The sequence below is a fragment of the Heyndrickxia coagulans 36D1 genome (genome assembly GCF_000169195.2).
GTDB lineage: Bacteria > Bacillota > Bacilli > Bacillales > Bacillaceae_C > Weizmannia > Weizmannia faecalis.
Genome location: NC_016023.1, coordinates 2,422,199 through 2,479,869, shown reverse-complemented (window position 1 = coordinate 2,479,869; position 57,671 = coordinate 2,422,199). Strand labels below are relative to the sequence as shown.

47 protein-coding genes and 1 other RNA gene (2 of these 48 running past the window's edge) are annotated in these 57,671 nt (G+C 46.0%); 12 read left to right on the top strand and 36 right to left on the bottom strand.

Features of this window, described 5'->3' with window-relative positions; genetic code table 11:
• Positions 1 to 1,721, bottom strand: partial view of a 3-hydroxyacyl-CoA dehydrogenase/enoyl-CoA hydratase family protein gene (locus tag BCOA_RS28850; RefSeq protein WP_014097519.1) — the 5' portion only. 664 nt of this gene lie to the left of the window's left edge; 1,721 of the gene's 2,385 nt are visible here — the first part of the coding sequence; it begins with the start codon at positions 1,719 to 1,721; its stop codon lies off the left edge, out of view.
• A 198-nt stretch (positions 1,722 to 1,919) separates the two neighbouring features.
• On the opposite strand from BCOA_RS28850, the gene BCOA_RS34740 reads away from it, so the two are divergent.
• Together BCOA_RS34740 and BCOA_RS28845 are read left to right on the top strand one after the other, a co-directional pair.
• The gene (locus BCOA_RS34740; RefSeq protein WP_013860151.1) at positions 1,920 to 2,051 is read left to right on the top strand and encodes a YuzL family protein; all 132 of its coding nucleotides are present in this window, start codon (positions 1,920 to 1,922) and stop codon (positions 2,049 to 2,051) included.
• 70 nt (positions 2,052 to 2,121) lie between these two features.
• Positions 2,122 to 2,376 carry a hypothetical protein gene (locus BCOA_RS28845; protein WP_014097518.1) on the top strand — a complete coding sequence of 85 codons (255 nt, stop codon included), beginning with the start codon at positions 2,122 to 2,124 and terminating at the stop codon, positions 2,374 to 2,376.
• 461 nt (positions 2,377 to 2,837) lie between these two features.
• On the opposite strand, the gene BCOA_RS28835 is transcribed toward BCOA_RS28845, so the two are convergent.
• A complete protein-coding gene (locus tag BCOA_RS28835; protein ID WP_013858393.1) occupies positions 2,838 to 4,061 on the bottom strand; it encodes an IS110 family transposase in 1,224 nt (407 codons plus the stop codon).
• Between the two features lie 412 nt (positions 4,062 to 4,473).
• Here BCOA_RS28835 and BCOA_RS28830 point away from each other — a divergent pair, with 412 nt between their 5' ends.
• A complete protein-coding gene (locus tag BCOA_RS28830; RefSeq protein WP_014097517.1) occupies positions 4,474 to 4,821 on the top strand; it encodes a spore coat protein in 348 nt (115 codons plus the stop codon).
• 35 nt (positions 4,822 to 4,856) lie between these two features.
• On the opposite strand, the gene BCOA_RS28825 is transcribed toward BCOA_RS28830, so the two are convergent.
• Positions 4,857 to 6,011, bottom strand: a complete 1,155-nt coding sequence (locus BCOA_RS28825) for an FtsW/RodA/SpoVE family cell cycle protein (RefSeq protein ID WP_014097516.1) — start codon at positions 6,009 to 6,011, stop codon at positions 4,857 to 4,859.
• A gap of 236 nt (positions 6,012 to 6,247) precedes the next feature.
• Between BCOA_RS28825 and BCOA_RS28820 the strand changes: the two genes are divergently transcribed.
• A complete protein-coding gene (locus tag BCOA_RS28820; protein ID WP_014097515.1) occupies positions 6,248 to 6,568 on the top strand; it encodes a thioredoxin family protein in 321 nt (106 codons plus the stop codon).
• Between the two features lie 40 nt (positions 6,569 to 6,608).
• On the opposite strand, the gene BCOA_RS28815 is transcribed toward BCOA_RS28820, so the two are convergent.
• On the bottom strand, positions 6,609 to 8,048 hold the full coding sequence (locus BCOA_RS28815; protein ID WP_014097514.1) for a phospholipase D family protein: 1,440 nt from the start codon (positions 8,046 to 8,048) through the stop codon (positions 6,609 to 6,611).
• A 124-nt stretch (positions 8,049 to 8,172) separates the two neighbouring features.
• On the opposite strand from BCOA_RS28815, the gene BCOA_RS35130 reads away from it, so the two are divergent.
• Together BCOA_RS35130 and BCOA_RS28810 are read left to right on the top strand one after the other, a co-directional pair.
• Complete coding sequence (locus BCOA_RS35130) at positions 8,173 to 8,328, top strand: lmo0937 family membrane protein (protein WP_014097513.1); 156 nt, start codon at positions 8,173 to 8,175, stop codon at positions 8,326 to 8,328.
• A gap of 374 nt (positions 8,329 to 8,702) precedes the next feature.
• Positions 8,703 to 11,900 (top strand): efflux RND transporter permease subunit, encoded by a 3,198-nt coding sequence (locus tag BCOA_RS28810; protein WP_014097512.1) that lies wholly within the window; start codon positions 8,703 to 8,705, stop codon positions 11,898 to 11,900.
• A gap of 1,532 nt (positions 11,901 to 13,432) precedes the next feature.
• Here BCOA_RS28810 and BCOA_RS28795 read toward each other — a convergent pair.
• A complete protein-coding gene (locus BCOA_RS28795) occupies positions 13,433 to 14,464 on the bottom strand; it encodes an EAL domain-containing protein (RefSeq protein WP_014097510.1) in 1,032 nt (343 codons plus the stop codon).
• Between the two features lie 307 nt (positions 14,465 to 14,771).
• Here BCOA_RS28795 and BCOA_RS28790 point away from each other — a divergent pair, with 307 nt between their 5' ends.
• Complete coding sequence (locus BCOA_RS28790; protein WP_014097509.1) at positions 14,772 to 16,265, top strand: catalase; 1,494 nt, start codon at positions 14,772 to 14,774, stop codon at positions 16,263 to 16,265.
• 500 nt (positions 16,266 to 16,765) lie between these two features.
• On the opposite strand, the gene BCOA_RS28785 is transcribed toward BCOA_RS28790, so the two are convergent.
• The 7 genes from BCOA_RS28785 to BCOA_RS28750 form a co-directional block, all read right to left on the bottom strand.
• Positions 16,766 to 17,344 (bottom strand): undecaprenyl-diphosphatase, encoded by a 579-nt coding sequence (locus BCOA_RS28785; RefSeq protein WP_014097508.1) that lies wholly within the window; start codon positions 17,342 to 17,344, stop codon positions 16,766 to 16,768.
• On the bottom strand, positions 17,341 to 18,084 hold the full coding sequence (locus tag BCOA_RS28780; RefSeq protein WP_014097507.1) for a polysaccharide deacetylase family protein: 744 nt from the start codon (positions 18,082 to 18,084) through the stop codon (positions 17,341 to 17,343). The genes BCOA_RS28785 and BCOA_RS28780 overlap by 4 nt, the downstream gene beginning before the upstream one ends.
• Positions 18,060 to 19,343 (bottom strand): MGDG synthase family glycosyltransferase, encoded by a 1,284-nt coding sequence (locus tag BCOA_RS28775; protein ID WP_014097506.1) that lies wholly within the window; start codon positions 19,341 to 19,343, stop codon positions 18,060 to 18,062. Before BCOA_RS28775 ends, BCOA_RS28780 begins: the two co-directional genes overlap by 25 nt.
• Before the next feature lie 313 nt (positions 19,344 to 19,656).
• Entirely contained in the window at positions 19,657 to 20,535 is an 879-nt protein-coding gene (locus BCOA_RS28765; protein WP_013860166.1) for a hypothetical protein, read from the bottom strand.
• A 3-nt stretch (positions 20,536 to 20,538) separates the two neighbouring features.
• A complete protein-coding gene (locus tag BCOA_RS28760) occupies positions 20,539 to 21,045 on the bottom strand; it encodes an anti-sigma factor family protein (RefSeq protein WP_014097505.1) in 507 nt (168 codons plus the stop codon).
• A gap of 4 nt (positions 21,046 to 21,049) precedes the next feature.
• Positions 21,050 to 21,583, bottom strand: coding sequence for an RNA polymerase sigma factor (locus BCOA_RS28755; protein ID WP_014097504.1), 534 nt, complete (start codon positions 21,581 to 21,583; stop codon positions 21,050 to 21,052).
• Between the two features lie 339 nt (positions 21,584 to 21,922).
• Positions 21,923 to 23,083, bottom strand: a complete 1,161-nt coding sequence (locus BCOA_RS28750) for an MGDG synthase family glycosyltransferase (protein ID WP_235801597.1) — start codon at positions 23,081 to 23,083, stop codon at positions 21,923 to 21,925.
• A 675-nt stretch (positions 23,084 to 23,758) separates the two neighbouring features.
• On the opposite strand from BCOA_RS28750, the gene BCOA_RS28740 reads away from it, so the two are divergent.
• Positions 23,759 to 25,990, top strand: a complete 2,232-nt coding sequence (locus BCOA_RS28740; RefSeq protein WP_014097502.1) for a glycosyltransferase family 39 protein — start codon at positions 23,759 to 23,761, stop codon at positions 25,988 to 25,990.
• Between the two features lie 233 nt (positions 25,991 to 26,223).
• On the opposite strand, the gene BCOA_RS28730 is transcribed toward BCOA_RS28740, so the two are convergent.
• The 14 genes from BCOA_RS28730 to BCOA_RS35700 form a co-directional block, all read right to left on the bottom strand.
• Positions 26,224 to 28,044, bottom strand: a complete 1,821-nt coding sequence (locus tag BCOA_RS28730; RefSeq protein WP_014097501.1) for a glycoside hydrolase family 25 protein — start codon at positions 28,042 to 28,044, stop codon at positions 26,224 to 26,226.
• Between the two features lie 444 nt (positions 28,045 to 28,488).
• On the bottom strand, positions 28,489 to 29,505 hold the full coding sequence (gene bioB / locus BCOA_RS28725; protein WP_035184106.1) for a biotin synthase BioB: 1,017 nt from the start codon (positions 29,503 to 29,505) through the stop codon (positions 28,489 to 28,491).
• Between the two features lie 207 nt (positions 29,506 to 29,712).
• Positions 29,713 to 30,684, bottom strand: coding sequence for a sugar kinase (locus BCOA_RS28720; RefSeq protein WP_014097499.1), 972 nt, complete (start codon positions 30,682 to 30,684; stop codon positions 29,713 to 29,715).
• Positions 30,685 to 30,845: 161 nt separating this feature from the next.
• Complete coding sequence (kduI, locus tag BCOA_RS28715) at positions 30,846 to 31,676, bottom strand: 5-dehydro-4-deoxy-D-glucuronate isomerase (protein WP_026104668.1); 831 nt, start codon at positions 31,674 to 31,676, stop codon at positions 30,846 to 30,848.
• Between the two features lie 53 nt (positions 31,677 to 31,729).
• On the bottom strand, positions 31,730 to 32,506 hold the full coding sequence (kduD, locus tag BCOA_RS28710) for a 2-dehydro-3-deoxy-D-gluconate 5-dehydrogenase KduD (RefSeq protein ID WP_014097497.1): 777 nt from the start codon (positions 32,504 to 32,506) through the stop codon (positions 31,730 to 31,732).
• A 414-nt stretch (positions 32,507 to 32,920) separates the two neighbouring features.
• Entirely contained in the window at positions 32,921 to 34,345 is a 1,425-nt protein-coding gene (locus BCOA_RS28705; RefSeq protein WP_014097496.1) for a glycoside-pentoside-hexuronide (GPH):cation symporter, read from the bottom strand.
• A gap of 68 nt (positions 34,346 to 34,413) precedes the next feature.
• Entirely contained in the window at positions 34,414 to 35,826 is a 1,413-nt protein-coding gene (uxaC, locus tag BCOA_RS28700; protein ID WP_014097495.1) for a glucuronate isomerase, read from the bottom strand.
• A 34-nt stretch (positions 35,827 to 35,860) separates the two neighbouring features.
• On the bottom strand, positions 35,861 to 37,351 hold the full coding sequence (locus BCOA_RS28695; protein ID WP_014097494.1) for a UxaA family hydrolase: 1,491 nt from the start codon (positions 37,349 to 37,351) through the stop codon (positions 35,861 to 35,863).
• Complete coding sequence (locus BCOA_RS28690) at positions 37,341 to 38,777, bottom strand: tagaturonate reductase (RefSeq protein WP_014097493.1); 1,437 nt, start codon at positions 38,775 to 38,777, stop codon at positions 37,341 to 37,343. The genes BCOA_RS28695 and BCOA_RS28690 overlap by 11 nt, the downstream gene beginning before the upstream one ends.
• A gap of 118 nt (positions 38,778 to 38,895) precedes the next feature.
• The gene (locus BCOA_RS28685) at positions 38,896 to 39,900 is read right to left on the bottom strand and encodes a sugar kinase (protein WP_014097492.1); all 1,005 of its coding nucleotides are present in this window, start codon (positions 39,898 to 39,900) and stop codon (positions 38,896 to 38,898) included.
• Entirely contained in the window at positions 39,893 to 40,570 is a 678-nt protein-coding gene (locus BCOA_RS28680) for a bifunctional 2-keto-4-hydroxyglutarate aldolase/2-keto-3-deoxy-6-phosphogluconate aldolase (protein WP_014097491.1), read from the bottom strand. Before BCOA_RS28680 ends, BCOA_RS28685 begins: the two co-directional genes overlap by 8 nt.
• A 148-nt stretch (positions 40,571 to 40,718) precedes the next feature.
• Positions 40,719 to 41,489, bottom strand: a complete 771-nt coding sequence (locus BCOA_RS28675; protein ID WP_014097490.1) for an IclR family transcriptional regulator — start codon at positions 41,487 to 41,489, stop codon at positions 40,719 to 40,721.
• A gap of 397 nt (positions 41,490 to 41,886) precedes the next feature.
• Positions 41,887 to 43,302: an ISLre2-like element ISBco6 family transposase gene (locus BCOA_RS28670; RefSeq protein WP_014095994.1), complete on the bottom strand. Its 1,416-nt coding sequence runs from the start codon at positions 43,300 to 43,302 to the stop codon at positions 41,887 to 41,889.
• A 196-nt stretch (positions 43,303 to 43,498) separates the two neighbouring features.
• Positions 43,499 to 43,771, bottom strand: coding sequence for a fumarylacetoacetate hydrolase family protein (locus BCOA_RS35700; RefSeq protein WP_196491394.1), 273 nt, complete (start codon positions 43,769 to 43,771; stop codon positions 43,499 to 43,501).
• Between the two features lie 537 nt (positions 43,772 to 44,308).
• On the opposite strand from BCOA_RS35700, the gene BCOA_RS28660 reads away from it, so the two are divergent.
• Entirely contained in the window at positions 44,309 to 45,508 is a 1,200-nt protein-coding gene (locus tag BCOA_RS28660) for a S53 family peptidase (RefSeq protein ID WP_014097488.1), read from the top strand.
• Between the two features lie 90 nt (positions 45,509 to 45,598).
• Here BCOA_RS28660 and BCOA_RS28655 read toward each other — a convergent pair whose 3' ends face one another.
• From BCOA_RS28655 to BCOA_RS28645, 4 genes are all read right to left on the bottom strand, one after another.
• Entirely contained in the window at positions 45,599 to 45,820 is a 222-nt protein-coding gene (locus BCOA_RS28655; RefSeq protein WP_014097487.1) for a YdbC family protein, read from the bottom strand.
• A gap of 110 nt (positions 45,821 to 45,930) precedes the next feature.
• A complete protein-coding gene (locus BCOA_RS28650; RefSeq protein ID WP_035184093.1) occupies positions 45,931 to 46,218 on the bottom strand; it encodes a hypothetical protein in 288 nt (95 codons plus the stop codon).
• 70 nt (positions 46,219 to 46,288) lie between these two features.
• Positions 46,289 to 46,651, bottom strand: a transfer-messenger RNA (tmRNA) gene (gene ssrA / locus BCOA_RS34720).
• A gap of 345 nt (positions 46,652 to 46,996) precedes the next feature.
• Positions 46,997 to 47,347, bottom strand: coding sequence for a hypothetical protein (locus BCOA_RS28645; RefSeq protein ID WP_014097486.1), 351 nt, complete (start codon positions 47,345 to 47,347; stop codon positions 46,997 to 46,999).
• Positions 47,348 to 47,824: 477 nt separating this feature from the next.
• Between BCOA_RS28645 and BCOA_RS35390 the strand changes: the two genes are divergently transcribed.
• The 3 genes from BCOA_RS35390 (at position 47,825) to BCOA_RS28630 (ending at position 50,077) form a co-directional block, all read left to right on the top strand.
• Positions 47,825 to 48,352, top strand: coding sequence for a hypothetical protein (locus tag BCOA_RS35390; RefSeq protein WP_014097485.1), 528 nt, complete (start codon positions 47,825 to 47,827; stop codon positions 48,350 to 48,352).
• A 269-nt stretch (positions 48,353 to 48,621) separates the two neighbouring features.
• Positions 48,622 to 48,948: a hypothetical protein gene (locus BCOA_RS35615; RefSeq protein WP_258434680.1), complete on the top strand. Its 327-nt coding sequence runs from the start codon at positions 48,622 to 48,624 to the stop codon at positions 48,946 to 48,948.
• A 211-nt stretch (positions 48,949 to 49,159) separates the two neighbouring features.
• Positions 49,160 to 50,077 (top strand): Rpn family recombination-promoting nuclease/putative transposase, encoded by a 918-nt coding sequence (locus BCOA_RS28630; protein WP_014097483.1) that lies wholly within the window; start codon positions 49,160 to 49,162, stop codon positions 50,075 to 50,077.
• A 199-nt stretch (positions 50,078 to 50,276) separates the two neighbouring features.
• Here BCOA_RS28630 and smpB read toward each other — a convergent pair whose 3' ends face one another.
• The 6 genes from smpB to gpmI all read right to left on the bottom strand — a co-directional run.
• Positions 50,277 to 50,741: an SsrA-binding protein SmpB gene (gene smpB, locus BCOA_RS28625; protein ID WP_014097481.1), complete on the bottom strand. Its 465-nt coding sequence runs from the start codon at positions 50,739 to 50,741 to the stop codon at positions 50,277 to 50,279.
• Between the two features lie 39 nt (positions 50,742 to 50,780).
• Complete coding sequence (gene rnr / locus BCOA_RS28620; RefSeq protein WP_014097480.1) at positions 50,781 to 53,069, bottom strand: ribonuclease R; 2,289 nt, start codon at positions 53,067 to 53,069, stop codon at positions 50,781 to 50,783.
• 27 nt (positions 53,070 to 53,096) lie between these two features.
• Positions 53,097 to 53,846, bottom strand: coding sequence for an alpha/beta hydrolase (locus BCOA_RS28615; RefSeq protein ID WP_014097479.1), 750 nt, complete (start codon positions 53,844 to 53,846; stop codon positions 53,097 to 53,099).
• A 194-nt stretch (positions 53,847 to 54,040) separates the two neighbouring features.
• Positions 54,041 to 54,274: a preprotein translocase subunit SecG gene (gene secG / locus BCOA_RS28610; protein WP_014097478.1), complete on the bottom strand. Its 234-nt coding sequence runs from the start codon at positions 54,272 to 54,274 to the stop codon at positions 54,041 to 54,043.
• 1,136 nt (positions 54,275 to 55,410) lie between these two features.
• Positions 55,411 to 56,706, bottom strand: a complete 1,296-nt coding sequence (gene eno, locus BCOA_RS28605) for a phosphopyruvate hydratase (RefSeq protein ID WP_014097476.1) — start codon at positions 56,704 to 56,706, stop codon at positions 55,411 to 55,413.
• 228 nt (positions 56,707 to 56,934) lie between these two features.
• On the bottom strand, positions 56,935 to 57,671 hold the final stretch of the coding sequence (gpmI, locus tag BCOA_RS28600; protein WP_014097475.1) for a 2,3-bisphosphoglycerate-independent phosphoglycerate mutase. The gene runs 799 nt beyond the window's last position; 737 of the gene's 1,536 nt are visible here — the last part of the coding sequence; its start codon lies off the right edge, out of view; the stop codon is at positions 56,935 to 56,937.

Genomic DNA, 57,671 nt, shown 5'->3' with positions numbered 1-57,671 from the left:
GGTTTTTGGCTGTATTTGATCTTCATCATCGTGTTCTGGAACTGGCGGACGACCATGTCAAGTTCAAAAATATTGTCATCCTGCGCTTCCATCAGCATCAAAGCAAGGTTTGCGCCGACACAGAAGTTTTTGCCCTGGTTGCCGATCACAATTCCTTTGTAATGCTTTTCTGCTTCGTCCACGGCATAATTGATCATTTGCAAAATGTCGAGCCCGATTGTGTTACTCTTTGAGTGGAATTCAAGCAGCAGCACCCCGTCGCCGATGTCGATTAAGCTTGCGCCGGCATTTTCTTTCAGCACTTTGCCCTGCGTTTTCAAAGCTTTGAGATTGATTTCTTTCGGATTGGCTGGAAGCGGCTTGTATGCTCCGTTGTCATAGTACGAGACAACGCCGTTTTCTTCTTTGTAAAAAGACGTGAAGCCTTTTTCCAGCATGCCTTTCACCCAGCCGGGCACTTGAAGGCCGTCCTCTTCCATTTTTTGCACGGATTTTTCAACGCCGATTGCATCCCATGTTTCAAACGGGCCGAATTTCCAGCCGAAGCCCCATTTCATCGCCTGGTCGATGGCGAGAATATCATCGGCAATCACGCCTGAAAGTTCTGCCGAATACACAAGGCAAGGCGCGAGAATATTCCAGAGCAGCCGTCCGGCACGGTCATCCGCATACACAATCGTTTTGATTTTATTGGCAGTTCCTTTTGCCTGCCGGGCCGCTTCCAAAGAAGCCGCTTTCATTTTCGTGCGTTCGCCGTATTCCAGCGTTTCCGGATTTAATTCATAGATTTCTTTTCCCTTTTTTTCATAAAAGCCTTTGCCGGTTTTGCTGCCAAGCCAGCCGTTTTCAACGAGCTTGTGCATGAATGCCGGCACTTTAAAAACTTCTTTTTCTTCGCCTTCCGTTTTTTCATACACGTTATTCGCAACATGGACGAACGTATCGATCCCGACCACATCGAGCGTCCGGAACGTTGCGCTTTTTGGCCGGCCGATCACCGGGCCTGTCACGGAATCGACTTCGCCGACCGTGTAGCCGCCTTTCATCATCTCCCGCACGGTGACAAGCAGGCCGTATGTACCGATGCGGTTGCCAATAAAGTTTGGCGTATCTTTTGCAAGCACGACACCTTTTCCGAGCACATCTTCGCCGAACTGTTTCATAAATGAAGTGACGTCCGGGTCGGTGTCAGCGGTCGGAATCACTTCGAGCAATTTCAAATAGCGCGGCGGGTTAAAAAAGTGGGTCCCGAGAAAATGCTTTCTGAAATCTTCGCTCCGCCCTTCCGCCATCGCTTCGATCGAAATGCCGGACGTGTTTGAGCTTACAATGGTTCCCGGCCGGCGGAAGCGTTCCACTTTTTCGAATACTGATTTTTTAATATCCAAACGTTCTGTTACCACTTCAATAATCCAGTCGGCTTCTTTCAGCCGTTCAAGATCGTCTTCCAGGTTGCCCGCTTCAATAAGCGCCAGGCTCTTTTTCGATGTGAGCGGGGCCGGTTTCTGTTTTAAAAGCTTCTGCAGTGCAGACTGGCTGAAGCGGTTTCGGACGGCTTTGTCCTCCAATGTGTACCCCTTTGCTTTCTCTGCTTCCGTGAGTGCATTCGGGACGATGTCGAGCAAAAGTACCGGAATCCCGATGTTTGCCAGATGTGCGGCGATGCCCGATCCCATTACACCGGAACCGATGACAGCCGCTTTTTGAATGGTATACCGCATAGTGCATCCCCTTTCTTTTTGAATGAATGCTCATTCATTAAGCGCTTAAAAAAATAACGCTTTCATCTTTAATAATAATATATACGAATTTTTTCATTCTATCAATCACTTCATCTCAAAAAATCGCCATTTTTTAAAATTTTTTATATGTCTAGCCGTTTTGGGCAAGCTAAACGAAAAGCGTGGGGAGGTGAACCAATGGCAAAGCTAAAGAAAAATCCGTCAAAAGCGGGTGTGAGCGCGGCAAGCGTAAAAGGCAATGCCGGCCCGACAGTGGAGCGTGACGGCGGCGGAAAAGTAAACAGCCAAAACAACCAGTACAAAAAATAAGCAGGCGGCTGCATAGGATCCGCAGCTCATTCAAACAATAAAGGAAGACTTGGATAAAGGAGGAAATGGAATGCAACAACAGCCTTTTTCACAGCAGCAAAACGGGCAAACGGTTTACAACGCCCCACCCGATGTCATGTCAACAAAAGATTTGGCCTATGTGGATGATATGCTGGCCTGGAATCTGCTGGCGATGAAAAAAGCGCATGATGCGGCAACGCGCTGCCAGGACAATGAATTGAAAGCTGTTTTTGAAGCATGCGGGCAAATGCACCAGCGCCACTACAACCAGATTTTGGGGCATTTGAAAAGCCACTTGCAATAACAAAAATGAATGCCAGCCTGCCACAAAAAGCGAACCCTGCTTTTCCCGTTCATAAAGGGCATGCGTTCGCACCCGGAAAGGGGCAGGCACCCCGCTCCGGAATGCGCGCACAGCTCGGGCCAAAGAAAAAAGCAGGCTGTCCGTCCGGGGCAACCGCACTTCCCGGCCTGAATTGGCCGCCCCGGCAACCGTGATTAACGGAAAACGGGCGCTGCCCCGTCCGAGCCCTGGCAGGCGAATCTGCACGTGTCTCGCGGCAGAGATACCTAAATGCGGAACGCGCATAATACGACCATTTTAAAAAAGTCCTACGGTGTGATGTCAAGGGTTAAAAACAAGTGAATTGGAAATTTTGTTGGCTCTATGTCGTAAAAATGGCAATACTGAACTAAGCCTCCAGATAATTGGAATAATCTGGAAGTTTTCAAGTTCAGGCTATCGATGATGGTTACCTGGTTACCTCATCGCGTCACCTTCTTTTTCGGCGCATAAATTTGATCGTTGCGGAGCAGCGCATCGATCAGGCGCACCAGTTTTCTTGCCGTTAAGACGAGGGCGCGTTTGTGTGAGTGCTTATGCACCTCACGATATTTCTTTTGGTAAAAGGCGCGGTACTCAGGTTCGTGTCGCCGGACCAGATTGGCAGCCTCAACCAGGTAATACCGGAGATAACGATTGCCTGTACGCGCAAGCATTTTGTCATCAGCCTCAAAATCACCCGATTGGTGGCGGGGCCAGAACAATCCAGCAAATTTTGCGATCGCGGCTTGGTCGTCAAAGCGCTCAATGTCGCCGATTTCAGCGAGAATCCCAGCACAGCTCACCGGGCCTATTCCCGGAATGGTCTGGAGGGTATTCGGGATTCCATCAAGAACGCGGGCAATCGCCTTATCCAAATCCTTGATTTGGCGTTTAAGATGCCGGATGATCTCAATAGAACTGCCCAGGACCAAGTCAATCGAATCCTCCACACATTTAGAAAGCCGGTAAGAGGACCGGGCAGCTTTTTGGATGGATGCGGCCAAATCCTCGGGATCGCTAAAGCGGCCATGGCCTTTGGTCTGGAGATACATCGCTAAGTCCTCTAGAGGCATTTGGGCAATTTCATCGAGGCTATAGGCCTCAAGCAAAAATTCCGTTATGGCATGGCCGAAGACCGGTGTATCCACTTCAAGGTTAAAGGCACTGAATTTGAAAAACAGATGATTCAAAAATACCTGTTGTTCCCGGGTTAAACTTTGAATCAGGTGATAGCGCATCCGTGTTAACCGTTGAAGGGCAAGGTATTGTTCTGACTGAATCACGGATTTCGGCAATCTCCCGAAACGCAAGCGGTCCGCAATTACCCAGGCATCTTTGGGATCGGTCTTGTCCATCTCGGCATAAGCCTTTTTGAAATTTCTCACCAGCTTCGGATTCAGGGTAAACACCTTTGTACGACGCTGTTTCAGCTCGGGATCTTCATGGAAAAACATTGCCGGGTGCCAACTATACACAGATGTGGCCTCCATGGCGATCTGGATGGTGTCATCCGCCTCCGCATGTTGGAGGATGGCGTCTCTTAACTCAGAGGCACCGGGAAGATTGTTTGTCACCGTTTGGGTGGCCAACGTTTCCCCCATTCCATCCATCAGGCAGGCATCGAGGTTTTTGGAGCTCACGTCAATACCGACAAATAAGGGCATATGATTTCCTCCTCTCTGTATTGGGATCGATGGAATCGGACGCTTCGGGATATCCCCAGATGGCTTGCCGATCTGTCAGCCTCGCGTATGAGAACTCATCCGGGCCGTGGGCTGCCTGGAACTGCTCATTTCCAGCACGGAGATCCGGAGGAACGGCCTACGGGTTAGACGTTCAAGCAAGAACCTGGGGATGCAGACTTTTCGAGTAGTCAGGCTACAAGGAGGGGAAGCATTGACCCAAACGATCCTAAGACCATTATCCGGGAACATCGCGAAGCGTCCAAGTCCGAACTTGTATTCCGGGCGAGCCCGGAATACAAAATCTTATATTCACTTGTCAATGAGCAGCAGAATGAACTGGAAATTGACATCCACTTTGGATTTAAACTTATTATACGAGGAGGTACAACATTTGGATTCCCAACAACAGCAGCAGCAAAAAATTCAAAACCCGAAGACACAATTTCCTGAAACACCAGAAATGAACGACCGCGATCTTGCCAATGACCTGCTTTCGATGGAAAAATATATGACCGCTTCTTATAATACTGCTATGAACGAAGCGAGCCACGAAAAACTGTATCGCGATCTTCTGACCATTTTTACGGAAACGCAGAATGAGCAGCGCAAATTGTATGAGACGATGTTCCAAAAAGGCTGGTACAGTATGGAAGCGGCAGAACAGCAAAAACTGCAACAGTCTTTCCAGCAGCACCAAGGCTACGCTTCGCAATTCCCGTACGGCGGGCAGGTGCAATAGCCGCAAAAAACAGGCGGCACGGGGCCGCCTGTTTTTTATTTTTCGTTAGAAAACATATATTTTCTGTAATGGTAACGGATTGAAAAAATAAATCCGACCGCAAGCATATTCCCCATCAGCGAACTCCCACCGTAGCTGATAAACGGCAGCGGGATCCCGGTAATCGGCAGCACCTGGATCGTCATGCCGATATTTTCAAACACATGGAACGTAATCATCGCAATGACGCCTGCGCAAATGTAGGAATAAAAATCATTTTTCGTCTCAAGCCCTGCTTTTATAATATGGTAAATAAGCATAAAAAACAGGCCAATAACAATGCTCCCGCCGATAAAGCCGAACTGCTCGCCGATCACGCTGAAAATAAAGTCCGTCTGGTTTTCCGGAAGGCTCACTTCAGTTGTGCCAAGCCCCTTTCCAAACGTCTGGCCGGAACCAATGGCCAAAAGGGACTGAATCAGGTGGTAGCCGTCTGTATTGGAATAGTTATAAGGATCAATCCAGGCATAGATCCGGCCAAACTGGTACGAACGGACGCCAAGATATTTTTCGAGAAGTGCCGGCTGCCAGAGGACGAGATAAAAAATCAATCCTGCCAGTGCCGCGCCGCTGCTAAAAATCGGAAGCAATAGTTTCCATGTGATGCCTGACACAAATACAAGCCCGAAAAATATCGCAATAAACACAAGTGACGTTCCCAAATCCTGCCCAATGGTCAACATGAGCGGCACAAACAAGCAGATGCCGAGTTTCACAAACAGCCAGAAATCCGATTTTACTGACCGGTTCAGCACTTTTTCATTATGATCGGAAATAAGGCGCGCCATTGCTAAAATTAAAAATGGCTTCATGATTTCAGAAGGCTGGAATGTCCCAATTACCGGAAACACAAACCAGTTTTTCGCCCCATTACGCTCCGGGGCAATGCTGGCTGGTGCCAGGATCAGCAAAATCAACAGCAAAATCCCGAACCCGTAACCGTACCACGATATTTTTTTCAGCTGGTCGGAGTCAAGGCGGATCACCAATGCGATAATGATCGCGCCGACCACATAGTTGATGACTTGTTTTATCAGAAAGCTGCTGTCAGCCGTATAAATGGCAACAAGGCTGACAATGCAGAACAACATCAGCGTTAAAACCAGCCCGTAATCAATTTTAGAACCTTCATCCCGCGAAGACAATTCCATCACCTGACTTCTCAATGCCGGAACCGCCGGCCGTAAAATAAAATAAATGATACGGATCCTTCAAAACAACTGACCCCCATCATTTTTTCATACAAGCTTTATTATACATCATACGTGAAGAAGCACAATCCTTTTCGTTTTGGAAATATTTCTTTGGCAGGTTGAAAAATGTTGAAATTCCTCTGCCGCTCTATATACAATAAGAAAGAATGATGAAAGGATGGAGATGGTCTGGAGTGGAAGCGATTAAAAGTGCGGAAGAATTTAAAACGGTAACGGGAGGAGAAGCACCGGTTATCGTGAAATTTTATGCAGATTGGTGTCCGGATTGCAAAGTGATGAATCTGTTTATTGGTGATGTGATCAAGGACTATCCGCAATATAAATGGTATGAAATCAACAGCGACGCGTTCCAAGCGATTGCGGATGAAAACCAGGTGATGGGGATTCCGAGCCTGCTCGTTTTCCAAAACGGCGAGAAAAAAGCGCATCTGCACAGTGCAAATGCAAAGTCGCCGGAAGAAGTACGCGAATTTTTAAATCATGTCGTATTGTAAAAAAAGGACCCGGAGCCGGGGAAGGCGTTCCGGGTCTTTTTTAATACGTTGTCAGTTTCAGCACTTCCTGGAGGCGGTAAAGGACTTTTAACAAATAAGTGGAGAAGCCTTCGTGTTTTTTGTACGGGACGGTAAAAGCGCCGTCTTCATTGTTCCACAGCCGCCCGAAGTACCGGCGGATCTCTTTTGTGATGGCCGCATCATTCGGTGCCTTCACAAATAAATCGGTCTCCAAATTATAATCGTCCAGGTTGCGAAGCGTTAAATTGGTCGACCCGCCGAAAAAGAGCGAGCGGCCGGGCTTTTCAATCCAGACCAGCTTCGGATGGAATTGCTCGAGCCCGGTATTATACCAGCGGATTTTGATCTTTCCATCCGTTTTCTTTACGAGTTCCTGTGCAACAGGCTGGTTGGGAAGCCCGATTTTTTTATGCCCGAACGCGTTTAAATTCGGGTCGAGGATAAGCCGGATGCGGACGCCGCGGGAAGATGCCTTCTCAAGCGCACGGACCACTTTCCGGTCAGCCAAATAAAACATCGCCATCGAAATCGAATCGCCTTTTTTTGTCGCCTTGATTTCTTTCATCATCCGGTCGTAAACTTTCCCCTCCGTTAACAGCTGGACGGCAATCCTGCCTTTTCCCCTCTCTTTCCCTTTGTATTGCGGCAGCTCCGGGCCGTCCGACATATCGGAAGCCGCCTGCTCCGATTCCAGAACATCCCGAATGACCGGCCCTTTTACAAGAAAAGCGATATTGGAATGCCAGCCGCTTGCGTCATGCGGGTTGCCGGATGCAATGACCGTGCCGTTTTCAGTCGTAAACGTTTTGCGGTGGTTCGCTTTAATATTAAAAAGTTCAAGATACGAGCGGAGCGTCATCTTCGGCGCATTGTCCCCGAAAGCATTTGGCAGCCAGCCGGTCCCGCCCTGGCCGAACCACTGGAAAAACATATGCCAAATCCCGGAATAAAGCGGCGTCGGGTCACGCAGCGAGTCCAAATGCGTAAAGACCACACGGATGCCATGTTCCTTTAGCCGTTTTAAAATGCCAGCTTCATGGGACCCGTAAGAAGTATTGATCGGATCGGTGATGACGATGATGCGGATACCAGGTTCTTTTTCTTTTTTGGCAATCAGCCGGTCTGCAAGCCTCTCAGCAAGCGGCGGCACTTTCATCTTTTGATCATGGTAGCCGTTAAAAAGGAAGAGATCGGCGACGATATATTGATGGGCTTGGTCAATCATCCGGTAAATTTCAGGATAGACGGTCTGCTCCACCTTTCTTTTTCCTGTCCCCTTTTCCCGGTATGTTAAATCCGAAAGAAAACGGATGTCTTGATCGTGAACGTTATATGTTCTGCCTTCATAGGAAATCCCTTTTGGCAGCGGCTTATATGTATGGTACAGCATGACAGCCGCATAAATGGCAATTAAGACAAGCAACCCATAAGACAGCCATTTCTTTCCGCTTTTTTTCATTATAACCCTCCCGTTTTCCTGTATCTTTCCCTTACACCACGCCTGGCAAACATGCAGGCAAGCGTTTGAAAAGCAACGGAACGGGTAACATAAAAGTACTTTAATTTAGAAAGGAAAAGGCTATATGATCTGGACAATTATTGGGATTTTGCTCGTACTTTGGATTTTAGGCATTGTTTTTCACATCGCCGGCGCTTTTGTGCACCTTCTGCTTGTCATCGCCGCCATTGTGCTGCTGTTTAAAATTTTTTCAGGCATGCGCGGAAATAACAGCCGATAGAGGCTGAGGGTATAGATATATAAAATAAACTTAAGTTTTTACTCAAGCCCGAGCACCAATTTGCATCATGACTACTTTTTACAGTAGGCAACAGAGCTAAAGAAATTTTGTTCATTTTATATAGAAGGTTGAGCCGCACCAAAGGCTTTAACCTTCTTTTTTTAGGCAACCCTTTCTTTATCCAATATTCCTTCCGAAAGCTCCGCTCTTTTTCTAAGCGATCCATCAAGTACTGCAATTCTATCCTGTATCTATAGAAGATGCCGGAAAATACTGGCGCATTTTTGGGCTTAAAGGTATAACTATAATGGAGATAGGCTAGCCCATTTCTATCCGGCTCTAGAACGAAAAGACAAAGGAGTGTTGTAAACACTGTGAAGAAGATCATCCAGTTTTGCCTAAACAACAAATTTGCCATTTGGCTGATGACCCTCATTGTGGCGGGTGCTGGGATTTATGCCGGCATGAATATGAAAATGGAAACCATTCCGAATATCGACGCGCCATACATGCTGGTGACAGCCTCTGATCCGGGTGCCACACCGGAAGAAGTCGAAAATAAAATTACGCAACCGATCGAACAACGGCTGAAAAACCTCACCGGCGTCAATACGGTCTCCACTTCCTCGACGGAAAGCAATTCCCAGATCCAGCTTGAGTATAAATATGGCACGGATATGGATCAAGCGAAAAAAGACATCCAGGATGCGCTCGAAAAAGTGGACCTGCCGGATAATATTGACAAGCCGTCCGTAACAAGGATCAGCATCAATGATTTTCCGATCCTGTCTTTAAGTGTGTCGGATAAAAGCCGGTCTTTTCAGCACTTAACGAAAATTGTCGAAGAGGATCTTGTTCCAAAACTGCAGAGCATTGACGGCGTGTCCGATGTGCAGGCTTCCGGCCAGTACGTGCAGGAAGTCCAGCTGACCTTTAAACAGGACAAGTTGAATGCACTGGGGCTCGATGAGGACACTGTCAAAAAAGCGATCCAGGGCGCAAACGTTTCGGTACCGCTCGGCCTCATCAACTTCGGAAAAGAAAACAAATCGGTAGAAATCGATGGAAACGTGAAATCGCTGAAGCATTTTGAGAATCTGAAAATCCCGTACACCCCGAAAACGGGTGCAGCTTCCGCTTCGTCCGCAGCCGCGCAGGCTTCAGGGGCACAATCCCCAAATGCGGCGCAGACTTCAGGAACGCAGGCCTCGGGTGCGCACGCTTCAGGGGCGCAGCAACCGGCGAATGCCGGAACGCAAGCGACGCAAGCCAACGTCGGTATGCCAACCGTTGCGTTAAAAGAGATTGCCGATATCAAAGTTGTCGGCAAGCATGAATCGATTTCTAAAACGAACGGGAAAGATTCAATCGGCATCCAAATTACAAAAGCTCCGGATGCAAACACGGTGGATGTTGCCGATGCAGTAAATAAAAAAGCCGCACAGTTTAAAGCGGACTATAAAGGCACACAAATTTCCACCATTCTGGACCAGGCAACACCTATCAAAGACTCCGTCAAAACGATGTTCGAAAAAGCAATCATCGGGGCCGTATTTGCGATTGTGGTCATCCTGCTGTCTTTGCGGAATGTGCGTTCCACCATTATCGCGGTCATCTCGATCCCGCTCTCGGTGCTGATTGCTTTTATTATTTTGCACCAGCTTGACATCACATTAAACGTGATGACACTCGGAGCCATGACGGTGGCAATCGGGCGCGTTATTGATGACTCGATTGTCGTCATTGAAAATATCTACAGACGCCTGACGTTGCGGGAAGAAAAACTGCGCGGAAAAGCGCTGATTCGTGAAGCGACGGTTGAAGTTTTTAAACCGGTTATGTCTTCCACGATCGTAACCGTCATCGTCTTTGTCCCGCTTGCACTTGTGAGAGGGATGGTCGGGGAACTGTTCATGCCGTTTGCCCTGACGCTAATTTTTGCCTTGCTAGCATCGCTTCTTGTGGCGATCACGGTGGTGCCGATGTTTGCCCATTCGTTATTTAAGAACGGGTTGAAGAAAAACACGCGGACTACGAACGAAGGGCACGGCCGGATCGCTTTATTTTACAAAAAGATTCTGAACTGGTCGCTCAACCATAAGCTGGTCACGTTCGGCATCGCATGCCTGCTTCTTATCGGTAGTTTGTTTTTAATCCCGCTTATCGGCGTCAGCTTTATTGAAAACGAAGGCCAGAAAGTCGTGTATGCCACCTATGCGCCGGAACCAGGGGAAACCCTTTCCGATGTGAAGAAGATAGCAGGAAAAGCGGAGGATTACTTAATCCACCGTAAAAATGTAAAAAATGTGCAATATTCCATTGGGGAGTCGGCTTTCAGCACCAACAGCAACTCCGCCATCTTTGTTGTCGAATATGACCAGGATACCAAAAATTTCGACCGCGAACCGGAAAAAGTCATTAAAGCCCTGCAACAAAGGACGGACCAGGGTACATGGAAATCACAGGACTTCGCATCTATGTCGAATGATGATTTAACGATGTATGTCTATGGCAACAATCTGGATGAAATCAAACCGGTCATCCATAAAATTGAAAAAGTCATGAAAAACAACGACAACTTGAAAAATGTTGAAACCAGCCTTTCCGAAACTTATCAGCAATACACGCTTGTCGCCAACCAGAACAAACTGGCTGCTCTCGGGTTAACAGCCGGCCAGCTCGGAACCGGCCTTGCGCAAACCGGCAACCGGACCGTGCTTACAACCGTTGAAAAAGGCGGAGAAGAATTAAATGTTTACGAACAGAACAAAACCGGGCATTACGACAATATTGGCGATCTGACCAATCAAAAAGTCACGTCGCCCCTCGGCACAAAAGTAGCGCTAAAAGATGTCGTGGACGTGAAAAAAGGCGAAACACCGGATGCGGTTACGAAACGGGACGGCAAAATCTATGCCAGTGTAACCGGCAAGATCAAGACAGCTGACGTTGCGAAAGTGACACAACAAGTCCAAAACAAAGTGGATAAACTCGATATTCCAAAATACATCCATGTCGAAACCGGCGGCGTAACGGAAGACATCAATGACTCGTTTACAAAGCTCGGTTATGCGATGCTGGCTGCTGTTGCGATCGTTTATCTTGTGCTCGTGATTACATTCGGCGGGGCCCTCGCGCCGTTTACCATTCTTTTCTCACTGCCATTTGCCGTAATTGGTGCACTGGTCGCCCTGTACCTGGCGCATGAAACGATCAGCGTCACCGCCATGATCGGCGCCCTGATGCTGATCGGCATCGTGGTGACGAATGCCATTGTGCTAATCGACCGGGTGGTGCATAAAGAAAAGGCGGGGCTGTCCACACGCGAAGCATTGCTTGAAGCAGGCGCGACAAGGCTGCGTCCGATTTTAATGACCGCTTTTGCAACAATCTTTGCACTGATCCCGCTTGCTCTGGGCTACGGCGGCGGCGGGCTCATTTCGAAAGGGGTCGGCATCACAGTAATCGGCGGCTTGACCAGCTCCACTTTACTGACACTTATCATCGTTCCGGTTGTTTACGAATTTTTAATGAAGTTCAGGAAAAAAGAAAAACATCCGGAAGAAGTATGAAAAAAGAGGTTGCCCAGGGGCAACCTCTTTTTTCTGCATGTGGAAGCAGCACCAGCGCTTGCGTCGGAGAGGTAAAACTTGGGAAAGCCGGGATTTACCTGCAAACCCCGGTTCCTGTTCGATTTAGCTTCTTTCAAGTAGGGATGAATAAGCAAAATTCTTAGATTTGGTAAGAATGCTGGAGGCCGGTTTTTTTTCGTGCTTCTTTAACGTAGACGCGCTCTATGTGAAGGAAGGCCTTCGTTTTTCCACGCTTCCTTAACGTAGACGCGCTCTATGTGAAGGAAGGCCTTCGTTTTTCCACGCTTCCTTAACGTAGACGTGCCCTATGTGAAGGAAGACCCTCGTTTTTGCTTGCTTCCTTAACGTAGACGGGGTCTATGTTAAGGAAGGGCTTCGTTTTTCCATGCTTCCTTAACGTAGACGGGGTCTATGTTGAGGAAGGACTTCGTTTTTCCACGCTTCCTTAACATAGGGCTTGCTGAATCACCAAACTTCCTAGATTTGGAAAAACTTAATACAATGTGCAAGGGTTAAAGATGGATTCTTCTATATTTTGAAAAAGAGCTTGCTGACAAATTGGGTACAAATTCAGAATCGGATTCGTTCACCAAGCCCCAAGTAGGACATTTCGAGCCAGGATGCAGCTCCTTTTGTCCTTTTGGCAGATTCAAAAGGACATTTCGGGCTCGGATGCAACGTGTTTTGTCCTTTTGACGGCTACAAAGGGACATTTCGAGCCCAGATGCTGCTCCTTTTGTCCCTTTGACAGCTTCAAAAGGACATTTCAGACCCGGATTCAGCTCCTTTTGTCTTTTTGACAGCTTCAAAAAGACATTTTGGGCCCGGGTGGAGGTCAATTTGTCCTTTTGACGGCTTCAAAAGGACATTTCGGGCTCGGATGCAACGTGTTTTGTCCTTTTGACGGCTACAAAGGGACATTTCGAGCCCGGATGCTGCTCCTTTTGTCCTTTTGATAGCTTCAAAAAGACATTTCAGACCCGGATGCTGCTCCTTTTGTCCTTTTGATAGCTTCAAAAGGACATTTCGAGCCCGGCTGAAGCTCCGTTTGTCCTTTTGGCAGTTTCAAAAGGACATTTCGGGTCTGGATGCAACGTGTTTTGTCCTTTTGACAGCTTCAAAAAGACATTTTGGGCCCGGGTGGAGGTCAATTTGTCCTTTTGACGGCTTCAAAAGGACATTTCGAGCCAGGATTCAGCTCCGTTTGTCCTTTTGACAGCTTCAAAAGGACATTTCAGACCCGGATGCAACGTGTTTTGTCCTTTTGACAGCTTCAAAAAGACATTTCGGACCCAAACGCGACTCCTTTTGGTCCTTTTACATCACGCAAAAGAACAATTTGACCTCACTGTACGGCTAGTTTCTCTTTTTTTGCCAGGTCCGCTGATTCGCATCCTTGCTGAAGAAATTAAAAAAGCCGACCTATCTTTCAGGTCCAGCCTCGTAAACGCAATGAAGATTCATTTTTTAGCAAACGCTACAAAAACGGCCATTGCAAAACCCGAAAGCCCCTAATTTCCCCCAAGAATGATCGCAGCGGGTTCGGGAGCGGGTTTTCCAATATAGTACCCTTGCGCCAAATGCATGCCGATCGATTTGCAATAGAGCAGTTCTTCTTCGCGTTCAATTCCTTCCGCTAGCACATAAATACCGGTTTCTCCCGCAATTTCCATGACTTCCTGCAAAAAGCGCTGTTTGACCTTATTCTCGTCGCAATGGGAAATGAAAAAACGGTCGATTTTCACATAGTTCGGATTTAAAATTTTCAAAGTTTCAAGCGTTGCGTACCCTGAACCGAGATCATCAAGCGCCACGCCGACGCCAAGATCACGGTAGATCCCGAGTATCTTTTTTAAAAAGTGGACATCATTGATCTTCTCGGTTTCCACAACCTCAAAGACAAGGTCCTCCGGGGAAATATCGTACTGTTCGATCAAAGTAAACGTATGCCGCAAGCAAAACTTGTAATCATAAATCGAAGCGGGCAAAAAATTGATAAAGCTCTTCACGCCGCGGGGAAGTTTCTCAGCACGGGCTTTCAGTGCCGCTTCCCTGGCGCGCAAATCCAATAACGAATGCAGTCCGGTTTTATGGGCGACATCAAATAATAGGCCCGGGGGAATGTTCCGGTTCGGCAAACGGGTGCGCAGCAAAGATTCATAGCCGTATATTTGGTTGTCCTGAATGCGGATGATCGGCTGAAAATAACTCGTCAGGCTGCCGGAAATAATCACTTTTACAAGCATCTCATAGCGGATGCGCTCTTTTAATTGAGAAAGCGGCAGGGAGAGCACCGAAAATCCGGACCCGGACGGATGGACACTGGTGAACAGATCAACCGTTTCGGGCATATCTTTTATGATATCAAATAAAGTATCCTTTTCTTCAAACGGAACCATTAAATGCTCGGAAAGGACTTCGTATACACAGGATTTCTGCGTCATATATTCAATGACAGCCTGTGTTTTTTGTATGTATAATAAACCGCTTTCCGGAATATAAAAAGATGCATCGTTCTCCAGGTTTGGCTTCTCATTCAGCATATGATTCATCCTTATCCAGTCGTTTAACTTATTTATACCAAAAAATGCCCGGCAAAGCCACTATTAAAAGCAGGCGGCATCATCCCGGCCGGAAAAAGCGTCCAAAAGCGCTTTTTCTCCCTTTCCTATTCCGCAATTGAGAATTAAATATCGAAAATGAAAATAGAAAATTTCTATCTCACTTCTATTTCCACCCCTTTTCTTTTGATATAAAAAACTTTACTTTAAATTTATTATAAATAAATATTGATTTTTATAATGAATCAGTTATAATATAGACATCAAAATAGCAAAAGGTGGGAAAATGATGAGTGATCAAAAAGACAACAAAAAAATGACAACTGCATTCGGTGCCCCGGTTCCGAATGACACAGATTCAAAAACCGCCGGCAAAAGAGGGCCGTTATTGATGGAGGATGTCTGGTTTATTGAAAAGCTGGCCCACTTCGACCGAGAAGTGATCCCGGAGCGGCGGATGCATGCAAAAGGTTCCGGCGCCTACGGGACATTCACGGTGACAAACGATATAACGAAATATACGAAGGCAAAACTTTTCTCAAAAGTCGGCAAAAAAACCGATATGTTCATCCGTTTCTCAACCGTTGCCGGCGAACGCGGCGCGGCGGATGCCGAACGCGATATCCGCGGAACGGCCATGAAATTTTACACAGAAGAAGGCAATTGGGACCTTGTCGGGAACAACACGCCTGTATTTTTCCTCAGAGACCCGAAACGTTTCCCGGATTTGAACCATGTCGTCAAACGCAACCCGCGCACCAATATGCACAGTGCACAGGCAAACTGGGATTTTTGGACGCTGCTTCCTGAAGCGCTCCACCAAGTAACGATTACGATGAGCGACCGTGGCATTCCGGCAAGCTACCGGAATATGCATATGTTCGGCAGCCATACGTACAGCATGTTCAACGCAAACAATGAACGCGTCTGGGTCAAATTCCACTTTAAAACACAACAGGGCATCAAAAACCTGACGGATGAAGAAGCACAGGAAATCATCGGCCGCGACCGCGACAGCCATCAGCGCGATTTGTACGAAGCGATTGAAAGCGGCGACTATCCGCGCTGGACGATGTACATCCAGGTGATGACGGAAGAAGAGGCGAAAAACCTTCCGTATAATCCGTTCGATTTAACAAAGGTATGGTACCATAAAGATTTTCCGTTGATTGAAGTGGGTATCGTGGAACTGAACCGCAACCCGGAAAACTATTTTGCAGAAGTCGAACAGGCCGCGTTCGCCCCGACCAATATTGTGCCGGGCATCGGGTTCTCGCCGGATAAAATGCTGCAGGGCCGCCTTTTCTCTTACGGCGATGCGCAGCGTTACCGGTTAGGCGTCAACCACTGGCAAATTCCTGTCAACTATCCGAAAAAAGCGGAACACTTCCATCCGTACCACCGCGATGGCGCAATGCGGGTTTTCAATCCGGCTGAAGGCGGTTCCGTTTCATACAGCCCGAACAGTTACGGCGAATGGGAAGACAGCAAGGAGCACGCAGAACCGGCACTCGATATTTTAGGTACGGCTGACTATCACAATTTCCGTGAAGATGACGACAACTATTATGAACAGCCCGGCAAACTGTTCAGGCTGATGGCGCCGGAAGAACAGCAACGACTGTTTGCAAACACCGCCCGCAATATGCAGGGAACGACAAGAGAAGTCCAGCTCCGCCATATTACGAACTGTTATTATGCAGATCCGGCATACGGCGAGGGCGTCGCGCGCGCACTCGGCATTCCGATGAGCGAAGTAGAGGCGGCTGTTTCGAGGAAATAACTGGCGGATGAAGGTTTGCGGTGCCGCTAAATGCACATTTATAAAATGCTCTTCAGTTTTTGCATCAAGCCCGCGCACCAATTTGCCGGATGATGACTTTTTGCGGCAGGCAAAAGAGCGGCAACATTTTGTTCACTTTATATAGGGCTTGCTGAACGAATCCGGTTCTGAATTTGTACCCAATTTGTCTGCAAACTCCATCGCAAAATATATGCGAAAATGCGTGAGTTTGTCTTCTCCATACGTTGAATCGGCTTTCGCGTGCAGGCATTTCCCTGGATTTGTTGTAAAACCTTTGCATTTAAATGGTTGCCAAAGCTGTCAGCATCCTTTCCAAATCTAGGAATTTCGCTTATTCAGCAAGCCCTATATAGATATAAAATACAAAAGACGTTGAGGCACCATTTCGATTCGTGCCGCAACGTCTTTTAAATTGATTTAGAGTGACAGGGCACAGTGCTAGATGGTGTCCCGCCCTCTTTTCGATAGATTTTGCCGGGTCATTTATATCCTTTTTTTGTAATTTTCGCCCATATGTCATGATACCAGCCGATCAGCGTGCTAAAAGCCGGGTCAAACAACCCTTTCATTTTTTGGATGGTCCATACTGTGAACAAGGCAACAATAATGCTTGCCGCAATATCCCCCGGATAATGGTGCCCGACCCATACACGGGAAATGCCGGTCAAAACGGCACAGAGCATCATCGCTAATCCGAGTTTCCGGTTCCGCACCCATAAGGCGAAAGCCATGGCAAACGTGCCTGTCGCATGGTCGCTCGGAAATGAGTCGTCGGCCGCATGCGGAATTAAAATGCTGGTATGATACGTGACAAATGGCCGCGGTTCATAATAAACAAGCGTAATCACATAATTGACCAGCAAAGCGGCAACACCGGCAATGCCGGCATAAAGCACCATGTTTTTCATTTTATCATTGCCTAAAAACCACACAATCAATAAAACAGCGGCAAAAAGCGGCAAGGCATCCTGTGTAAAAAAAATCATGATGTCATCCAGTAATTTTTCATGCCCTGACAAGTTGTGGACCATAAAAAACAATCTGGCGTTCTCATTCATGGCTCTATTTCCTTTCTTCTATGGCTGGTTTTGATAGAAAAATGTTTGTCAAACATCTCGTCCATCCGCACGAACCGGAAGCCGCGCGCTTTTAATGCCGGAATCGCAACCCGCAAACCTTCAATTGTATACTGCGGGGCATCCTCATCTGCGCCCGGCGTGACGCCGCAATCATGCAGCAAAATCACATCGCCGCTTTCCACCCGGGTGATCAGGCCGTTTGAAACCTTTTTCGAACCGCCTTTTCTCTTCCAATCGCGGAACATTTTCGACCAGTGCACCATGCGGAACTGCTTGTGCAGAAAAAAGTCCAGCAGATGCATCATTCCCCACGGCGGGCGGTAAAAAACCGGTCTCTCGCCGGTGATGTTTTCAATAATCCGTGCCGACTGCTCAAGCGTGCGCGCATTTTTCCAAGGGCTGATCAGCCAGTTGCACTGGTGCTTATAATTATGAAGGCCGATACAATGCCCTTCACGCGACATGCGCAAAACGAGTTCCGGATACCGGGCCGCCCTTTCCCCGACGAGAAAGAAAGTGGCCTTAATTCTTTCCCGCTTTAAAAGATCAAGCAGTACCGGCGTATAGACCGGGTCCGGCCCGTCATCAAAGGTGAGCGCAATCTCCGCATCTTTTTTTCCTTTCCAACATACCCAAAAACCGAGTTTGGCCGCTAAAACATATGGAATAATAGCATATATGAGAATGAATAAAATCAATACCCAGATGATGACTTCCAAACCGTGCCGCTCCTTTCATCCAAAGATTCATGCGGGTGATGCACAAGCAAAGCCTTTTTTCGCATCCTTGCATACTTTCCGTGCGCGGTATCCGGCATTTCCGGATCAGACGCATGAATGAGCCGTGCATATTTCGCCTGGTCAATAACGGAAAGCACCCGAAAAGCGGCCTCTCTGTTTTGAATCGATAGCGTGTTTCTTTTCATCTTCGCAAGCTGTGCCCTGTTTTCATTCAGGCGGGCTAAACACCGGATTAACGTGCCTTCATCTGCTGCCTCAACTGCTGCGCCCGCTTGTGTTAAAAAGGCTGCGTTATCTTCTTCCTGGCCCGGCAGCGCTTTGTATAAAATCATCGGCAGTTCCATGGCCAATGCTTCCGCTGTTGTCACGCCGCCCGGTTTCGTAATCATCACGTCCGAGACAGCCATTAAATCACGCACATAATCAATATAGCCGAGCACGAAAACCTTGTGCTTCGTCCCTTTCAGATCATCCATCAGGCGGGCGCGTAGTTTTTCATTATGCCCGCACACGATCAACAGCTGCATGCGGAAAGGTACCTCGTCCAGTTTTTCAGCCGTGAACAGCCCGTCCCCGAACAGGCCTTCCCCGCCGCCCATGACAAGCACGGCCGGCAACGCCGGATCGAGGCCGTATTTTTTGTACAAAGCCTGCTTGTTCACCGGTTTCAGGAAACTCGGTTTAATCGGGATCCCTGTACAGGAAATTTTTCGGCCGGGAATGCCGAGCCTGATCAACTGCCGGCGCAACATATGCGAACCAACGACATAGTGATCTGTGTACGGGTGCAGCCATGAACTGTGGTGCGTATGGTCGGTAATGACGGTAACGAGCGGAATATCCGTAAGCCCGTATTCCTTTAATTTTGAAATCATAGAAGACGCAAAAGGATAGGTGCTGACAATAACGGATGGGCGTATCGTTTCGAGCATCCGCAGCGTCTTTCTCATCCCCGTTGAAAATAAGCCGGTCAATGTTTTTGACAGGGCATTCCTTCCATACGTTTTACGGTACAAATACCCGTAAAGATTCGGGAACTTTTCAATACCTTTCATATAAACATAGTGGCTGACCGGGAATAAGGTGGGATGGACCCATTCCATGAAATCGACGACAACCGGGTCTGCTTTTGGGGAACGAATTTTCATCGCCTGTTCAATTGCCCGGGCGGCCTGCAAATGCCCTTCCCCAAAAGCGCCTGTTAATATCAACACTTTGTCTTTTTTCTTGTTGGCCATTCTCTTTTCCCCCCTGCTTTTCGGTCTGTTTACAGAAAACGCGCCGCTTCTCCTTCTCATGCGGCCTCTTTCGATACAATACAATAGACTTTGAGGGTAAAAGAAAAGTTCATTTATAGGCGATAAAAATTTGCGGTCATTGTTTTCCTACTCTTCCATTTAAACGAATTATGGAAAACACTGTAAAAATTTGCTTCGAAAAAAAGAAACAGGCAAGGCTTTTTTCGGAAACAAAAACCCCGTTTGGAATTTTTTTTCAACAAGGACAGGCAAAAAAACGCAACCGGGTACTCACAAAAAAACATGCGGCTCCTTATTTTGCGGCCGCATGTTTTTTCCTGTTTCTCCATTTTTGAAATAGCCATGTGACCGAAAGCCCGAGCGAGTACCAGAACAAAATCAGGAAAATGACTTCCCCGACGAGTGGGATGCTGCAAAGGGCAATCAGGATCGTCACACCCGTTAACAGTTTCAGCCATTCCTGCCTGCCGTTTAAAACGGCAAAGGTGCTACCGATTTCCCGGCCAAGAAACACGAGTCCTGCCAGGAGGGATACAAAAACAGCAAGGCATAACAGAAGGACAACCGGTATTAATACCACTGTAATCGTCAAAAACAGGCTGAGCGCAAGGACGACAAGCGACAGCAGGCAGCCGGTAATGATCATCCTTCCGGGCCGCGTGTAGAAGGACCGAATCCCAGAAAAAAACGGTTTTTTCGCGACTAAGCCGAACAAAACAGTGCACACAATCAACAGTAGGCTTGCGGAAAGCCGGAAAAACCAGAGGGCAAGAAGCATGACAGCGGCAAAAATCATACTGTCAAGCGTTTTATTGTTCATATTTATAGATAGGACATGTTCCGTTACACGGGCACCCGGCTGCTGTTTGATATTTCCACCGAGCACAAATACAGAGCCGCGGATATCCGCTGACTTACGAATATTCAAATTCCCATTGATCACAATGACGGCTGTTTTGACATATCCGCTGACGGTCGCGTTATTCCCGATCACAACGACATTTTCGACTTTTTCATTTTTCGGGATGACCGTATGCCGGTCGTGGATGATAATTCTCATTCTTTTTTCCTTTGCAAACGCAGGGTGGAAACCCGCCCCTGCGCTCAGAAAAAGCAGGAGCAAGGACAATAGGCAAATCAATATTTTTGCGGCTTTCATCTTTTTCTCCATCCCCTACTCCTTCACCGGCTTCATGGTGAGAAGGCCAAACAAAATCCAGATACAAACGGCCAAAATCACCGCCATCACCACCATAATCCCCGCAGACAAAGCCGGGAGCGCGGAAAGAATGGAAAGCGCAATATGAAAGCCGCTTGAAAGAATATTGCAGAGGGCCTGAAAAATATTCATGCCGACATAAAACGGTTTTCTCATCACCGGGTAGGCGCAAAGCACAGAAGCGGCACAGCAAACCGCAAAGAACCAGACAAAAACGCGGTAATGCATCGCCATTTTTTCCTGCGGCATAATTTTAGCCAGAACCGCCTTTTCAAACTGGATCCCCGGTACATCAACCGAATGGTAAAAACGGCTGATTTCCGTCTTCACCGTCTCCAGTTCTTCCAGTTCGCGGCGGCAATCCGGGCAAAGGGCAAGATGGGCTTCAACCATTTTTCGGTCCGTTTCACTTAACGCATCATCCATGAAGGCCGGCAATAAATCCCGGACGTGTGTTTCCATGTGATCACCCTCTTGAAAGTTCTTTTTTCAAAATATTTCTCGCTGTGTTGATGCGCGACTTGACGGTACCAAGCGGGATGTTCAAGATGTCTGCGATCTCTTCATAGGAATAGCCCTGGATATCGCGCAATACGATCGCTGCCCGGTGTTCCGGCGACAATTTTTCCATCGCGCTGCGGATGTCAAATCTCAAATTGGCGTTGTCGATATTGGAAGTTGGCCTCCTAAGTGGCTCCTCTTCTATTTCCGCCTGAAGATCCACTTTTTTTCGCATTTTTTTCAGCCGGTCATAGCATAAATGAGAGACGATCTTCGACATCCAGGAGGCAAAAGCATAGGCATGTTCCAGTTTATCCAGGGCGTACCAGGCTTTCACAAATGCTTCCTGGGCGATATCTTCCGCTTCCATCCTGTCGCCTGTCATGGCATATGCATGCCGGAACACCTCCCCTTTAAACCGGGCCACCAGCACGGCAAACGCATCTGTATCTCCTGCTTTTGCCTGCCGGATCAACTGTGTTAAATCCTGCTCCACCATTTTCAACTCCCTGCTTAAGCAACGCGATCTTTTGTCGTTGCCCGGGCATGTGCAAAAGCGGCCGGGAAATTGCAGGTGCACTTGCCCATTTCATTCCATGTTCATTATGGCATATTTTCCTTTCCGCCATCAGGAAGTTTTTTTCATCCGCTTAGCGCCTCATTTGGATAGGAGTACCCCATACCGGCCGGAAAACGGGCGGCAAAAAGCCGATGCAAGCGTTGGGCCGGCCTGAAACATGCGCCCGAACTCCACGGCAGGAAGATGGTAAAAGTACCCGGAAACAAAAACGACAAGTCCTTTCCAGCAATACGGCCCCATAGACGCCCCGCAAAAAAATCAATAAGAGGTTGAAACATAGTACTGGTCCTTCAGCACTTTATCCGGCGTTTGGTTTGCTTTGCGGCCGAGCAGACCGCGGATCAATACATCAAATTCTTTCCCCCTGAGTTCGATTTCGCTCCCGTATTGGCGCAGCCGCCGGTAAAACCGGGCCAGTTGCTTCCCGTCTTCCAAAATTTCCATCACCTGTTCCTCCACCGGTTTGGTGAAGTCCAGTTCAAAGACAAGCCCGTGTTGTTTCAAAAAAGCAAGATTGATTTCTTCCTGACCGGGGAGGACGGAGTGGATAAAAATCGGCAACTTTTTTTGAATCACTTCGCTGATCGTGACACCGCCCGGCTTTGTAATGATCGCATCCGCTTCATCGTACAGCCGGCTCATTTCCTTTCTGGACTGGATATAGGGAACCGGGATGATATGTTTCATCCCCCATCCATTCAGCTTGTTATACAGCTTTTCGTTTTTTCCGCATAACACATAATAATCGGCCCTGCCCGGCTGTTCCCGTTTTAATGCCTTCAGAAGGCGGTACAGATCGCCGAGGCCGCTACTGCCACCGGATATTAAGATTTTTTTCCGTGATGTATGGCGCAAAACCGTTCTTTCTTTAAACGCTTCATGAATCGGAATGCCGGTGACAAAAATGTTTTGTTCGGGAACGCCGTTACAGATGAGCGTCGTTTTGATCGTTTGGTTCGGCACAAAATGGATGTCAATTTCTTTCTTTCCCCACAAGCCGTTGACGAAAAAATCAGTGTACGCATTGATAACCGGGACATCAATTTTTCCTTTTGACTTCAGCCGGCTGAGCAGCATCGACGGAAAACTGTGCGTGCAAATGACAAGATCCGGATTTTCCTCGGCAATCAGTTTTTCCATTTGCTTAATAAAAGAGAGTTCATAGAGTTTCATTAATGCGGTCTGGTCGGCATCCGCATAAATAAAATGTTTGTACACCCATTGGTATGTCCGCGGTGCTTTCTGGATCCATTTCAAATACATTTTCGTGACGATTTTCTCCAGCGTCCCGCTCGTATAGGAAATCAAATCAACTTTTTTCATTTCAATGGTACTGTCCATACATTTCAATTTATGCATTAACGCCTCTGCGACCTGATGATGGCCGGACGGCATTTTTAAAAGCGGTAAAATGAGCACTTTAGCCAAGCTGTCTTCCTCCTTTTCCGGAAGCCTGTTCTTTTTACAATAAATAGACTTCCGCAATTGCCGGGAAGTTCATTCTGTTTTTTACCAAAAAAGCAGATTTTAAACAATTGAATTGTATACCGAATGGATGTCTTACAACAAGTATTTTGCCAATATTGGCCGTATTTTGAGCAGCAGCCGCCTGCACGGCTTTTAAAGGGCGTTTTGACCAGCATTTCATCACCTTGCTGTTTTGTATGCAAGCCTGGCAAAAGGATGGAAATCAGCCGATAATTTTTTCTGAATATATCACAGTTCTGTTGCCTGCTGTAAAAAACAGTCATCGTGCAATTTGGTGCTCGGGCTTGATGTAAAAACTTATATAGAACCGTGCTGCGCGGTATTTCGCTCGGAAAACCTTTCACGTAAATCACCGGCCGGCTTGTCGCCAGTTTCCCGCGTGCCGCATTGGTCGCTGAAAAACTGTGGGTTTTTTCATTGAATTCTCACGGTTTATTCAGAATAAGTCGCTATACTGGTCCCTTGAGAAATCTGGAAAATTATGCAAGAATACGAAGTGCAGGCGGCGGGGCATGATAAAAAAGACTGTTTTCATGCACCACCAACCCATTACATGCCAGAGAATGGATTCTATGCGTAAAGAACATTACATGAGGTGAGTCCTCCATGTTCGTGAAGAAGATAACCATTAGTCTTTTTAGTATCATATTTACGGTGTCATGCGCTCTTATCACAATCGGCAGTTTCTTTATCGCACCGCTGTGGGCCAAAAAAGATGACCCGCATTTCGTGCTGCTTGATGGAAAATGGAATATTTCAACGGGGCAGATGGCAGCGCTGTTCCTCTTTTCCGTAGTGGCCATCCTGTTTTATCTTGGCTGTTGCCGCATTTTTGCAAGGCTTTCAGACAAAGGGCTGAAAAGAATGGCAGCCTTTTTGTTTGCCGTTATTTTGTCTATTGAAACGGCGATTCTTATCCTGTTTCACGGGGTGCAGCCGCCCAAGGTGGATGGTGGCCATATTTATCTGGAAGCTTTGTATTTATTAAAGCACGGGACATTGCTCGGAAATGAGTACTATTTACAGCTGTACCCGAACAATGTACCGATTACCATTGCCCGTTACCTGCTTTACCGTTATGCTGCGTTTGGAAATCCGGACTGGTTTTTGATTGTTGATAAGCTGGCAGCGGCTTTGTTCCTGAATATTGGGATCTTTTTTCTCTGGCTGCTAGCGGTGAAAACATCCGGCCGCAAAACGGGAAATTTACTGCTTGTTTTCACAATCACATGGCTGCCGCTCTTTCTTTATATCCCGTATTTTTATACAGAAAGCCTTGCGATCGCCTTTCCGTCCATGGCGGTGTATTTTTGGTACTGCCACAGCCGTACGGGGCGCCCGGTATACCTTTTTCTGCTTGGTGCAGTGCTTGCTGTTGGATGCCAATTAAGGGAAAATATGGTATTGCTTTTGCCTGCCCTTTTGATCTACATGCTCTACACGCTCCGGCTGAAACAAACCGTGCTGCGAATAGCGTTCATTATGCTTGTTTTTTTGCCTGTCACTTTTGGGGCAGAGGCGTATTACCATCATCTCGGCTACCGGGAAAACGCGACCATCAAGGCACCGGTAACCCACTGGCTGGCGCTTGGCCTTTCAAATGAAGGCCGATACAATGTCGCGGATACGAGATTGTCAGAAAGTCTTCCCACCCAACAGGCAAAAAAACAGGCGGATTATGCACTGATCAAACAGCGGATCGAAACGAGGGGTACATCCGGTCTGCTCAAGCTTTGGGCGGTAAAAGCCTTCCGCACATTTTCACAAGGCGATCAGGCCTACGCCAAGTACAATCAGCGGATGGACCATTACAACGCCGCATACCGTTATGTTTACGGAGACCAGAATCAAGTGCTGTTGTTTATCATCCAGGTATTTCATATCGCAACGCTCTTTTTGCTGGCCGTTTCGGGCTTAACGTTCTTCCGTAAAATAAGATTTGATGTTCAATTACTCATGCAAATTTGCTTATTTGGCAGCTACTTGTTTTTCATTTTTATTTGGGAAGCAGAACCGCGCTACTCCCTCCTGTTCACGCCATTGATGATTTTTTGCGCTGCACGGGGTCTTGAAAAGATGCATCAGTTCTTGGAAGCAAAAAAATGGCTGCCGGCACAAAAAAGATGGAAACTGCAAACAGCAGGAAACTGGCTGCTCGTTTTAAGCCTTATTGTCCTGCTCGCCGTTTGCGCCAAATGGAATGAAAAAGCATTCACAGGAACAACCGAAAAATACGAGGATTATATCGTCAACCAGCAGGCGGCCAGAGGAAAACCTGTTGCGCTTGTTGACCGGCATCATACCGTTACCCAAACGTTTATCGCAGACAAAGCTTTCGACCGGGTCGCTTTTATGCCTGCCCGATTCCACGGTAAAGCCGCATACCGCGTTTCTTTATGGCATAAAAGCGGCGGGCGGCAAAAAATGGTGTTTGAACGAAAATTTACAAACCATAAGCGAAAAACAAACGGCTATAAGGCATTTCTTTTGAAAAAAGCCTTGCCCGGTGAAAACAGGCATTATGCACTCCGGGTCGAACAACTCTACGGACCGGCGCATGCCCGGATGTTCCTTCATGCGAACGGCCCAAGCGGACATTTTGAGCAGATGGATTTGTACGGAGGGGGCCAATTTTACCAAAACGGCAAACCGATGGCAAAAACAGACCTTACGTTTACCGTATCAAAACAGATTACCGGTCCCCATATAAACCGGCACCTGTACAGATGGCTGTTTGGATGTGCTTTCTTTATGCTTTTACTCTATGGGCTTACTGTCCTGCCGGGAGGGGCAAGCAGAAAAGCAGCTAAAAAAATCCGCGAATTTGCGGATGCCTGATCAAAATCTCCCCGCCTGAGCCGTTTGGCAGCCCGGCGCTTGACCAATAGAAAAGTTGGCAGATGCGAAAGACCTGAGCCGGCAACAAACGGGAAGCTTGTGGAGGCCTGAACCAGCGGGCGGGGAAAATTTCTGCGATCATACCGCGCGCTGGCCCGGATGTTCCAATGCTGATGGAAGCCAAATCAAAACGGCGAGAGCAGTTTCTCGCCGTTTTTTTTTGAGAACATCTTTTAAAAATCAGGATCATAGCTGATATCAAGGTCAAAATGGCCGGTGATGCCATCGATCGTTCCGGTTTCGGTGTACTGCCAAACGTCTGCATTCGTACCGAGCGTGATGTTATATCGTGCCAGCCAGATTTTGGTATTGCTAGGCCAAGAATCTGTATGGCCCTCAAGATAGCTTTTCCAATTAAAGTAGCCGGCATAAATGCCCACTTTCGCCTGCCCGAGCGTCTGCATTTCATTTAAGAAATAGCCAGCACAAGCCGGGGCCGCATTTGCCCACCAAGTTGTTGTAATGCTATTCGTCCCGGTAGGTTCTATATCTTCGAAAGCGTAGCCCGTAAACGCATAGCCGGTTTTCGCCTTTGCTTGGGCCAGCACTTGATAAAAATGCTTGGCTTCTGCAATATGCTGTGCGGAAGTGGTGGTGGAATTGCCGATCATATGATAAGCATGGACCGACAAGCCGGCGTTTCTGGCATACTTATAATAGGTATAAAACTTCGAATCCGTATATCCGCTTCCTTCTGTTGCTTTCAGAATGACAAAATTGTAGCCCTGGCTCTTCATAAGGTTAAAACTGTCTTGTGTCAGAGTTTGATAATGGCTGACATCCAGTCCCTTTGTCGTCGTGGCGGATGCAGTGGCTGATCCGGTACTGCCCGTTGTGGTCGTTCCGGATGCAGAACCTGATCCGGTGTTGCCCGTTGCGGTCGTTCCGGATGCAGAACCTGATCCAGTGTTGCCCGTTGCGGTCGTTCCGGATGCAGAACCTGATCCGGTGTTGCCTGTTGCAGCTGTCCCGGATGCAGAACCTGATCCAGTGTTGCCCGTTGTGGTCGTTCCGGACGTAGAACCCGATCCGGTGTTTCCCGTTGTAGTCGTTCCGGATGCAGAACCTGATCCAGTGTTGCCCGTTGTGGTCGTGCCACTTGTTGCTGCGGCAGACCCTGTAGATCCGGACGTGCTGCCGGTTGCCGTTCCCGTCGTTTTCCCACCCGCTGCCGGTGCAGGTTTTGTGAAGTGGCTCGTATAAATCCAGCCACTTTGGGTTGTCCCAACGACGCAGATATGGGACATATTTTGGGTGCTTTCTTTCACATACACCTGCTGATTCGGTCTAATAACAGCCGTATATTTTGTATGGGATGCAGATGTATACAGTTTGGAAGAAGCATAGACCGTTTTTTTCGCGAGCAAGCCGGTTAAGTTGTTCGCATAAATATATCCGGAGCTATTGCCTGCTTTCACTTGGTAACGACCGTGCGACCCATTAAAAACCGACACCTTTTGCCCATCTTTAATCGTCTTGTTATACGAATTTCCGGTTGCGGATGTGTATAATTTAGACGGCATCCACGTATATTTTACAACCGGTTTAATAAAATGGGTTTTGTCAACATAGCCGCTGTACCCGGTTCCGATCACGTGGGCCAGATACATGCCGTTTTTCGTTGCTTCCATTTTGATATACATCATCTTCCCCGCCGGTACGGAAGCAACATACGGGCCGCCTGCCGCCTGCTTATAAATTTTCGAACCAAAATAGTCCTCTTTTTTCACTTTGCTCCTTGTCAGGTTATCAGCATAAATGTAACCTGTTTTCCCACCTGCTTTCACCTTATAGCGCTTGCCTGACTTGCTGTAGACGGTTACCGCTGTCCCGCTGTTCACATTTCTGGAGTAAGCCGCGCCGGACGCCGTTTTATAAAGCTTCGACGGTGTCCACGTATACATGGTAGACGAGGCGGCTGAAGCAGGCTTCACAAAACTTAGCGCAAACAGCAATAAAAAACCCGCACCCCCCAAAAAAATCAATCTTCGCAATCTGTCTCCTCCTTTTGTTCTATGTATCAAACACCATTATAATCAATAAATCTCGTAAATTTTATCCCGAATTTGAAAAAAATAGTGAACAATCATTCTAAATGAGTCTATATACCTATACAGGGTTACATTTTGCCTATTTGAAAGGGGATCGATCAAAAAAATTGCAAAAACCACTCCAAAACGGAGAATTGCCTGGATTGAGAGAAGAAATTTATCCGCAGCAACTGAGATTTAAACCATTTAGACTGAAATATTTCCGCGAGATCACGAGAGAATGATAAAAAGAATGGTTTGGGGGGCGCCACAGTTTTTACCATTCCATAGCTAAAAAGCATTCCTTTCCTTTGGCAAGTGGATCAGTACCAAAAAAAGAATGCTTTTCATTTGCTATGAAAAAAGGTCGCCAAGCGTGAATTAGGGGTGTTTAAGAGTGAAGCGTATCTACGAATGATACAAAGTGAACTGCTGGCCTTCTGTTTCGAACGGATTTTCTTCTATTTCAAATCCGAGATCTTCAATTAACTGGTAATCTTCTTTTGCGTCCTGGCCCTCTGTCGTTAAATAATCACCAATAAAAATGGAGTTGGCAATAAATAGCCCTAAATTCTGCAAAGAGCGCAAATGATATTCCCGCCCGCCAGCAATCCGAATTTCCTTTGTGGGATTGATAAACCGGAACAAGGACAAATTCTTTAAACAACGAATCGGTGTCAATTCGTCCATATTTTCAAGTTTTGTTCCCTTAACAGGATGCAGAAAGTTGACCGGAATGGAATCAGCGTCCAAATCCTTGAGCGCGAATGCCATATCAATTATGTCCTGATCCGTTTCCCCCATGCCACAAATCACACCGGAACACGGGGAGATTCCTGCTTTTTTTACGTTTTCAATGGTGTTGACCCTATCTTCATAACAATGTGTGGTTGTAATATTCGGATGGTGATTTGCACTCGTATTAATATTGTGATTAAATCGGTCCACACCCGCTGCCTTCAGCTTAAACGCCTGCTCTTCAGTAACGAGTCCCAAACAGGCACAAATTTTTAATGGTTCCACATCACGTTTAATTTCCTCAACTGCCGCAATCACTGCATCCACTTCACGGTTGGTTGGTCTGCGCCCACTCATCACAATGCAATATGTACCAATTTTATTCTTTTTCGCTTCCTTTGCCCCTTCCACAATCGTTTGTTTGTTGACCAAAGGATACCGGTCGATTTTTGTTGCTGCCTTAATCGATTGTGCACAGTAGCCGCAATCCTCAGGGCAAAGTCCGCTTTTGGCGTTAATAATCAAATTCAACTTTACCTTTTTTCCATAAAAATGCCGGCGAATCTGATAGGCTCCATGGACAAGTGCCAATACTTCATGATCACGAACCATTAAAATTTCCTTGGCCTCTTCTTCCCTTATCACATACCCTTCAATCACCTTTTCTGCCAATTTCGACCAATCCACTACCGTCACCCCTTTTTATATGTCAACCTAAAATAATTTATGGTTTACATTAAAAATTATATGACAGTTTCATTTTTGGTCAAGTACTTTTTGTATTTCTCACACAAAAGGGTTTGAAAAGGGAAAAAGCCCGGCACTCCAGGAAAAAACAAGAGTGCCGGACGATTTCTATTCTATGAGGCTCCTGAAACAGGAATGCTAGGCTTTTTACCGTGTGGCTACTAAGGCGGCCGATTTCATAAACGCATCCAATGCTGCCCGCGTCGGCAGGCCGTCATTGTCCCCGAGGCTTTGCATCTGGATGGAGCAAATCGCATTGCCCTGCATTAAAAGCGCCTGATCGTCAAGATGCTCCAGCATGCCGGCCAGAATGCCAGATACAAAACCATCACCTGCCCCAATGCGGTCAACCAAATGTTTCACTTCATATTTTGGCACTGCCGCTTCAGCAAATGAACCATCTTCGAATTTTTTCTTTGAATACGAACCTTTTTCCACTAAATTGATGATCACCTGCCGCACACCTCTGGATAAGTAAAAATCCGCCATCTTTTCTTTTTCATGCTCGCCGGTTAAAATCTGTGCTTCTTTTGCATTTGGCATGACGACATCACAAAGGCAAGCGATTTCATTTGTCCGTTCCATCATCTTTTCTTCCGATTCCCAAATTACCGGACGCAAATTCGGATCAAACGTAATCGTAAGGCCGTATTTCCGGGCTTTTTCAATCAGCGCCAAAGTTGTCTCGTAACCACTATCGCTTAATCCCGCCAAAATACCGCCAAGATGGAGGATCTTTGCTTCTGAAAAATCAACCTGGCGAACAGCTTCTTTTGTTAGTTTAGAAGCAGCACTGTTCTTCCTGAAATAAACGGTTTCCGGATCGCCAATCTCCGACAGCCCTTTTAACATGAAACCCGTTGGATATGTTGGTGTTGAAAAAACATAGGTGGTATCAATGTTCTCATTGTTTAAGAAATTTTTCACATATACGCCGAAAGGGTCTTCCCCAATCTGAGTCAAAAACGAAACCGTGTGCCCGAGCCTGGAAACCCCGACAGATACATTCACATCCGCACCGGCCATATAACGGGTATAATGCCGGACAGCATGGAGCGGCCCCTTTTCATCCGCAATAAACAACACAAGCGGCTCACCGACAGTGATGATCTCGCTCATTTGATTCGCCTCCATATAATTTCTAAATAAGAAATTAAGTTTACTATTTGTATTACAATTTCATTATAGAGGATTATGGCGATTGGTCAAGAAATTCCGGTATTGTTTTTGTAAAAAAAGAAAGCTCCTCTTTGGAGAAGAGAAGCTTATTGCTATACATTCTATTTCAACTCTTCCATTGGGACAAAATCCATATCATCATAGGTGATATTTTCCCCGCACATTGCCCAGATGAACGTGTAATTGCTCGTCGCTACCCCGCAATGGATCGACCAACTCGGGGAAATCACCGCCTGTTCTGAAGATAGGATAAGGTGCTTGGTTTCATCCGGTTTGCCCATAAAATGGAATACCCGTGTATCCGGTTCCATGTCAAAGTACAAATACGTTTCCATACGCCGATCATGCGTATGGCTTGGCATGGTGTTCCAGGCATTGCCCGGTTCAAGCACAGTGTAACCCATTTGCAGCTGGCAGGACTCGCAAATATTCGGATGAATATATTGATAGATTTTCCGCTTGTTCATAGACAGATCTTCGCCTGTTTCACGCGGCGTAATCTGGTCAATGCTGATCTTCACATTTGGATATTTGTGATGCGCGGGCACTGAAACAACATAAAACTTCGCCGGGTTAGTGGGGTCGTCCGATTCAAACACGACGTCTTTTGTCCCTTTTCCTATGTAATAGCCGTCCTGTTTTTTCATCGGGTCTTTTTTGTCTTCTATCGTGATACTGCCGGGCCCTCCGATATTGATGACGCCCAGTTCCCTTCTTTCCAGAAAGTAGTCTACACCAAGTTCTTTTGAAAGCCGGATCTCTAGCGGCTCATTTGTCGGTGTAACCCCACCGAAAATCTGCCGATCATTATGGGTATAAGTCAGCATGATTTCGCCGGGAACAAAAATCTTTTCCACTAAAAACTCTTTCCGTAACTGTTCTGTAGTGTAATGCCGGATGTCTTCCGGGCTGTGGGTATATCTTGTTTCCATGGTTTGGGACATTTCAATCACTCCTTGTGAATTTTTTATAAATCAAAGTTGATTTACCGCACGAGCCAGCCACCGTCTACTGCAAGAATATGGCCGGTCACATAGTCAGATGCAGGGCTTGCTAAAAAAATGATGGCGCCCATTAAATCGAAAGGTTGTCCCCATCTGCCCGCCGGTATTCTGCTTAAAATTTCTTCATTCCGGTTTTCGTCCGCACGAATCGGGGCAGTATTAGCAGTCTCAATATATCCTGGGGCAATCGCATTGACCTGGATATTGAACGTGCTTAATTCATTGGCAAACGCTTTCGTAAGGCCTGCAACACCATGCTTGCTGGCCGTGTAGGACGGAACGAACTTCCCGCCCTGAAAAGAAAGCATAGAAGCAACATTGATGATTTTCCCGCTTTTTTGTTTCGCCATTTCTTTTGCGGCTGCCTGGCTTAAGTAGTAGACGCCATTTAAATTCACATCAAGAACGTTCTCCCAGTCTTCATCTTTATACTCCAACAGCGGCGCCCGTTTAATAATGCCAGCGTTGTTCACAAGAATATCAATCTTGCCGTACGTTTCAATGCAGCCATCAATCACTTTCTTTGCTGCTTCTTTCCCGCTCAAATCTGCCTTTACGAGCACGGCTTTCCTGCCCTGTTTTTCAATGAGAGACTTCGTCTCCTCGCCGCTCGACCGGTGCACCGGCAAATACAAATCGGCCCCCGCTTTCGCCAGCGCAACGGCATATGCCTGCCCAAGCCCTGTCGCCGACCCGGTTACCACCGCCACTTTGCCTTTTAAACTGAAAAAGTCAAGGGTGAAATCGTCTAGATCCATGTGAAAGCCTCCTAATAATTGAAATTATAAAAAAAACTGAATGCCGACAGTACAATCTGCCCCGCGAATTCACGATCATCTGTCATTTCCCGCGCTATGCTGGACGCAACAATAACTTAGAGCAATATAGAAAGATAAATCATGACAGCCGTTCCTTATCCCGATCTCCCGTTCCTAAAAGGAAGCCCTGTAAAACGACATGCGGCAGAGTATGACAGAATAGTACACTTGCATTCACAGCTTATTCGTCGAAACACAGCGAAAGATGATCTAAATGGAACCAATAAATACACCTATAAAACCTCATTACTAAATGAACAGAGCTGCCTTCTTGAATTTTAAGAAAGCAGCCGCTTATCAAAATTTTATGATTATACCAAGTAAACTGCTGTGTTTTCTATCCCCTGTTTCTTTTTATCCTTGAATAAATGTACCCTTTTCCCAACGACCGTTTTCCAAATCATTTGCAATTTGTTTAAATTTATCATCAGGCAAATTATATAAAAGGGTGATAATAATTGCAGCAAGTAGTAAAGCGACAGCCGGATAAATCGTCATTGCCCCTTTAATTCCAAGCAATGTTGTTGATGATTGATGGGCATTCGCAATATATCCCGTTGCAGCAAGAATACCTGCTGAAACCAATGCTGCAATAGATTGGGCAATTTTTCTCGAGAAGTTAAAGGCAGCATAGGTAATCCCTTCTTTACGTACACCTGTATGCCAGTGGCCGTAGTCAATCGTATCAGATACAAAAGCCCAGGTAACACCGTTCGGAATGGCTAAAGCCACATACCCGATCGTAACTAAAATAATGAATGTTACAATGTTTGTTGGAATGACAAAATTCAATGCGTCCGCAACGACTCCAATGATAAGCCCGCCAATTGCTGTTTTTTTCTTGCCAAACTTTTTTACCAAAAATGGGATGAGTGTAATCCCTGCAACAGAGCAGCCCATCATGATAAAATTAATAATTGGTTGCAAACCGATGTTATTCAGATTGTATTTACAGAAATAAATCATCATTTGGTTGTTTGTATTCATAGCAGAAATTGTAAATAATGTCATTAAAATCAGGCTCCACAGCGGCCTGTTCGTAAATACGACCCGAAGATAATCTTTCATCGTTTCGCGTTCTTTGCTTCGTGAATTTTCAGCATGAATATGTTCTTTTGTATTGATATAGCATATAAAGAAACCGCATATACCAATGAAAGCCATAATAGCTGCAGTAACGGCATAACCTACTTTTGTATTTGAGAACAACAGCATAATTGGAACAAAAGCAACACCAGTTACCAATTGGGCGCCAATTGAGCCGGCCTGCCGTGTAGAAGCCATGAAGGATCGGTCATCTACATTTCTTGTCATGACAGAAGCCAAAGACCCGTATGGCACATTTGTAAACGAATACAAAACACCCCAAGCCATATATGTTGCATATGCGTAAACGATCTTCATCGTTGGTGATAAACCGGACGGCATTATAAAGATAATGACTGTCATAATCGCTAGCAATACAGAAGAAACCATCATAACTGGACGAAACTTACCGCGCTTTCCGGGGGTTCTCGAATCAATGATGGATCCGGCTAATGGGTCCATAAATGCATCAAAGATTTTTGTAATCGAAAAAACACCGGCGGCTGCCGCAGCGCTAATGCCTGCGACATCCGTATAGAAATTGGTCAAATAAGATTGCCCCAAATCAAACATAAAACCATTCCCAAAATCACCAAAACCGTAACTCACTTTTTCTTTTAACGAAATACGCTTGGATGCATGCTGCGGATCAATTATCTTTTCCGCGGTCGTTTTTACAACGCTTTCAGCCATGTTTCTGCACCACCTATTTTTATTAAAAAGTGCGAAATCCTCCAATTCCGGAACATACAAAAGCCTTATTACTCAAAAAAACCAAAATATCGATAAGCATTATGGTAAGCAATATCTTCAATGATTTTCCCGATCTGTTCTTCATCCTCGGGGATTTGTCCCCGTTCTGCCCATTCGCCAAATAGCTCGCATAGTACCCTGCGGAAATATTCGTGGCGCGGGTATGACAGGAAACTGCGTGAATCGGTTAACATGCCGACAAAATTTGGCAGGAGGCTTTCTTCTGCAAACATTTCCAATTGCCTGCGCATCCCGCTTCTTGTATCGTTAAACCACCAGGCGCATCCCAGCTGCAATTTCTGAACCGTATCTTTTTGGAAACAGCCCATCATTGTGACAAGCGGGAGCCAGTCGTTCGGGTTTAAAGAATAAAGAATCGTTTTTGGAATGATATCTTCATTTTCTGCACGGGCAAATAATTTCCCGTAAGATTCTGCAATACATCGATCATTCAATGCATCATACCCCGTATCAGGCCCCAGTTTTTCAAACATGGGCCCATTTAAGTTCCTGTAAGCATGAATGTGATATTGCATGACCCAGCCTTTTTCGTGATAAATGTGCATAAGTTCTATTAACAGCGCTGTGTGATATTGATTGATTTCATTTAAACTCAACGCTTCTTGTGATAACGCTTTCTCAACGATCGCATCCAATTGTTGCGGCGCCGCCTCTGCATACGTAAAAGTATCCAGGGCATGGTCGGATAACCGTCCGCCTCTTTCATGGAAATATTCAATTCGGTTTCGAACAGCCGAAACGAGATCCGAGAAATTTTGGATTGAAACGCCTGAAACAGTTGCTAATTTGTGGACATAATCAGCGTATTCTTTATTCTGGATGTTCAGCACCTTATCGGGCCGGAAAGCCGGCAGCACCTTAAAACCATTTTCCGTCTCGGATTCCTGTAACAATTTATGGTATTGAAGGTCATCCACCGGGTCATCTGTTGTGCAAACCACTTTCACATTGCTGTTTTTAATTAAATTCCGTGGTTTAAAATCATCTGTCGCCAGCAATTGATTTGCCTGTTCCCAAATGGCCGGTGCCGTTTTGCGGTTTAAAATCGTATCAATTTCAAAGAAACGCCGCAACTCCAAATGCGTCCATTCATAAAGTGGATTGCCCACTGATTTTTCAATCGTTTCCGCCCATTTTAAAAACTTTTCGTAAGGGTCAGCATCACCCGTAATATATTTTTCCGGGACACCGTTTGCGCGCATTAAACGCCATTTATAATGGTCACCGTAATGCCCTTCATTGATCCACACTTGTGCCAAATCTCTGAAATTTTTATTTTCGTAGATTTCCTTCGGGTTCAGGTGGCAATGGTAATCAATAATCGGCATTTTTTCGGCATGGTTGTGAAATAATTTCTTGGCAAAATCTGTTGTTAAAAGAAAATCTTGATTTAAGAACATGTTCTATACCTTCTTTTTGGAATGGAATAATGGTTTATTCAGTAACGCCGTTCTTAAATATCGCAATCTCATGCAGATGGCGGATCTCATTTTTCGTCTTCTTCCCGCTCGCGACTTCAAGAATAAAAGAAATAAATTGTTCTACTACTTCGTCCATTTCTTCATCAAGCAGCCGTCCCGCGTTGAAATCAATCCACTGCTTTTTCTTTTCATAAAGTTCGGTGTTCGTCGATACTTTCACAGTTGGCACAAAGGTTCCAAACGGTGTGCCCCTGCCGGTTGTGAACAGGACCATCTGGCAATCCGCCGCTGCAAGCGCTGTTGAGGAAACAAGATCATTTCCGGGTGCCTGAAGTAGGGATAACCCTTTTTCCTTTAGTTTTTCTCCGTATTCCAGCACATCGACCACTGCCGATGTCCCCGCTTTTTGCGTGCAGCCGAGCGATTTGTCTTCCAAAGTGGTGATCCCGCCGGCCTTATTGCCCGGAGAAGGATTTTCATAGATTGGCTGCCCGTAAGAAGCAAAATAATCTTTAAATTGATTAATGAGCTTCACAATTTTATTGAATACGATTTCATCTTTTGCTCGTGCCATTAACATTTTTTCGGCACCGAACATTTCCGGGACTTCCGTTAAAACAGTGGAGCCGCCTTGAGAAATGACAAAATCTGAAAATCTTCCAAGCAGTGGATTGCCGGTAATGCCCGAAAATCCGTCTGAGCCGCCGCATTTTAATCCAATTTTCAATTCTGATAGAGGCAGATCGATCCGCTTGTCCTCTTTTGCAGCTTCATTCAATTCTTCCAGTAGTTGGAAGCCTGTTTCCACTTCATCTTCAACATCCTGGCAAATCATAAACTTTACGCGCTTTTCATCAAACTCTCCCATTTGTGCCTTCATTTCATCTAGCTGGTTGTTTTCACAGCCAAGCCCGAAGATGAGCACACCGCCGGCATTTGGATGGGCGGCCGCATCCATTAAAATCTTGCGGGTGTTCTGCAAATCATCCCCCAGCTGGGAACAGCCGTATGGATGTTTAAACAATATAATTTCATCAAATGCGCCGTTATCAGGGTGATTCGCCTTAAATTGGTCAACGAGGAGATCACCGATCATATTGATGCACCCAACAGTCGGAATGATGTATAAATCATTGCGTATCCCGGCTTTTCCGTTTTTCCGCAAATAACCTTTAAAAGTGCGGCTGTCTTTCGGAAAGATGCGGGGATGCAGTTCCGGCTTGTACTCGTATTCCACTTTTCCGGAAAGATTGGTGCTCACGTTATGGGTATGGACCCAGCTGCCTTGTTCAATCTTTTTTGTCGCATGTCCAATGGGTGACCCGTATTTTATAATGTCCGCGTTCTCCTCGATATCTTCTAAAGCAATTTTGTGTCCTCTTTTTATTGCCTCATTTACGGTGATCGCCCTATCCCCTGATGTAAGGACATCACCCGGCTCTAAATCCTGAAGAGCAACGAGTACATTATCCCGGGGGTTTAGCTGAATGGTTTTATTTTTCAATCGGTAATGCCTCCTCGTTGGCCTGCTGCACTGCCCTGCGAACGCCCTCTTTTTCTATCAACTGCAAGCCTTTTTCAACTTGAGCGGGCAGGCCGTCAATTTTTGTCAAATCCATTCCCCATAAGGTTTCGTTGCTTAAAATGTCCCAAACATAGCGATCGGAGTGATACGCCATTGAAAACTCTTTCAAAACATCCGGCAAATCAATTGCTTTAGCAGAGGCAGGATTCTGCTCTCCATAAATTTTCAACAGCCCGGATAAAGCTAACGCAATTCTTGACGGGATTTTGTGGAACCTTTTTACATGCTCCGCCAATATGGGCAGGAGGCGTGCCTTAAATTTTGAAACGCTGTTTAAAGCAATCGCGTCCAGCTGGTGTTCCATATACGGGTTTCTGAAACGTTCCTGAATTCCCGCCGCGTAACTTGTCAACTCTTCTTTTGGCAAATCCAATGACGGGATGATTTCCGCAAACATTTCGCGGTCAATCAACCGGTAAAAATCGGGATCTTCCATTACCCCGCCGACTGTTTTAATGCCGACAAGTCGCGCCAGGCAGGCCATTGTTGTATGGGGGGCGTTTAGTAAGTATACTTTCCTGTCGCGGTACGGTTTTAAATGATCGGTGACCACGACATTCAGCCCCACTTTTTTGAGCGGCAGTTCTTCTTCCAGCTCCTTGGGCCCTTCAATCACCCAAATGAGAAATGGTTCTGCTTTTGCAATTAACGTATCTTCATAGCCCCATTCTTCCCAAAGTTTTTCTGCGCGGTCTTTCGGGTAGCCCGGGACAATCCGGTCGACCAGGCTGGAGCAGAAAGTATTTTCTGATTCAAGCCAGCTGCTGAAATCTTCGCCAAGCTTCCACTCATCCGCATAGCGGTGCACAATTTCTTTCAGTGCCTTGCCGTTATTTTCAATGAGCTCGCAAGGAATGATGTAAAACCCCTTTTTTCCGGCCTTATATCTTTCATAGAGCAGTGCCGTAAGTTTTGCCGGGAAACTGACAGGAGGCCGGTCGGTTAATGCATCTCCTTCACGATAGACGATGCCGGCTTCCGTCGTATTGGAAAAAATAAACCGGATGTTGTCATCATGGGCCAGTTGTAAATAGGCGTCATAATCTTCATAAGGATTGATCCCGCTATTTACAGATGAAATAATCTCATGGGACTGGACTGCTTTTCCATTTTGCATTCCTTCCAGCATGACTGTGAATAAAAAGTCCTGTCCAGCAAGTTGCCCTACTCTACCGCGTGGCAATGATTGTACAATTGTCACCCCACCTTGAAAAAGTCCGCGTTTGTTCATTTGCTCAATCTGCCAGTCGACAAAAGCCCGAAGAAAATTTCCTTCTCCAAACTGGATGGCTTTGGTTGGATACCGTTGCAGGTCTTTCACGTATGAATAAGATAATTTTTTCAAATTCGCCCCTCCTTTATTTCCTATTTGGAAATCAAGTTTCTTATTTGTTCTTACACTCCTTATTATAATCCGCTTTCAAATTTATTCAATAGTTTTTTTGGTTTTTTTGAGCACTTGTTTACCGAACGACTTCCCGGCCGGAAGCGCCTTCCCATGATCGGACTTCGTCTGCTGAAAGCGGCAGCGCATCCCCGTTCACAGAATGTTTCAACACAGAGGTGGCAGTCGCAAATTGTACGGTTTCTTCCGGATCCATCCCGGTTAAGAAGCCGTGGAGCATCCCCGCCGCATAGGCATCCCCGCCGCCGATCCGGTCTACGATCTGCTCCATACGGTAACGCCTGGATTGTATAAAAACACCGCCAGTCCAGAGCATGCCCTGCAATTCATGGCAGGTCGGGGAGATGACGTTCCGGTCTGTCGCATAGAGTGCGCGGAGATTCGGGTACTTGCGGCTGATTTCCCGGTAACATGCTTCCATATTGCCGGGCACAGCCACCGATGCATCAATGCCAAAAAAGTTTCGGGCATCAAGATAGTTGGCACAGCAGTAAGTGAGCATCGGCAAGATCGGGATAATGGCTGCCCTCGCCTCTTCCATCGTCCACATTGCCGGCCGGTAATTGATGTCGTAGCTGACCGGAATGCCGCGATCAAAAGCCGCTTTAACGAGAATTTGCCCATAATATTTCCATGATTCGGACACAGCAAAGGTAATGCCAGTCAGGTGGAAAAGGGCCACATCCGCAAAAAGCCGGTCAAAATCCCACTCGCCAATATCCATCTGTGAAAAGCTGGAACTTTCCCTGTCATAGATCACTTTGGAATTGCGCAATGTGCCCCCCTGTTCCAAAAAATAGATGCCGAGCCGGTTGCCGCCCATTAGAAGACGGGAAGTATCAATACCGCTTGCCCGGAGGCTTCTCACTGCAGCCGCTCCCAAAGGGGAATCCGGCACTTTGCTCGCAAACGCAACGTCATGCCCGAAACTGGCAAGCGTTGTGGCAACATTCGCCTCCGCCCCGCCGTAGTTTACATTGAAAGAATGGCTGCAGGATAAAAGATCTCCCGGGGAGGTGGAAAGGCGCAGCAAAATCTCTCCAAGTGTTAAAATTTTAGGCATATTGACCCCTCGATTGCTGATGCACGGCTTCTGTTAGTTGCTGATATTTGTCCACAAACGCTCTTGCTGTCTCGGTCACTTTCGCAAAATCATTGGTTTCGGCAGGTTTCAATAAGCTTCCGCCTACGCCAAGGATTTTACAGCCTGCTTTGATCCAATTTCCCATATTGTCCAGACTGATTCCGCCTGAAGGCATGATTTCAAGTTGCGGCAGCGGAGCTTTTACGTCTTTTACAAATGCCGGCCCGACAATATTGCTCGGGAACAGTTTAATCACTTCTGCCCCTGCCTGCATGGCCGCTTTCATTTCATTTACCGTCATACAGCCCGGGATATAAGGGATTTGATAAAGGTTACAAAAAGCAGCCGTTTCCGGATCAAATGTCGGCGCGACGATGAATTTTGCCCCGGCCATTTGCGCGGTCTGGGCGGTCTGGGCATCCAGGACAGTGCCAGCTCCAACGAGGACATCATCACGGTCTTGGTACAGTTCCGTCAATTTTTTGATGGCAACATCCGCATTCGGAACGGTAAAAGTTAGTTCGATGCTTTTGATCCCGCCGGCAATCAGTGCATCCGTAATACGCAAAGCTTTTTCAACGGAGTCTGCACGCAGCACGGCCACAATTCCATTTTTTTCTAACGCCTGCAAAGTCTGCATTTTTTTCATGGTGCACGCTCCTTTTAATTTCTATATAATAAACTTTATTTATGAATAATAAATTCAATTTCATTTTACAACACACTCTCTCCTATGTAAACCATTTCATGAAAGAGAAAATAAAAAACTTGCCCCGTGTCGGAACAAGTTTTTTCCATTAGCCATTCAATTTGCTTTCAATTTTTTGTCGTGCCTCTAAGATGCTTGTAATCATTTTTTGCTTCTTTTCTTCTGTGATCCGGAACCGCGGGGCACTAACGCTCATCATGCCTTCGATCTTTCCGTTCCGCTTGATAACCACCGCAATACAGTAAATATCTTTTTCATTTTCTTGGTTGTCAATTGCATACCCACGCTGTTTGACTTCCTGGAGATCTTGAATCAGTTTTTCCGGGTCCGTAATCGTGTTTTCAGTCCTTTTTTCAATCGTAATCCGGGACAAATAATCACGCACATCTTTCTCGCTCTGTTCAGCCAAGTACGCTTTTCCCATCGCAGAACAATACAGCGGCAGCGTATGCCCGACCTGCGAGCTTAAAATGATTTGCCCTTTTCCGTTCAGCTTTTTCACGTACACCACATGATCCTGTTCATAAATACCAAGGTGGACGGTTTCGCCAATGGTGTCATTCAGTTCTTCGAGCACCGCTTCCGCCACGTTTACAATATTAAAAGATTTGCGGGCGGTTTCCCCGTAACGGATAAGCGCGGTACCGAGCGTATATTTCTTTGTCTCTTCATCCCGTTTCACAAAATCAATCGAGCAAAGGGTATTTAAAATTTTTAAGACCGTGGATTTGCTCGTATTTAAAGCCGTGCAAATTTCCTGCAGGCTCACCGGGTCCACCCGGTATTCCAGATAGTCCAGTATATCTTTCGCACGGATCAGCACCGTGCCGTACGGTTTTTTTTCCGTTGTCGTCTCCATCTTTTTATGCTCCCGTCTTTTTGAAGTAGCCAAATAAGAAACTTTGAATACCCTCTTTATAACATAATTTAAAAAGGTTGTAAAACGGGACGTGATGGATGTATGTGTCAAGTTTTTCTCGACAAGGTTTAAATATCGGGTATTCCAAGACACTCTTTTTGTACACTTTCGGCTACCGTGCTTTACTTGCTCGGTGTAATTTTCGGAAAAGATGTAATATTTCCGTATAAAGATGGATAACGGGGATGTTGAGGCGCGCGAAATTCACTCGCTTTCCGCGGGCGGCCGGCGAGCCTCCTCGCTCGTACCTCGCTGCGGGGTCTTTCCTGGCTCGCTTTTCCCGCAGGAGTCTCGTAAATTTCGCGCGCCTCAACGATCAGTCCCCACTGAGCCAGGCTTAAAACGAAAGCTCTAATATTTTGCTTAAATGTCCCATTGCCGATGAACTGCTTGAATGCAGGGCAACTGATCCGTGCTTTACGCCCACTGACGGGCGTACAGGCTGCTTGAGTAGTTGAGACATCCTGATGAATTGTTTCAAGTTCCGTTGCTTTCTCTCGCTTCTTGAACGGTGTTTCAGATAGGCTTCTCTCAATGTCCCATTGAGTATGCCTTGTTTGATTTTCACCATGGCTTCTGCGCCAAGTTCACTCCAATGCATGCCCCTTTTTTTCATCCTGAAGGAGATATGCCTTTGATTCGATTCCATCGCTCCTAGGCCTCTCGCACCTTCCGGCACGTTTTTCACCCTGTCTCTCCAGTCAAAAATGCGGTCCCAGTTTTTCAAGATATACGAACGGAATTCCTTGATTTTCTTGAGAGCCTTTTTATCCGTCAAGGTGCTTTCGTGCGTATCCAAATATAACGTGAATTGGTCCAGGTCATGCGTTCTAATCGCTTTTCTAATTTGCTCCTTGATCTCGCTCTTTCCGCCCCCAAATGTCCTTATGATGGCTTGTGCAACGTGGTAGGTATCCAGCTGGTTGAGCACCGGAAATTCCGACTGTGAGAAAGCTGTTTGAAACCGTTCAGCTGTGTATCCCGCACCTCCATCACTGTTTGTAATGACATGCGTTTTTTCGAGGGAGTAGGTGTTGGCAGCTGTGGCTTGGACTTCATCCCAAAATGTCTGAATGTCTTCCGTCGTCATGATGACTGTGGGCTGACGCAGGGAGACCCTTTTACCATTGGTTTCCCATCCCTCATAGAGAATGGCGTGGTGGACTTCCATACTCTGTTTCTTTTTTAGTCCCCGAACGAATACACCATCTGCTTCAGAAAACAGGTAGTCTACCTTCTTCCCCTCAGGCAGGGAAACAGCTATTTCTAGCTCTTCTACAAGTGCCTTATCGGCTTCCGCCTGAGTTTTCCCTACGTGTTTTACCATGTTCCCTACAGTTGTGTGACTAAGACTCACTGCTGTCCACTCTTTTAAAATATCAGCTACTTCCCGATAGGTGTTCTCACTTGCCAACTCTGCCACCTTTAATTCCACTAACGGGCTGTATCGTTGGTGTGGTACCAGCCCTAACCATTCATCCAGAGGATAATGGGAATTTCCTCTCTTGTCATGCATTAATGAGCGTTTAAAGGTCACACTTCCAAATAGAAACTGAATGTTTCTGTTATCACTCCGGCAGTACACCCAGCCCTCCTCTAACTTCTCCTGTTTAATTGTTTTATCTAACTCTTCAAATATTTCCCCAACCCATTGTGTAAAAGCCTTCTGCATCAGAAGTTTAAGCTGTTCTTCAAATTCGATAAGACTCTTTGTATCCTTTAATAATCCAGCAATTATTGATATAATATCCATGGGAAGACCTCTCTCTCTAGATGTTCATCTTGAAGTGTACAATTAGATGATAGAGCGTCTTCCCATTTTTTTCCACTCATTTGCCCCTTCGAGTAAAATTTTACACATACCATGTCTGTAGTTGCATGTTGCATGACTTCGCCGTTCAATCGTGTTTCCAGTGTCAGCACATCCCCGTCTTGGATTTCATCTTTTGTCACCATCCAAGCCCTAATGCCCCTGTCCTTTCAAAGTTTTTACCTGATCCCCATTGGAAAGTGTGTTGTTGCCAGTCACGAACCGAGCCGTCATTGTAAATAGGATAACCTGCAATATATTCAAAAGCTTTTTCTTCAGGAGTTCTTCTTCCGTTCTTGCCTATTACAACTGCAATTTCAACTTCATAATCGAGCTTTATTTGATTAGCCGGCCTCTCACACCACTTATCCAGACTTCTGGATAACCCCGCCGTGCGTACGGTTCGGTACACGGAGTCTAAAGTTTACGATGGTACAGACAGATAATAATCCAGAAATTCTCTGCTTTTTCATCAACGCAGTGTCCTTTAGATCTTTCTATAAGACACTTCTCTGTTTTTTTCTTCACCCATTTGTTCTTTAAGTAAGCATGGTGTTAACCATAATATATTGATAAAATACGCTTCAATTCCTTGCCGGCAGATTTTAAAAGTTCAATAGCTGTAAGCATTAGGATTCGGTATAGATTTTTACAGATTCGTTGAATGGGAAAAAAGCGCTATCATCAGGCTAATAGACTAGTTACATTTTACTATTTTTTTATTTTTTATGTAAATTCACCATATTTCGTCAATAATTTTATATTTCGCATGCTAAGATTGATTTTACTATTGATGTTGAAACAAGAAAAAAACCGCCGCAACAGGATACGTGGTATTCCCCGCAATCTATGATTCTTCCATCCTTCAACAAAAATAGCAGGTTCAAGCAAGGAGGTGAGGATTTTTTTCTTTTTTGCTGCCATTCTTACAAAATCAGGAGGGATCAAGTTGAAAAAACTGGTAAAAAAACTGGAAATTTGCTTTATTGCCGCATCGATTACGCTATTTGCGGGAACAGCTGCCACAGCCACGACTGCCAGTGCAAAAACAATAGCAGCAGCCGATAGGGTAAAAGGCTGGGTTGCACATCATCCGCTTCATTACAAACACAACTCAAACGGGATTCATCCAAATGCTGTCTCAACTGTTTACTCACCAGCACAAATCAAAAAGGCTTACGGCATTGATCAATTAAGCAAGACAGGTGCCGGCCAGACCATCGCGCTGATCGAAGCGTATGGCAGCCCGACCATTACCAGCGACCTCAACACGTTCGACCAGCAGTTCGGACTTCCAAGCGCCAACATTGAAGTCGCTTATCCAGGCGGCAAACCTAAAAAAGACGAGGGTTGGGCGCTCGAAATAGCCCTTGATGTTGAATGGGCACACGCGCTTGCCCCGAGTGCAAAAATTATGGTAGTTGCTGCTAAATCCGCTTCAATCACTAATTTACTGGCAGCAGAAGATTACGCAACAAGTCATGGAGCAACCGTTGTCTCTAACAGCTGGGGAGGGTCAGAATTTTCAACCGAATCTTCCTATAACAGTCATTTTAATCATACCGGCATTACTTACCTCGCTTCTTCCGGAGATAACGGGAGTGGCAGTTCGTGGCCTGCATCCTCACCGAATGTTGTTGCGGTGGGCGGCACAACTTTAAATTTGACCAGCGCTGGCCAGTACGGTAGTGAATCTGCATGGTCAGGTTCTGGAGGGGCTACCAGCACTTACGAAAGCCGGCCTTCCTATCAATCCGGTTGGACAAGTATCGTCGGCGCAAAACGCGGTATCCCGGATGTATCTTTTGATGCGGATCCGAACACAGGTGTCTATGTCTACTCCAGCACAAAAGACAATGGCCAATCCGGCTGGTTCCAAGTTGGCGGAACAAGCTTTAGTGCACCTGCCTGGGGAGCGCTCATCGCACTGGCAAATGAAGGACGCACGCAATCCTTATCAAGTGCACAAGTCCTTAGCACTGTTTATAATACCGCCGGCACAACCGGAAGCAGCGGCTATACTGCGAATTACCATGATATTCAAACCGGAAGCAACGGTTATGCCGCAGCAGCCGGTTATGATCTCGTCACCGGCATCGGTAGCCCGATTGCAGATAAAATTGTGCCAGCACTTTCATTAACAAAATAAAAATCCTGAGGCTGTCCCGAAAGCAGGATCGGGACAGCCGTACTGAAAAGAAGCCGCCCAAATGACGTTTCAGACTTTTAAGAGCATCCTTTATAATTCCATCTGATTCAGTAAGTCCTTCAGCGCCTTCAGTTCATCCGTATTCAGCGTAATCCCTTTCCCCATTTTCTCATGTTCCGGCGCCCAGTCACGCAGATCAAATTTCGGCGCCTTTCCGTTCCAGCTGACTAAGTTCAGTTCTTTTGTCCATCCTTTTGGAGATTCAGAAATTGTTCCGATTGTTTCTTTGATTTCATATTTAAAATCTGCCATGTCAATGACCACCTTTTCCCATCATAAAAATTTGGAACCTTACTTTAATAGTGCAGGATTCCGGTCTGGAAATCAATACGGTTCTCATCACATTTTTATGTTCAAAAGTATTAATATTGACTTTCAATCCTGCTGACTTGGCTGCCTGGCTGTTTTAACTGCATTGCCGAGCGTTGGGTTCCACCGTATGATTTGCCTGCGTCATTTGCAGGAATTACTGCAATCTTAAGATTAACGTAATTGGCGCCGGAATTTTTTAATAGATTCATAAAACTGGAGAAAGTTTGCTTGTGCAAAACATTGTTGACAACATCTTGCACAAGCGTACCGCCCATTCCCGTACATAAAATGAATGCAAAAAGTTTTCCAAAACGCCTGTTTTCTTCCCTATTCTCCACAAAAAAAAGCCCGCAAACCCAGTCATATCAAGGGTTCACGGATTTTTTATCCCGTTCTTTATTTTTCTTAAAATGGAGACGGTGGGAGTCGAACCCACGTCCAGAAATATCGCCACTCAAGCGTCTACGAGCGTAGCCGATATATTCGCATTTCGCGCAGCCATCTGCCTATCGGCGGGCGTCCGGTGCGCTAGCCTGATTGGTCTCTTCCTTCGTCCCCAGGCGGAGGACAGCCGGCGTATCCCACTGAAGTTGAGACCCTTACCCTACCACGTGGGCGATGGAGGGAGGATCCGCTTAGCGCTTATTAGGCAGCTAAAGCGAGTTTAGTGTTAGATTTGCCAGTTATTTTTAGGCGTTGCGTTGTTACGGGGACGACCCCCCGGCTCGCAACTTGAGCTCGATCTATCCCTGTCGAATCCGTAACGTCCCCGATATAAAAGGGCGCTTCAGATTTTACTTATTACTGGTCTTGCATATCCTATTATAACATGAATTCCGCAAGATGCAATTGATCAATTTTCCCGTACGTGTAAAGTTTTTCTAGTTTTCAAATGAGCTGAATAAGAGATGAAGATTTGTTACGTCATGATCCATTGCAATCTTATATCCCACACCTTTTCTTTCGTTGTCGGTAATCCGCTAGTTAAAAATTCATTCTCGGAGGCTTTTTCAGAAGGTCTTTCTCAATCATTAAAAATCTCGATCGTACGGAAAGAATGGTAGCGGGTCAACAGGCGCACATAAAAACATCCGGCAAATGCGGAGTGCATGTCCTTTAATCTCTCAGCATATTCAAAATATGATTAATTTTAGTATCATGCCTGCCGGTTTTTCCACTTAGAAATTCGATATCGCCTTTTACGCCTTTCAGTTCATTTGAAACAACAGTAAAAACTTTTTTGTGCTCTTCCAGTTTATCATTTGTAAATTTAAAATTGCTTCGTAATTCTAACGTAAGATTGTCAACTTTGGTTTCGATGCGTTCCTGGCCTGCTTTTAAGCCGGAGACATCACTTTCCAATCGATCCTGGCCTGCTTTTAAGCTGGAGACGTCGTTCTTTAAACCGGAGACATCACTTTTTAAATCCTTTAGTTCACTAAGAATTTGCTTCAAAATTTCATCCATCGTCTTTCCCCCTTTGTTGCGGATAGGATAAGTATAACATAGAGGCTATTTTCTTTACTATACCCTATATTTACACTTCACTGATCTATCTTTCGTGTCTTTGGCAAGCGGGATGATTATTTTCTTAAAAAGGAAGAAGCCAAGTGGCAACCAACCTGGCCGTTATGGTCCTGTAGCTTAATTCCGCCGTTTGACGAGGATTAAACCGCTGATGCCACCAATGAAGGGAAATATCATTATAGGAAAAAACTGTGTTGGTAACCCCTTTATCTTTTTGATCGGTTTCATTTCCAATTCTGTTGCCCCTTCAGCATATCGTTCACAGCATTTTTACCGTCCTAGTAGTTGGTCCACTGTACCAATTAGAATACTATGAAAGCATTCTCATATAATGACAATTTAGAAAAAAGACTGTGCCGCGTTTTCCTGACAGTATGATACAGCAGAAAATACATACAATACCTATAGGTGAAAATAATGAATGAAAGAAAACTGTATAAGTCCCCCCTTTCTGCCCTGCTGTGGTCGGCTGCCTTTCCGGGCTTCGGGCAGCTTTACAACGGTGATTATTTTATCGGATTTCTGCTCATGCTTTGTACGGCAGCCATCAATTTCGGTTCGAACCTGAATATGTCGGTTTACGTTGCGTTTAAAGGAAATTTTGGCCTGGCCAGCGAACGATTCCATCCCGAGTGGGGGATTTTTTTCCCTGCCGTTTACTGCTTCTCCCTGTGGCAAGCCTTTAACCAGTCGGTATCCATTAACCGGAGATTGGCATCATTAGGGGTAAAAAAGCCAAAAAAAGCAACACATTTAACCGGTTTCTTTTTCGGCATGTTGGCGGGTTTCAACTTTGGCCTCTTCTGGCATTTCTCTTTTTTCAGGTTGCTCGGATGTTTGCGTGTTCTCGATTTGCCAGTGATTAACGGGCTAGTGATCGGTTCTATTTGTGCCGCCTTGGGCCACTGGATTGAGTCTCTTTGTGATAAACACGATAAAAAGTAGATCCTTTAGCGTTTCGTACATACTCAACAAGAAATAAAAAAGAAATTGAAATAAAGGAAGTATGCTTTTTGGAAAAGCCAACAAATTATAAGTCCCCGGTTGCGGCACTCTTGTGGTCTTTTGCATTGCCTGGATTTGGTCAATTTTATAACGGTGACTATTTGCTCGGTTTTCTTTTTATGGCTTTGGAATTGACCATTAACCATCAGTCCCGTTTGAATTTGGCCATTATTTATGCATTCCAAGAGAACTTTGAAAATGGGCATCATGTGATTAATTATGAATGGGGCATGTTTTATCCATCCGTACTCTGTTTTTGTCTTTGGCAAGCTTTTAACCGGGCAAAAGAAATCAATTGGCATTTGGAACAGAAAGGGATTTCACCTCCAAAGAAAAAGGCCAGCCTCACAGGGATTCTATTTGGACTGGTTGTAGGAATGAATTTCGGCTTTTATTGGCATCATTTTTTCTTTTACGAAAAATTCCGCATGCTGCGCTTTCTTGATATTCCGGTTATGAACGCATTCGTTTTTGGGCTTATTTTTGCTTTATGGGTTATGGAATCGAAAAAATTTTTCGTTCGTCGAAAAAAGTAAAGTTCAATTAAAAGACTTGCAAGCAGTGGTACTTTCTTGATTCTGGTAACGGTAAAAAAAGCTCATTCTGCAGGGTAGTCTGAAGTTTTGAAAGCAGGGAGGCAAACAATGTGAAAGTCGGTTTTGTTTATAAAAAAAGATAAGCCGGTATTGAAAAACGAACGTTTGTCCTTTATAATAAAACTGAAAAATAAGAAAAGGAGTGCTGCCATTGGAACTGGTAATGGAAAAACATGCCGGTTATCACGTGCATGATCGTTTTTTTAAGGAGCTGATCCAAAACTTTTTTCAGGAGTTTATGGAGGCGTTTTTCCCGGATGTGTCAGCTGATCTCGACTACCGCCGGGTGCGGTTTTTGTCGCAGGAACAGTTTACGGACTTTCCGGGCGGTGAGCAAAAACGGGTTGATATTCTTGCCGAAACAAAGGTAAAAGGGAAAGACACGGTGATTCTCATCCATGTAGAGCCGCAGTCGTATTACGAGAAATCTTTTCCTGAACGCATGTTTCGTTATTACATGATGATCAATCTCCGGCACCGGAAACCGGTATTGCCGATTGCTGTTTTTAGTTATGAGGAGAAAACAGAAACCCCTGATACATACATCTTTGCGTTCCACAACATTGAAATTCTTCGTTTTCACTATTTATCCATTCATCTGATGAAACAAAATTGGAGAAATTATATCCGGAGCAACAACCCAGTTGCCGCAGCATTATTAAGCAAAATGGGGTATACAGAAAAAGAACGGGTGCAGGTCAAACTGGAGTTTCTGCGGATGCTGGCCCGGATGGAGCTTGACCCTGCAAAAATGAGGCTGCTATATGGTTTCTTTGATTATTATTTAAAATTGAACGAAAAAGAGGAGGCGGAAGTAATGGAAAACATTAAAATGCTGGATCCGAACGAAGCAGAGCAAGTATTAAAGCTGCCGAATTCTTACTTTGACCGCGGGTATAAGAAGGGGAAAGAGGAAGGAAGAGAAGAAGAGAGAAAAGAATTGCTGCAAACGATTCCAATTGCCATCAAAATGTTGCTTTCGGGTATGGATCTTCAATTAATTGTAGAAAAAACCGGTCTGAGCCAGACGGAAGTGGAAAAAATAAAACAGCAACTGGAGAATTTATAAGATGGAAGTCAGGCTCCCTGGTGAGGATGGAAAAGAAGTTGTCTTAGACTTGCCAAATGCAACAGTTGGAACAATGGCAAGGCAAAAGCCGTTAGACCCCTCTTTCCCTCAATTGAAAAAGCCATTTCTTAAGGGAAGCGCGCAATCTTCAATCCGGCGCTTTCCCTTTTTTCGCTCAAAGAGCCGTCATCCTGTTTTTCTAGTGCTGGCGTGCTTTAAAGGCACGTTCAATCTCGCGGGCGGCTTCTTTCTTCTTCAGGGATTCACGCTTGTCATAATTCTTTTTCCCGCGGGCCAGGCCGACGAGCACTTTTGCATACCCATTTTTAATATAGATTTTGAGCGGGATTAAAGCATAACCTTTCTCTTTTGTCACACCGGCCAGCCGGTCAATTTCTTTCTTGTGCAGCAAAATTTTCCGCGGGCGGAGCGGGTCATGATTGTACCGGTTTCCCTGCTCGTACGGGCTGATGTGCATCCCGTAGACAAAGACTTCCCCATTTTCCACACGGGCAAACGAATCACGCAAATTTACACGGCCAGCCCGGATCGATTTGATTTCTGTCCCCTGCAGAACAATGCCTGCTTCATATGTTTCTTCGATAAAATAATCATGGCTTGCTTTCTTGTTTTGCGCCAGCACTTTCCCTTCGCCTTTTGGCATTTCATTTCCCCTCCGGTGAAGGCAGCCGAAAAAATCCGGTTACCTTCGATTTGCTTTTTTCTTTTTCGGCGGCCTCGTCGCCCAGTCTTCGTCGGCATGGTGCGATTTTTGCGGCCTAGTAGAATGGGTGCCGCGCACTTTGACGATCTTTTTCGGGCGTTCTTCTGTTTTTTCTCGGCGGTTGTTTTGCATGCCGACAATTTCAAAATCAATATTGTGTTCGTCTTTGTTCACATTGAGCACGCGGACGCGGATCTCATCACCAATGCGGAATACATTTCCTGTCCGTTCGCCGATCATGGCATATTGCCGCTCATTGTAATGGTAATAGTCATCTGTCATATAGCTGACATGGACAAGCCCTTCAATCGTGTTCGGCAGTTCGACAAACATGCCGAAATTCGTAACTGAGCTGATAATCCCGTCGAATTCTTCCCCGATTTTGTCTTCCATAAATTCGGCTTTTTTCAGCTCATCCGTATCCCGTTCAGCTTCTACTGCTCGGCGTTCCATTTTCGAGGCATGGTCCGCAATTTCCGGCAGTAATGCTTTCCATTTTTCTTTCGTCTTTTCATCCAATTTTCCGCTGATCAAATACGTGCGGATCAGCCGGTGGACAATCAGGTCCGGATAACGGCGGATCGGTGAGGTGAAATGTGTGTAAAATTTCGTTGATAAGCCGAAGTGGCCAATGCATTCCGGATCGTACTTCGCCTGCTGCATCGACCGCAGCATGACCGTCGACACGACCATTTCCTCAGGCCGTCCGGAAACCGTATCAATGATTTCCTGCAACGCACGCGGATGCACTGAATTGGCTGTACCGCGTACGATCAGACCAAAATTGGTAATAAATTCAAAGAACCGCTGCAGTTTCTCCGCTTTCGGCTCTTCGTGGATCCGGTAAATAAACGGCACGTCCAGCCAGTAAAAATGTTCGGCAACCGTTTCGTTGGCAGCAAGCATAAATTCCTCGATCAGCTTTTCTGCAACCGACCGCTCACGCAACACAACATCCGTTGGTTTGCCCTTTTCATCGACAATGACTTTTGCTTCTTTAAAATCAAAATCAATAGCGCCGCGCTCCATCCTTTTTTTGCGCAAAATCTCCGCGAGTTCGGCCATTTGTTCAAACATTGGAACGAGCGGCTCATAGTGTTTTCTAAGCGCTTCGTCGCGGTCGACAAGGATTTTATTAACGTCCGCATACGTCATACGAGCGGTCGTTTTGATGATGCTTTCAAAAATTTCATGATTAACAACGCGGCCTGTTTCATCAATTTCCATTTCGCACGACAGCGTAAACCGGTTGACTTGTGGATTCAGGGAACAGATGCCGTTTGACAAACGGTGCGGGATCATCGGAATGACGCGGTCAACAAGGTACACGCTCGTCCCGCGTTCAAATGCTTCACGGTCAATCGGCGATCCTTCCGTTACATAATGGCTGACATCTGCAATATGGACGCCGAGCTTATAATGACCGTTTGCCAGTTTTTTCACGGTAACAGCATCGTCGAGATCTTTTGCATCAGCCCCATCAATCGTTACAATCATTTCCCCGCGCAAATCGCGACGGCTGCCAATTTCACTCTCATCAATTTCTTCCGGCACCCGGTTTGCCTGTTCGAGCACTTCTTCCGGAAAGGCTTGGGGCAGCCCATACTGATGGATAATCGACAAAATATCAACACCGGGATCATTTTTATGGCCAAGAATTTTGATGATTTCGCCTTCCGCATTTTTCGTGCCTTCCGGGTAGGCGGTAATATGGACAATCACTTTATGGCCTTCGACAGCACCGCCGTTTGCTGTTTTCGGTATAAAAATATCGCTGCCGAACCGTTTGTCATCGGGTACGACAAATCCGAAATGTTTGCTTTCGACGTATGTGCCGACAAGTTCTGTCTGGCCCCGCTCAAGAATACGCACAACGGTTCCTTCCTGGCGCTGGCCTGAGCTTTTGGTGGACACACGGACAATAACGGTGTCTCCATTTAACGCATGGTTAGTTTCATGCGGCGGGATAAAAATATCGTCCATCCCAGGCTCATCGGGGGCGACAAAAGCAAAACCTTTTGGATGGCCAATCAGTTTTCCCCGTACGAGATTCATTTTTTCCGGCAGGCCGTAACGGTTGCTTCGCGTGCGGACAATGAGGCCTTTTTCCTCCATATAAACGAGCACTTTCACAAATGCTTTAAACTCGGAAGAATCGTCAATACCGAACGCTTTTTCCAGTTCCTGAACCGTCAGCGGCTTGTACGTCTCTTCTTTCATATAAGATAAAATTTTTTCAACATCTTGCCGTAGTTGGTCTTGTTCCATTTATTTCCCTCCTTTTTCGGGAAAATTTTAAACCGACCAGTCAAGTGACTCCAGAAACGTGTACACATCTTCGTGAAGTTGATCTTTTTCGTCGTCGAGTGTAATAACATGGCCGGAGTTCTCATACCATTTGAGTTGCTTATGGTCTGTTTCCACTTCTGAATAAATAATATTGGCGCTTTCCGGGCGGATCATTTCGTCATGGCGCGCTTGTACGACAAAAACGGGCGCATAAATGTGATCGACATGGTTGCGCACATCCTGAATAAGCTCTTGCAGCGATTGCAGCGTATGCATCGGCGTCTTTTTGAATTCCCGCATTTCCTGTTCGATTTGCGCTTCGCTTTTCCCTTCGAACTGTTTGTATTTGCGGGCATACGCAACCACGCCTTCATACATCGTTTGCTCGCTTTTTATGTTCATGGGCGCGCACATGGTGATAATTCCCTTTACAGGTACAGTGTAACCCAATTTTAAGGAAAATACCCCGCCCAATGACAATCCGGCTACTGCAATTTCATGATACCCTTTTTCTTTTAATAACTGGTAGCCATTCATAACATCTTGCCACCAGTCGCTTGGACCCGTATGCAAAAGGTTTTCAGGCGGTACCCCGTGCCCTTTGTATTGCGGCGCATGGCAAGTGTATCCTTTTTTTTCAAGGAAGCGCCCGAGCATCCTGACGTCGGCGCTGCTTCCGGTAAATCCGTGCAAAAGCAGTACAGCCCTTTTGCCGGCTTCAAATAAAAACGGTTTTGGTGGTACAATTCTCATCATCCGTAAAAAACGCCTCTTTCCTGCTGTTTTTCTTTGGGGCCTTTGTTCATTTTATTTGTAACAAAGTCGTTTCGGAAATGCCAGCAATCCGCATAAAAATACCCGGCCTGGATTTTGGGACCGGGATGGAAGTCATAAAGTTTACAGGCATGTGCGGATAAGGCTTCTTTATAAGTTGCCTGATTTGCATACCCTTATAGGTTTATATATGCAAGTCCGATGGCCAGCAGGAAAAATAAAACAGCGAGCACAATCGTAATCCTGTGTAAAATCAGGTCAATTCCGCGCACTTTTTGTTTCCCGAAAAGCTGTTCAGCGCCGCCGGAAATGGCGCCGGACAATCCCGTGCTTTTCCCGGGCTGAAGCAGTATGACTGCAATCAACAGAATTGAATCGATGATTAGTAATGTTAATAACAATGTATGCACAACTGCACACCTCCTGAGACGGGCAATACCTAATCTTGAGTGTACCATATTGGGGGGCAGGGTTCAACTACATTGGAATAATTGTCCGAAAATGAACAGTATCTTATTGGTCCGGCCCCCGTTTTGTCTTTTATGGGCTCGATGATGAAGGATGTTTTTTGGTTTCCGGGTACCTGTTTTGTCTTACACGGGGCTAATGAAGAATATCTCTTTCATCCCGGCGCCTCGTTTTGTCTTTCATAAGCTTGATGAAGGACACTTCTCTGGTTATCGGTCCCTGTTTTGTCTTTCATAACCTTATTGAAGGACATTTCCTTGTTTCTCAGCCCGTGTTTTGTCTTTCATAGATCCAATGAAGGACATTTCTTTCGTCTCGGCTCCCCGTTTTGTCTTTCATGAACCCTATGAAGGACATTTCCTTCGTGCCGGCGCCTCTTTTTGTCTTTCATGAACCTTATGAAGGACATTTCCTTGTTTCTCAGCCCGTGTTTTGTCTTTCATAGATCCAATGAAGGACATTTCTTTCGCCCTGGTGCCTCATTTTGTCTTTCATAAGCTTGATGAAGGACACTTCTCTGGTTATCGATCCTTGTTTTGTCCTTCATGACCTTGTTGAAGGACATTTCCTTGTTTCTCAGCCCGTGTTTTGTCTTTCATAGATCCAATGAAGGACATTTCTTTCGTCCCGACTCCCCGTTTTGTCTTTCATGAACCCTATGAAGGACATTTTCTTCGTTCCAGAGCCTCGTTTTGTCCTTCATAAGCTCGATGAAGGACATTTTCTTCATCCAGGCGCCTCGTTTTGTCTTTCATAGGCCCAGTGAAGGACATTTTCTTCGTCCCGACTCCCCGTTTTGTCTTTCATGAACCCTATGAAGGACATTTCTTTCGCCCCGACTCCCCGTTTTGTCTTTCATGAACCCTATGAAGGACATTTCTTTCACCTCGGCCCCTCGTTTTGTCTTTCATAAGCCCCGTGAAGAACATTTCTCTAGTTACCGGTCCCTGTTTTGTCCTTCATGTCCCTCACCCCGTTCCGCGTTTTTGTCAGCCAGACGCAAAACGGATAGCCTCATTTTTCCCGTACAACCAAAAAACTGCCCGGTGAAAACCGGGCAGTCTGCAGCAGAATGGCATTATTTTTTCAAGTTGTAGAAAGTTTTCTTGCCAAGGAACTCGGCTGTTTCAGCCAATTCGTCTTCGATGCGGAGCAATTGGTTGTATTTTGCTACGCGGTCGGTACGGGATGGCGCACCTGTTTTGATTTGGCCGGCGTTTGTTGCAACGGCAATATCTGCAATGGTGCTGTCTTCTGTTTCGCCAGAACGGTGGGAAACAATTGCAGTATAGCCTGCACGTTTTGCCATTTCAATTGCATTGAAAGTTTCCGTCAAAGTACCGATTTGGTTTACTTTGATCAGAATGGAGTTGCTGATGCCTTCTTCAATACCGCGGGCAAGTTTTTCAGTATTGGTTACGAACAGGTCGTCGCCCACCAATTGGACTTTCTTGCCAAGGCGTTCTGTTAACATTTTGAAGCCTTCCCAGTCATTTTCATCCAAACCGTCTTCAATCGAAATGATTGGGTACTTCGAAATTAATTCTTCATACCAATTCACCATTTCTTCCGCACTCAGGACTTTGCCTTCGCCGGCTAAATGGTATTTATGGTCTTCGTCACTGTAAAGTTCGGAAGATGCAACGTCCATTGCAAGCAAAACTTGTTCGCCTGGTTTGTAGCCGGCTTTTTCGATGGCTTCAATAATGGTAGAAAGGGCTTCTTCATTCGATTTCAAGTTTGGTGCAAAACCGCCTTCGTCACCGACAGCAGTATTATAACCTTTCGCTTTTAAAACAGAACGCAGGTTGTGGAAAATTTCAGCACCCATGCGCAACGCTTCTTTGAAAGTCGGAGCGCCGGCAGGCATGATCATGAATTCCTGAATGTCCACGTTGTTGTCAGCATGCGCACCGCCGTTTAAGATGTTCATCATCGGAACCGGCAGTTGTTTTGCGTTGAATCCGCCAAGGTATTTGTACAAAGGCAAATCCAATTCGTTTGCTGCAGCACGGGCAACAGCAAGGGAAACGCCAAGGATGGCATTTGCGCCAAGTTTGCCTTTGTTCGGTGTGCCGTCAAGTTCGATCATTGCTTTATCAACGCCGACTTGGTCAAATACATCGTAACGGCCGATAATCGCTTCAGCGATCGTGTCGTTCACATTTTTAACAGCTGTTTCGACACCTTTACCGAGGAAACGGCTTTTGTCGTTGTCACGGAGTTCAACGGCTTCGTATTCACCTGTAGAGGCACCGCTTGGCACCAATGCGCGGCCAAAACCGCCGTCTTCTGTGTAAACTTCTACTTCAACAGTTGGGTTGCCGCGCGAGTCCAATACTTCGCGTGCATAAACATCAGATATTAAAGACATCTTCTTATCTCTCCTTTTTCAATGCATAAATGGGGTTTTCATCACTTTGCCCGGCACTTTCCAGGCATGGCGCTAAGGGCACGTCTGCGGGAAATTTTCCCGGCATGCCCCCGGGTGTCATCCCTTTCCATGCCGCAGCACCTTCCAGGCATGGCGCTCCCGTTTTTAGGGCGTCACTTTCAACGCATTTGGCCCGATTTTCCTTTTATCAGGCTTCCCCACACAGGGTCATTTTTTAATCAGGCTTGTGCCTGTCATTTCTTTCGGTTTTTCAATGTTCAGCAGATCAAGCATGGTCGGTGCCAAGTCGGCAAGAATACCGCCGTCACGCACTTCAACGCCTTTTTTCGTGATGATGACCGGAACCGGGTTTGTCGTATGGGCTGTCATCGGTTTGCCTTCCGGTGTCAGCACTTCATCCGAGTTACCGTGGTCCGCCGTGATAATGGCATAGCCGCCTTTTTCAAGGATCAGGTCCACGACTTTGCCGAGGCATTCATCGACTGCTTCGATCGCTTTAATGGTTGGTTCCAGCATGCCGGAGTGGCCGACCATATCCGGGTTTGCAAAGTTCAAAATGATGGCATCTTGTTTGTCATTCCGAATTTGCTCCAGCAAAGCATCCGTTACTTCATAGGCGCTCATTTCCGGTTGCAAGTCATATGTTGCTACTTTAGGGGAGTGAATTAAAATTCTTTCTTCCCCTGGAAAAGGTTCTTCACGCCCGCCGTTCATAAAGAACGTTACATGCGGATATTTTTCAGTTTCTGCAATCCGCAGCTGTTTTAACCCGTGCTGTGACAATACTTCGCCGATTGTATTGTCAAGGCCGACCGGTTTGAAGGCAACATAGCCTTTGACCGTTTCCGAAAAATGTGTCATGCAGACGAAGTACAAATCTTTCGGGTGATTCGGGCCGCGGTCAAATGCGCGGTAATCTTCGTTCGTAAAAGCATTTGAAATTT

Coding starts and splice junctions, on each gene's coding strand:
- BCOA_RS34740 (WP_013860151.1), top strand. CDS start 1,920: ATGGCAAAGCTAAAGAAAAATCCGTCAAAAGCGGGTGTGAGCGCGGCA.
- BCOA_RS28845 (WP_014097518.1), top strand. CDS start 2,122: ATGCAACAACAGCCTTTTTCACAGCAGCAAAACGGGCAAACGGTTTAC.
- BCOA_RS28835 (WP_013858393.1), bottom strand. CDS start 4,061: ATGCCCTTATTTGTCGGTATTGACGTGAGCTCCAAAAACCTCGATGCC.
- BCOA_RS28825 (WP_014097516.1), bottom strand. CDS start 6,011: ATGGAATTGTCTTCGCGGGATGAAGGTTCTAAAATTGATTACGGGCTG.
- BCOA_RS28815 (WP_014097514.1), bottom strand. CDS start 8,048: ATGAAAAAAAGCGGAAAGAAATGGCTGTCTTATGGGTTGCTTGTCTTA.
- BCOA_RS35130 (WP_014097513.1), top strand. CDS start 8,173: ATGATCTGGACAATTATTGGGATTTTGCTCGTACTTTGGATTTTAGGC.
- BCOA_RS28795 (WP_014097510.1), bottom strand. CDS start 14,464: ATGCTGAATGAGAAGCCAAACCTGGAGAACGATGCATCTTTTTATATT.
- BCOA_RS28790 (WP_014097509.1), top strand. CDS start 14,772: ATGAGTGATCAAAAAGACAACAAAAAAATGACAACTGCATTCGGTGCC.
- BCOA_RS28785 (WP_014097508.1), bottom strand. CDS start 17,344: ATGAATGAGAACGCCAGATTGTTTTTTATGGTCCACAACTTGTCAGGG.
- BCOA_RS28775 (WP_014097506.1), bottom strand. CDS start 19,343: ATGGCCAACAAGAAAAAAGACAAAGTGTTGATATTAACAGGCGCTTTT.
- BCOA_RS28765 (WP_013860166.1), bottom strand. CDS start 20,535: ATGGAGAAAAAGATGAAAGCCGCAAAAATATTGATTTGCCTATTGTCC.
- BCOA_RS28760 (WP_014097505.1), bottom strand. CDS start 21,045: ATGGAAACACACGTCCGGGATTTATTGCCGGCCTTCATGGATGATGCG.
- BCOA_RS28755 (WP_014097504.1), bottom strand. CDS start 21,583: ATGGTGGAGCAGGATTTAACACAGTTGATCCGGCAGGCAAAAGCAGGA.
- BCOA_RS28740 (WP_014097502.1), top strand. CDS start 23,759: ATGTTCGTGAAGAAGATAACCATTAGTCTTTTTAGTATCATATTTACG.
- BCOA_RS28720 (WP_014097499.1), bottom strand. CDS start 30,684: ATGAGCGAGATCATCACTGTCGGTGAGCCGCTTGTGTTGTTTATTGCG.
- kduI (WP_026104668.1), bottom strand. CDS start 31,676: ATGGAAACAAGATATACCCACAGCCCGGAAGACATCCGGCATTACACT.
- kduD (WP_014097497.1), bottom strand. CDS start 32,506: ATGGATCTAGACGATTTCACCCTTGACTTTTTCAGTTTAAAAGGCAAA.
- BCOA_RS28705 (WP_014097496.1), bottom strand. CDS start 34,345: ATGGCTGAAAGCGTTGTAAAAACGACCGCGGAAAAGATAATTGATCCG.
- uxaC (WP_014097495.1), bottom strand. CDS start 35,826: ATGTTCTTAAATCAAGATTTTCTTTTAACAACAGATTTTGCCAAGAAA.
- BCOA_RS28685 (WP_014097492.1), bottom strand. CDS start 39,900: ATGCCTAAAATTTTAACACTTGGAGAGATTTTGCTGCGCCTTTCCACC.
- BCOA_RS28680 (WP_014097491.1), bottom strand. CDS start 40,570: ATGAAAAAAATGCAGACTTTGCAGGCGTTAGAAAAAAATGGAATTGTG.
- BCOA_RS28675 (WP_014097490.1), bottom strand. CDS start 41,489: ATGGAGACGACAACGGAAAAAAAACCGTACGGCACGGTGCTGATCCGT.
- BCOA_RS28670 (WP_014095994.1), bottom strand. CDS start 43,302: ATGGATATTATATCAATAATTGCTGGATTATTAAAGGATACAAAGAGT.
- BCOA_RS28655 (WP_014097487.1), bottom strand. CDS start 45,820: ATGGCAGATTTTAAATATGAAATCAAAGAAACAATCGGAACAATTTCT.
- BCOA_RS28645 (WP_014097486.1), bottom strand. CDS start 47,347: ATGGATGAAATTTTGAAGCAAATTCTTAGTGAACTAAAGGATTTAAAA.
- BCOA_RS35390 (WP_014097485.1), top strand. CDS start 47,825: ATGAATGAAAGAAAACTGTATAAGTCCCCCCTTTCTGCCCTGCTGTGG.
- smpB (WP_014097481.1), bottom strand. CDS start 50,741: ATGCCAAAAGGCGAAGGGAAAGTGCTGGCGCAAAACAAGAAAGCAAGC.
- rnr (WP_014097480.1), bottom strand. CDS start 53,069: ATGGAACAAGACCAACTACGGCAAGATGTTGAAAAAATTTTATCTTAT.
- BCOA_RS28615 (WP_014097479.1), bottom strand. CDS start 53,846: ATGATGAGAATTGTACCACCAAAACCGTTTTTATTTGAAGCCGGCAAA.
- eno (WP_014097476.1), bottom strand. CDS start 56,706: ATGTCTTTAATATCTGATGTTTATGCACGCGAAGTATTGGACTCGCGC.